Raw genomic sequence first — 57,509 nt, 5'->3', positions numbered from 1 at the left:
CTGCGATCCCGCCACCCCCACTGAACGCCCGCACAGCAGCACCCCAAAGGGGCGCGAGGAACTGCGCGACCAGCCACGACGACGCCGCAGCCGACCGACGACACACCGCGGCCCGACCAGCGGAGCGCTACCGCAGTCGGTGGAGCGTCACGTCCGTGAGGGGGGCGTCGGTCAGGGTCGCGCCCCGAGCACCCTGAGGGCGCGCGGGGAACTGCGCGCCCGCCACCACGCCGCCGCCCCCGGCCGATCCGCGCCCAGGGCACCCGGCACGGCCGCCTGGTGCAGCGGCGGCGCGACGGCGCGAGCATGGGTGGTGTGAAGGGAGGCTCCGATGTGGCAGCTGCTCGACTCCCCGCACCTGGCGCACGCCGTCGCTCTCGGTCTGCCGCCGATCTGGGCGCCGGCCACCCAGCATCCCGGGGTGGCCGCGACGGTCGTCGCCGTCGCCTCCGTCGCCCTCGCCCTCGTCACCCGGCTGCGGCAGGGCGGCGGGCCCCGGCCCGGGCGATCACCGCACCCGCCGTCCGCCGGCCCGGTCGACGCGACCTGGTTCACGCCGCACACCCTCGACGGCTTCCCCGACGAGGCGATGCGGGTCGCCCGGGCGGCGTCGCAGGAGGTCTCGGCGGACCGCCTGTACGCGGCGTGGATCCTGGCCCTGCACGGTGCCGACGCCGCCTGGCTGGCCAAGAACCTGGACCTCCCGGCGGACGCCGTGCGCTTGATCGTCGATGCCGCCCGTACGCAGGCCGCGAAGGCTCCGCATGATCCGGAGATCCATCGAAAGTTCCGGCATTGAGGGATCACTGAATCGATCTCCGTTGACCTCGCTCGACGGACGGTTTCGGCGCCACCGGCCGGAAACATCGCCCGGGCAGGGGCACGCCCTCGTCGCGACGCCGGGGAGGATCCCCGCGGAATGCGCCGCGGCGCGCGCCCGCCCCGGTCGTGGAGAGGTGCGTCGCTGGTCATGCTGGTGAGTGCGGCACCGTTCGCAGGCCGCCCGGTCGGGGAAGACACCCCTTTCCCTGGCAATCCCCGGCTTTCCCCGGCCACCTCCGTGTCCGACGTTCCTAAGGAGGCCCCCGCGATGACGGGATGGACGAGCGACGAACTGACCAGGATCGGCACGGCCGACGAACTCCAGATGGCCCCGGCCCGCGGCGACGGCACGCTGCGCGCGCCGGTGCCGGTGTGGGTGGTGCGCGACGGCGACGACCTCTACGTCCGCTCCTACCGCGGCGACGACGGCGTGTGGTGGCGCACCGCACGCGCGAGCCACGAGGGCCATATCCGCTCCGGCGGTGTCGACCGGGACGTCGCCTTCGCCGAGGAGGCCGACTCCGCCGTCAACGACCGCATCGACACGGCGTACCGCACGAAGTACGGCCGCTACGGCGGCGCCTATGTCGACCCGATGGTGGCCGCCCGGAGCACCACGCTGAAGCTCCTTCCCCGGTGACCGGTGCCCGTCCCGTGTGAACCTCCCCGAACCCGCGTGCTCCCGCACCCGATCGTTATGATGCGCGCATCGTTCAAACGAACATGCCTCGCACGGTGGGAGGGCTCATGCGGGAGCCGGTCGACGTCAGGCGGCAGCGGATCCTGGCCGCGGTCCAGGCCAGGGGCGCCGCACGGGTGAGTGACCTCGCCACGGAGCTCCAGGTGTCGGTGGTGACGGTGCGCCGTGACGTGGAGGAGCTGACCCGCGCGGGCCGGCTGCGCCGCGGGCACGGCGTCGTCCGGTCCGTGCTGCCCGAGCCGCTGCCGCCGGGCGAGGTCCCGGACGGGGACGCCGTCGCCGTGGTGGTGCCCGAGCGGCACACGTATCTGTACGAGACGCTGCACGGCGCGCGCACCGTGCTTCAGGAGGCCGGGGTGCGCATCGCGCTGCACATCGCGCCCCAGGCGGCCGGTGCCGAGCGCCCGCTCGTGGAGCGGGCGCTCGCGGACGGCGCGCGGGGCCTGCTGCTCGCGCCCCGCTGGCGGTCCCTCGCCGCGGAGGAGGCCGACTACGCGTGGCTGGCCGCGCTTGAGGTGCCCGCCGTGCTGATGGAGCGCCGGCCCCGGCCCGGCAGCGCGCTGTCCGCCGTGGACTCGGTGTGCTCGGACCACCGGCACGGCGCGCGGCTGGCGGTGGAGCACCTGGTGGCGCTCGGCCACCGGCGGATCGTGTTCGCGACCCGGGACGACAGTCCCACCGCGCGGACGCTGCGGGCGGCGCTCGCGGAGATCGCCGAGGCGCATCCGCTGGTGGAGGACTGGGCGTGGGCGCTGAGTTCGCCGTCGGCCGGCCAGGGCGGGCCGTACACGGACCGGCAGACCGCGGAGCTGTCCACGCTGCTGCGCGAGAAGCGGGCGACGGCGGCCGTGCTGCACGGTGACGTCGACGCGCTGATGATGATCCAGCAGTTGGCCGAGAACGCCGACAACGCGGTGCGGGTCCCCGAGGACTGCTCGGTGGTGGCGTACGACGATGTGGTGGCCGGTATCGGCACCATTCCGTTGACGGCGGTCGCCCCGCCGAAGGCCGAGGTCGGCCGGGTGGCGGCCGAGCTGCTGCTCCAGCGGCTGGACAAGGCGCGCGGGGCCGCGTGGTCGGTGCGGCGCGTCGCGTTGCTGCCGAAGCTGGTCGTGCGGGGCTCGACCGCCGCGCACACCGCGAACGACGACTGAGCGTTTGACCGGTTTATTTTCTTCTGATCGGTCTATTGACCGCTTGTGGCGGGCCGATCAGTATTCCCGTGTCCCGAACCGCGTGTCCCCGGACACGCACGAGCCGCGGGAGGCCGCATGCCCGGTCGACACAGCCGTCGATCCGTGCTCGCCGCGCTGGCCGCCGCGTCGCTGACAGGAGCCGTGAGCGCCTGCAGCACCGCAGCGGACAGCCGCGCGCGCAGCACCGGTGGAACGACCCGGATCACCTTCTGGTCCGCCCTGCGGGGCAGTCAGGAGGTGGTCGACGCGTTCAACAGCACACACGACCACATCCAGGTGGAGTTCCAGCAGATCCCCTCGGGGCAGCAGGGCGGTTACGCCAAGCTCTCCAACGCAGCCCGGGCGGGAAACGCCCCGGACGTCGCCACGATCGAGTACCCGCAGGTGCCGGGCTTCGCCATCGACGGGGTCGCCCGGGACATCACCGATCTGGTCACCGACTCCCTGCGGGGAAAGCTGCTGCCCCAGGCACTGGGTCTGACCACCTTCGAGGGCCGGGTGTTCAGCGTGCCGCTGGACGTGGAGCCGATGGTCATGCACTACCGGTACGACCTGTTCCGCCGCCACGGTCTCCACGTGCCGCGCACCTGGGAGGAGTTCGCCGACCTGGCACGTACCGTACGGCGCGATGTGCCCGGCCGGCGGCTGGTGCTGTTCCCCACGGACGGGTCGACCCAGTTCGCGGCGTACGCCTGGCAGGCGGGCGCGCGCTGGTTCGACACCTCGAAGGGCGCCTGGAACGTCTCCCTGGCCGACGCGCCGAGCCGGCGGGTCGCCGCGTACTGGCAGCGGCTCATCGACGACGACGTGGTCTTCGTGAACGCCGTGGAGAGCCGGCAGTCCGACGCGCAGATCGGCACCGGGCTGGTCCTCACCCGGCTCAGCGGCGCCTGGGACGCCGGCGCCCAGATGAAGGCGCGGCCCGCGCAGCGGGGGCAGTGGCGGATCGCCCCGCTGCCGCAGTGGGACACGGACCGTCCGGCGGTCGGCACACACGGCGGCTCGACGTTCGCCGTCACCAAGGACAGCCGGCACCCCGAGGCCGCGATGGAGTTCATCGAGTGGCAGGTCTCCCACCCCGACGCGCTGCGCGCCCGGCTGTCCAGCGGGACGAGCAGCCAGTACCCGGCGGCGAGCTCGCTGGTCGCGGTGGGCCGGGAGGCGTTCGACCGCTCCTACTACGGCGGCCAGGACATCTACCGGCTCTTCCAGCAGGAGGCGGAGCGGATCCGCGACGGCTGGGTGTGGGGTCCCCGGATGACCGCCACCGGGCGTCTCATGCAGGACTCCTTCGCCCGCGTCGGCGCCGGACAGGGCTCGCTCGCCGGGGCGCTGCGCGCGGCCCAGGAGGGCACCATGCCCGATCTGCGGGCCCTGGGCCTCGCCACCACCCAGCACAGCACCTGAGCCGCCCGAAAGGCAGGTGAGACGCATGTCCGTGACCGCCCCCGACCCGGCGCAGGCCCTCGCGCCGCCGTCCGCCGCGCCCGTCCGCGCGGGCCATGCCCGCACGGCGGCCCGGCGCCGCCGGCTCGCCGCGTGCGGCGCGCTGATGACCCCGTTCTTCGCCCTGCTCGTCACGGTGTTCCTGATCCCCGTCGGCACGGCCGTCTACCTCAGCTTCTTCAGCGCCGACGAGCCGGGCCTCGGCTTCGGCCCCGAACGCACCGTCTTCGTCGGGCTGCGCGGCTATCTCGCCGTGCTGACCGACCCGACGTTCCTCGGCGCACTGGCCACCGTGGCGCTGTACTGCCTGGTGTACATCCCGCTGATGGTCCTCGGCGCGCTGGCCCTGGCCCTGCTGCTGGACTCCGGAGTGGTACGCCTGCGCGCCTGGGCGCAGTTGGGGCTGTTCCTGCCGCACGCCGTCCCCGGCATCATCGCGGCCCTGATCTGGCTGTACCTGTACACCCCCGGCATCAGCCCGGTCATCGAACTGTTCGCCCGCGCCGACATCACCCTCGACTTCCTGGGCCTGCACACCGTGCTCCCGTCCATCGTGAACATCGCCCTGTGGAGCAATCTCGGCTACAACATGGTGGTCTTCTACGCCGCCCTGCAGGCCGTGCCCCGCGAGGTGCTGGAGGCGTCGGTGGTCGACGGGGCCGGGCCGGTGCGCACGGCCCTCAAGGTCAAGACCCCGCTGATCCGCGCCTCGATCGTGATGGTCGCGATGTTCACCCTGATCTGGGCGCTCCAACTATTCACCGAGCCGGTGCTGCTCAGCCAGTCGTCCCCGATGATCAACTCCCGGTTCTCGCCGAGCATGTACATCTACGACGCCGCGTTCACCCGCAGCAACTACGGTCTGGCGGCGGCCGCGTCGGTGATCCTGCTGCTGTGCACCATCGCGCTCTCCTACGCCGTCACCCGCTGGACCAGCCGCACCGACACCCCCGAGGAGGCACGATGAGCGCCGCCGGCAGCACGCTCCCACGGCCCCGGCTGCTGGGCCGGGCCACGGTCAACACCGTCGTGGCGGTCTCCGTCCTCTACACCTTGCTGCCGGTGCTGTGGCTGGTGCTGGCCGCGGGCAAGAACCGGGACGCGCTCTTCAGCAGTTCCCTGCTGTCCGCGCACGACTTCTCGTTCGCGCAGAACCTGCGGGACCTGTTCGCCATGGACGGCGGGCAGTACGGCCGCTGGTACCTCAACAGCCTGGTGTACGCGGTGGTCGGCGCCGCGGTCGGCGCGCTGGTGAGCGTCGCCTGCGGCTACGCGTTCGACAAGTACCGTTTCCGGCACAAGGAGAAGCTGTTCGGCCTGGTGCTCGCGGCGGTCATGGTGCCGCAGACCGTTCTCGCGCTGCCGCTGTACCTGATGGCGTCCGGCGCCGGGCTGGTCAACACGTTCTGGTCGGTGTTCATCCCCGTCCTGTTCAACCCGTTCGGCGTCTACCTGGGCCGCGTCTTCAGCCAGGGCTATGTGCCCGACGAGATCCTGGAGGCGGCGCGCATCGACGGCGCCGGCGAACTCGCCACGTACGCCAGAGTGGCGCTGCGGATGCTGGGCCCCGGCCTTGTCACCGTCTTCCTCTTCCAACTCACCACGATCTGGAACAACTTCTTCCTGCCCATGGTCATGCTCTCGAACCAGGACCTGTATCCCGTCAGCCTCGGCCTGTACACCTGGAACAGTTCGGCCAGCGTGTCACCCGAGTACTACCCCGTGGTGATCATGGGTTCGCTGCTCGCGGTGCTCCCGCTGATCCTCGCCTTCGTCCTGCTCCAGCGCTTCTGGCGCGGCGGCCTGACCGCGGGAGCCGTCAAGTGACCTTGCCCGTGCCGGGCCCGGGTCCGCGTCCCCGGGCCGCGCTCGCCATGTCCCGGGACGCCGCCGCGGCCGTCCTCGATCCGGCCGCGCTCTGCGCGCTCGGCGCGATCTGCGACCTCGCCGGGCCGCCCGCGCTGGACGATCTGAGCACACCGCGGGCCCGGTCCGTGCTCGCCGAGGTCGATCTGCTGGTCACCGGCTGGGGCTGTCCGCCGCTTGACGCGGCGGTGCTGGCCGCGGCGCCGCGGCTGCGCGCCGTGGTGCACACCGCGGGCAGCGTGCGCGGCCATGTCACCGAGGCATGCTGGGAGCGCGGCATCGAGGTGTCCTCCGCCGCCGCGGCCAACGCCCTGCCGGTGGCCGAGTACACCCTCGGCATGATCCTGCTCAGCGGCAAGCGGGTGCTGGAACGGGCCCGCGACTACCGGGCGTCGCGCGAGCGCGACGACTGGCTGCGGATGTCCCCCGCCGTCGGCAACCACCGCCGCAGGGTCGGCATCCTGTCGGCGTCGCTGATCGGCCGCCGGGTCATCGAACTGCTGCGCCCGCACGACATCGAGGTGCTGCTGCACGACCCGTACGTGGATGCCGCCCAGGCGGCCGAACTCGGCGTCGAGCAGGTCCCGTTGGCGGACCTCTTCGCCCGCTGCGACACCGTCAGCGTGCACACCCCGCTGCTGCCCGCGACCCGCGGCCTGGTCGGCCGGAAGCTGATCGATTCCATGCCGCACGGCGCCGTACTGATCAACACCGCCCGGGGCGCCGTCGTCGACCAGGAGGCGCTGACCGACGCCGTGCTGGCCGGGCGGATCCGGGCCGTCCTGGACGTCACCGATCCCGAAGTGCTGCCCGCGGACCACCCGTTGTGGGACTGCGAGCACGCGCTGCTCACCCCGCACCTCGCCGGTTCCCAGGGCAACGAACTGCGGCGGCTCGCCGACCTCGCGCTCGCCGAGACCGCCCGCTGGGCCTCCGGCGCCGGCTTCCGGCATCCGGTACGACGCGAAAGGCTGGCCTTCCTCGCATGAGCATCCCCTTCCGACTGCCCGCCCCCGACCGCGACACCAGCCCGTACACCGGCTACGCCCGGGCCCACTGGGAGGCGGTGGCGGACGGTCTGCTCGGCGCCGCCTGGCGCTGGGCCACGCCCGGCGGCGCGCTGCTCGACCTGCCCGGCCGGCCCTCCCGCTCCGGGGTGCGGTCCGACGGACTTGAGGGCTATGCCCGCACGTTCCTCGCCGCCGCGTTCCGGGTGGCGGGCGCGGGCGGCGACGATCCGCACGGCTGGCTCGACCGCTACGCGCGCGGCCTCGCCGCCGGCACCCGCACGCCCGGCCGCGACGACGGCGAGTCCTGGCCGCTGATCCTCGACCACGACGTACAGGGCCAGCCGATGGTCGAGTCGGCGTCGGTCGCGCTGGGGCTGCGGCTGACCGCGCCATGGCTGTGGCGGCACCTCGACGAGGACGTCCGGGACGCGGCGGAGCGGTGGCTGCGCGGGGCGCTGCGGCACGTGCCCGCGCCGAACAACTGGTACCTCTTCCCGTTCACCGTCGCCGGGTTCCTTGAGTCGGTGGGTCGCGGCGACGCACAGACGGCGGCCGTACGGCGGCGGGCGCTGGAACTGCTGGAGGGCTGGTACCGGGGCGACGGCTGGTACGCGGACGGCGACGGCCGGGCCTTCGACCACTACAACGGGTGGGCCCTGCACCTGTATCCGGTGCTCGACGCGCACCTCGGCGGCGACGCCGGCCCGCTGGAGCGCTACGGCGCACGGCTGCGCTCCCACCTTGAGGGTTTCTCCCTGATGTTCGGCGCGGACGGCGCGCCGCTGCACTTCGGACGGTCGCTGACCTACCGGTTCGCCGCCTCGGCGGCGGTGTCGCTGGGCGCCGTCACCGGGCACACCCCGCTGGCGCCCGGTGTCTCCCGGCGGCTGGCCAGCGGCAGCCTGCGGCACTTCCTGGAGCGCGGCGCGCTGGGCGCCGACGGTCTGCTCGGCCTTGGCTGGTACGGCCCGCACGAGCCGACGCTGCAGTCCTACTCGGGGCCCGCGTCGCCGTACTGGGCGTCGAAGGCGTTCGTGTCGCTGCTGGCACCCGGCGACCACCCGCTGTGGACGGCACCGGAGCAGGCCGCGCCGGTGGAGCGGGCCGACCGGGTCCTGGCCCTGCCTGCGCCCGGTCTGCTCGTGCAGGCCACCCGCGCGGACGGCGTCGTACGGCTGCACAACCACGGCAGTGACCACGTCCGGCCGCACGAGGGCGAGACGGCGGCCGGCGACGATCCGCACTACGGCCGGCTGGCCTACTCCACCCGGACCGGGCCCACGTCACCCGCGAACCCGGCGGACAACCATCTGTCGGTTCTGGTGGCGGGACGCGGCAGTGTGCGGCGCCGCGTCCGTCCGCTCGGCGCCGGTCACGGCGAGGGCTGGGGCTGGGCGGCATCCTGGCACCGGCCCGTGTTCGCGGCCGGAGCGCCGATGGTGCCGGGGCTGCGGGTGGAGAGCGTGACCGTGGCGTACGGGCACTACGAGGTGCGGGCGCACCGGGTGCTCGGGGCGCCGGCCGGGGCGCGGGTCACGCACACCGGGTGGGCGATCGGGCCGGACGAGGACCTGGTCTCCGCCCTGCACCCGCTGCACGGCTGGGACGGGCCGGCGACGACGCTGCGGGCGCCGCAGGGCACCGCGTACGCCCGGTGGGCGCTGGTGCCGCGGCTGGCCGGGGCGGCGGGCGGCACCTCCGTACACGTCTGCCTTGCCGTGCTCGGCGCCGCCGTGGACATGCCGCCCCTGGCGGAGGCGGTCACCGAGGTCACGGTCCACGACGACACCGTCGACATCACCTGGTCCACCCCCGGCCGGCACACCCGCATCGCCTTCGCACCCGTCCGCGTCACGCACACCACCCACTGAGCAGACTCCCCGCCGCGCAGGGGAGGTCAGCCGAAGCGGCCGGCCACGTAGTCCGCCGTTCGCTGGTCCTTCGGGGTGTGGAAGACGTCGTCGGTGGCGCCGTGCTCGACGACGGCGCCGGGTGTGCCCTGCTCGGCGAGGAAGAACGCGCACTGCTGGGACACCCGGGCGGCCTGCTGCATGTTGTGGGTGACGATCACGATCGTCACCTGGCCGGCCAGGTCGTGGATGGTCTCCTCCACCCGGCGGGTGGAGGTGGGATCCAGCGCCGAGCACGGTTCGTCCATCAGCAGCACCCGGGGCCGTACGGCCAGCGCGCGGGCGATGCACAGCCGCTGCTGCTGACCGCCGGACAGGGCCCCGCCGGGCTGGCGGAGCCGGTCGCGGACCTCCTTCCACAGCCCGGCGCGGGTCAGGGACTCCTCCACCAGTTCGTCCTTGGCGTGGCGGCTCACCTTGGTCCCGGTCAGCTTCAGGCCCGCCACCACGTTGTCGTAGATCGACATGGCGGGGAACGGGTTGGGCTTCTGGAAGACCATGCCGATGCGGCGGCGGGCGTCGGTCAGCCGCCACCCGGGGTCGTAGATGTCCTCGCCCTCGAACAGCACCTCGCCGCCGAGGGCCGCGCCGGGGATCAGCTCGTGCATGCGGTTGAGGGTCCGCAGAAAGGTCGACTTGCCGCATCCGGAGGGACCGATCAGGGCGGTCACCTGACCCGCGGGCATGGTCAGCGACACCCGGCTGAGCACCTGGTGGCTGCCGAACCACGCCGAGACGGCCCGCGCCTCAAGGGTGGCGGGAGCGGCGGACGGGGCGTCGGTCACGGGGAGTACGGCGGTGTCGGTCACGGTGGGCTACCTCGGTTCGGGCGGCGGTGCGCCGGGTCAGAGCAGGTTGGGAAGCAACTCGGTGGTGCGGGTGGCGACCTGGAGGCCCAGCACGGCGACGACGGGTGCGAAGACGATCCAGGTCTGGTGGCGGCCCCAGCGGTGCCACGCCCACACCGCGGCGACCGCCGTCAGCAGCAGCGCCTGCAGCCACATCACCAGGGGCCAGGGGATGCCGGACGGGCGGGCCAGCGGCTCCTCGGCGGCCGGCAGGGTGCCGGCGCGGATGACCGCGGCCGGGGTCTGGAACGGCGCGGACACCAGGTCGGCGTCGACGCGCAGCACGCCGCCCGGCGCGAACCGCGGGCCGGTGGCGGTCACCAGCACCAGCCGGCCCTTGCCCGCGGCCAGGGTGGGCGGCGCCGGGTCACCGGCCCGGCGTACGTCGCTGACCCGGAACGCGGCCTTGCCCTGGCCGGTGATCACGGTGAGGGTGTCGCCCGCGGCGAGGTCGGCCAGCCGGCCGAACGGACCGCCGTACGCGGCGGCCCGGCCCATCAGGACGCTGGTGCCCGCCTGGCCGGGCAGCGGGGTGTCCCGGCGGTGGCCTGGACCGTCGGTGAGCACGCCGGAGTCGGTGCCCTCCAGCACCACCTGGCTCAGGCCCAGTTTCGGTATGTCGATCAGGGCGAGCGGTGTGCCGGGCGCCAGCAGGTCGCCCCGCGGGTCGGTCTGGGACACCGGTGCGGTGCCCAGGGCGAGTTCGCCCCGCAGCTCGTCGAAGGCCGCGTGCTGCGCGCTGTGCTGCTGGATCCCGCTGACCAGCAGGAGCTGGGCGGTGATGCCGAGCAGCAGCGCGGCGAGGCTGAGCAGGCCGCCGCGGGCCAGATGGCGGGCGGCGGTGACACCGCGGACACGGGTGCGCGGCGCGGCCGGGGCGAGCGTGGTCGGTGCGGCGACGGTCACGGCGGCCCGCCTCCTTCGCTGGTCGTCGGGTGGAGCCGGCGGGGGGCCACGGGGGCGCGTGGTCCCCCCGCCGGCGCGGGTGGGTCAGGTGGACTTGATGGTGAAGTTGGCGCCGGCCTTGTGGTTGACCGTCGAGGAGCCCGCGTAGGAGGCGTGCAGCACGTGCTTGCCGCGGCTCAGCTTCGGCAGGGTGATGGTCACCTTGCCGCCGCTCAGCGTGCCGGTGGCGCGCAGCTTGGTGCCCTCGTAGATGCGGACGGTGCCGGTCGGGGTGGTGCCGGTCGCGGTGACCTTGACCGAGACCTTGGCCCTGGCCGTGTGGCTGACGGTGGCGGGCGCGGAGGAGGTGACGGTCGGCGTCGCCTTGGTGATCTTCAGGGTGGTGGTCGTCGAGGACGCGTTGAGCTTGGTGTTGCCCGCGTAGGAGACGGACAGCGTGTGCGTGGCGACCTTGAGGTGGTTGGACAGGGAGACGGTGACCTTGCCGCCGCTGAGCGTGCCGCTGCCGAGGACGGTGCTGCCCTCCTTGACGGTGACCTTCCCGGTGGGGGCGGCACCGTGCGAGCCGGTGACGGTGACGGCGACCTTCGGCGTCTTGCCGTAGGCGGTCGTCGCGGCGGTCGCCTTGGTGGTGCTCACGTACTTGACGGAGCCCTTCCAGGTGGCGGCCGGGCCCGTGCCGTTGAGGTTGGCGGCGGCGACGGTCGCGGTGTAGCCGCCGACGGCCAGCCCGGAGAAGGTGTACGAGGTGGTGCCGGCCGGGACGTCCTTGGTGGCCACGACGGCGCCGTCCGAGCCGGTCAGCGTGACCCGGTAGTCGGTGAGCGGCAGCGCGGTGGCGGCCGGGGCGGTCCAGGACAGCTTCAGGCTCGCGTCGCCGGGGGTGGCCTTGAGGGCGGGCGCGGCGGGCGTCGACACGTCGAGGCCGGACTGCTCCAGGCCGCCCAGCTTGGCGTGCCGGGTCAGGTTGACGGAGCCGTTGTACGACTCGTTCACGAAGCCGAAGTCGGCGATGACCTTCTCGGCGGCGTCGGAGGCCATGGCGGCGGTGTGGCTGCCGCTGGTGACGAAGACGTCGTAGAGGTCCTTGTCGAAGAAGATGCTGGTCGGGTCGATCGCCCGGCTCGGCACGACGTTGTAGACGTCACGGCCGAAGGTGGCGTTCTCGTAGTAGGCGCTGACCGGGGCGAGCTTGCCGTTGACGGTCGTCACCGGGGAGGTGGCGCCGTTGTCGCCGGGCAGTTTCACGGAGGCCAGCTGACCGCCGGCGGCGGCAGCGGACTTGCTGTAGTCCGGGGAGACGCCGTTGATCTGGGCGATCCAGCTGCCCACGGAGAACGGCACGAGCGCGCCGTCCTGGGTGAGCGCGGTGTCGGCCTGGTTCTCCTGGACGGTCGTGACGGTCGGGGACAGCGTGGCGTCGCTGAGGCCGATCGACGACAGGAAGAACTTGCGGGTCCCGGAACCGCTCTGCGGGATCTTCGGGTACACGGTCTGGCCGTTCACCTTGGTGAGCGAGCCGGAGTAGATGTCGTGCAGCTGCTCCACCGTCAGGGTGCCGAGCGCCGAGCCCCGCACCGCGACGCCGACCGCGTCCCGGGCGAACGGGATGTAGGTGAGCGCGGTGCCGGAGGCGCTGGGGCCGCTGGAGGAGCGGGCGAAGTCGACCTGCCCCTTGATGGCCACACCGGCGGAGTCCGGGTACTTGTCGCCGGTCAGGGACTCGGTCAGGGCCAGCCGGCCGGCGCCGGATCCGTTCGGGCGCAGGAAGGAGGGGCCGCCGGAGCGGGTGGTGATCTTCGAGGTGGTGGAGCCGGTGCCGGGCTCGATCGCGTCGTAGGAGGCGATCCGGGCGCCGCTTTCCGCCTTCACGGCGGTGCCGGTGTAGCTCTTGCCGTTCACGGTGTCGCCGGCCAGGGCGTTGAGCACGTCCTGGGTGGTGTCGGAGCCCACGCCGACGAGCTGGCGGAAGGTTCCCGCGGGGGTGGGGTCGGCGTACGCCGGGCTGGTCAGAGCCAGGCCGCCGGCCACCACGGCGGCGGCGACGAGCGCCGCCGTAGAGCGCGTTGTGCGCATCGAGTGTCTCCTGACGGTAGTGCGTAGCTGGAGAAGAGGAGTGAAGAGAGGTGAAGTGAGGTGAAGAGGGATCTGGCAGGGTGGTACCGGCCGTCCGCCCCGACTGCCTTTCGGGGCGGGCGGCCGTCTGTGGGGAGCGCCGCGCGGGCGCTCGGGTCTCAGGGCAGCAGGCGCCTGAGGCGTTCGGGCAGCGTGATGGCCGGTACGACGGTCAGGGTCCGGCCGCCGGGCAGCGGCACCCGCAGCGGGAGCCGTGGCCGGGCGCCGCCGGCGAAGGGCGCGCCCACCCCGGCGACGGCGCCGAGCGCGGCGCCGACCGGGACGGCGTAGCGCAGCGGGTTGCCGGGGTCGTCGGGCGTGCTGCCGGTGGCGGTGGTCTGCACGGCCTTGCCGCCGTCGAAGGATGCCGCGGCGCTGGGCCGGGCGCCGGCGCCGCCGGCCGCGGCGCCGTCCGCGTCCGCCGCGCCGCCGGTGCCTGTGCCGGCGCCGGTGCCGGAACTTCCGCCGCTGCCGTCGGGGATCGTCTCGGAGCCGCCGGTGGCCGAGCCGGTGCCGCCGTCCCCGGTGCCGTCGCCGGGCGTGGCCGAGGAGGTGGGCCCGGTGTAGTGGAGCAGCGCGTCGGCGGCGCGGGCGGTGCGCTCGCGCAGGTCGGCGGAGAGCGGTGCGTAGCCGTCGGGCAGCCGGCCCGGGTCGGCGCCGCTGATCTGGCCGCTGCCCGCCGCGTACGTCAGCAGGGCCGCGTAGTCCTTGCGGGCGGCCGCGTCCAGGGCGCCGGGCCGTACCGCCGCGTACACCAGTTGGGCCAGCGGGTAGGCGCCCGGTGCCTTGGCACCGGCCGGGGAGATCTCGGCGAGGCCCTTTCCGGAGGCGCTGTGTGCCGCCGCGGTCAGGGACGCGGCGCTCGGGGCGACGAAGCGGCCCGCGGCGTTGCGCAGTTTGGCGGTCTGAAGTCCGTAACGGGCTGCGGAGGCCGCGTCGGTGACGGTGATCACGAACCGGGAGCCGACCGTCTGCGGGCCGGTGTTCTTGAAGGCGGGCGGATTGGCCAGCGCGTCCCAGTTGGACTTCCAGAGCGTGTCGGCGCGCCGGGCGTGCAGGGCGCCGGAGTGCATGCTCTCGACGTAGGGGTGGAAGTCGGTCATGCACTGCTGGACGGTGGCGTCGGTGCCCGGCGGGATCGTGCACCACGGGTCGCTCTTCGGGTAGCTGTCCACATGGGACGGGTCGAAGCCGAAGCCGTTCGGGTTCAGGTCCGCGTTGGTGCTGTAGTACGGGTTGACCCGCATGCCCCAGTCGTCGGACACCCCGGCCAGGAACCGCCGGGCGTCCGGGTCGGACATGATCCACTGCCACAGCGCGCGTGCGGTGTCGGTGTGCCCGAGCGAGGTGATCAGATCGGTGTCGGTTGCCGGGGTCTCGGCGACCGAGAGGTGGGCGAACTCCGGGTTGAGGGCGACGAATTCGGGGTCGCTCGCGAGGCCCGCCGGGTTGCCCTTCGCCCAGCCGTAGCCCTTGGCCGCCTTGTCGCCGAGCACGGCGCCCCAGGGCGAGTTGCGGTAGGACTCGGTGAGCAGCTTGGCGACCAGGCGCGGGGTGAGGTCGATCGAGTCCACCTTCGTGCCGGCCAGTTTGCGGATGTCGTCGGGTGCGTCGGACTTGGGTCTGCGTTCGATGGTGAAGCCGATGACGGCGCCGGAGAGCGCGATGGGCGCGTAGGTCGTGGTGCCGGGCGGGGCCGTGGCGCCGTCGTCGGCGCCCAGCGCCCGGGTGGTGAAGGCCAGCCCCAGCGAGCCATCGGCGCCGAGGCGGGCGCGGGTGTCCGGCTCACCGAGCTGGGTGAAGCCGTAGACCCGTCCGGCCGGGCACAGGGCCGACTGCCAGCTGGTCATCGCGTCGGCGGCCAACTCGCTTCCCATGCTGGGGCGTTCATGGGCGCCGAGGGCGCAGTTGGTGCCGACCGGGTTGAAGCCGAGCGGGATCGCGACGCGGTTCTTCCAGTTGCTGGAGGACACCGGGGAGCCCGCGTTGACCTGGCTGTGGTCGGCGTAGGGGCGGCCGTCGAGGTCCAGGTGGCCCTGGGGGACGATCACCAGCCAGCAGGGGCGCGGCCGGGTGGTGCCGCCGCTGGTGACCGGCGCGCCGCAGCCCAGGTGCGGGGCCTCGTTGGCGGTCTGCACCTCGACGTACTCGCGGCCGGTGCCGTCGGCGCCGGTGCGGGCGAAGTCGACCTCGTTGGTGGTGTTGCGGTTGAAGAAGGCGTTGTTCTGGGTGCCGGTGGTGATGACCGTGCCGTCCACCGACTTGAACGGCACCTCGGCCGGGGCGTTGGGGTTGGCCGCCCCGAACCGGTCGTCCTGGCCGTAGTTGGTGGGGTCGGCGCTGTAGAAGACCTGGCGGGTGTCGTCCTGCCCGTTGCCGGGCCAGTTGCCGCGGTCGGTGGTCGGGGACGCGCCGTACTGGCACTGGGTGCGCGGCGGCCCCGGGTTGCCCGGGACGGTGCCGTCGTCGTCGCCCCAGCACTGCATGATCTGCACGAAGTCCGTGTTGAACAGCGTGCCCGCGAAGGTGGTCGGGGTGCCGCCGGTCCAGGAGACCGTGATGGCCTGGCTGGTGAGGTGGGTGGTCTGGTCGACGGTGAACCTCATGTCCTTGAACTCGCCGCGGCCCGATACGGTGACGGCGGAGTCGGCGGCGCCGGGCGCGGCCGAGGAGGGGGCGGCGGCCTGGGTCACGGCGAGCCCGGCGAGGGCGCCGACCGCGGCGCCTGCGACCAGGCGGACGAGGGCGCGGCGCAGCCGCGTCCGGATCGGCTTCACCGGGAGCCCTCCTTCGTGCCGTCGCCGCCCCGGTGCGCACCGGCGTCGGCCCGGGAGCGCGCCCCGACCAGCCGGGACACCGTCGACGGCAACAGCAGCAGGGCGAGGACGAGGAACGCGGCGAGCAGCATCAGGGTCTGGGTGCCGCTCCAGCCGTGCCGGCCGGCGATGGCGACGGGCTGGGCGAGGGCCACGGTGCCGTCCGCTGCGGTGCCGCTGCCTGCGGAGGCCGAGCCGCCGGGCGCCAGGGTCTGTCCGGTGTCGGGGTCGATGGAGGGCCGGGCGCCGCCGGAGCCGCCCGCGGCGCTTCCTCCGGTCGCGGCACCGCCGCCCGTCGAGCCGCCGGTGGCCGTGCCGCCGGTGGCACCGCCGTTCGCCGAGCCGCCGGCCGAGCCGCCCGAGGTGCCGCCCGACGTGCCGCCGGAACCGCCGGATCCGCCGGCGGACTTGGCGCCGCCGCTGCCCGAGGTGCAGGGCGCGGCGCCCTTCTTGTCGCAGTCCGCCGGGTAGGGCGCGGTCTGGGCGAGCTTGTTCTGCCCGGTGGTGGAGAAGGTCGGGTTGTTGCAGCCCTTGATGTTGATGTTCTGCGCCTGGACGCCGGGGATCCGGCGGATCTGGTCGAAGCCCGCCTTGACCAGGTTGATGGGCAGGGGCGAATAGCCGAGCTGGGGCGCCTGTTGCTGGCCCTGGCACATGAAGTAGTAGGAGAACGCGCCGAGCGTCTTGCCCTTGGCCTTGGTGAAGGTGCCCTGCACCGTCAGCGGCAGGATCATGTACGAGTAGCTGGAGAGCGGGTAGTTGCGCCGGTCGCTGTCGTTGTAGACGCCGTCGAGCTGCTGGGTGAGGTAGTCCGGGCTGCTCTTGTTGGTGTTGATCTTCGCCTTGAGCAGGGAGACCGCGACGTTCTGCGGGGTGGGTTCGGTGTAGTAGCCGGAGTGGTTGAGGACCTTGGCGACCGGGTAGTGCGCGTTGAGCGCGTAGGAGTAGTTGACGTAACCGATCGCGCCCTCGCCGTAGTTCTGCGCGACGTAACCGGCCACGCCGAGGTCGCCGGACTGGGCGATCATCCCGGAGACGGTCGGGAAGTAGGACGTCTGCCCGCAGGCGCCGGAGCGTCCGACGCGCCCGCAGTACGCCTGCCACAGCGCCTTGTGCTGGTTGGCCATCCACAGCGTGAACTGCGCGGTGGAGCCGGAGCCGTCGGAGCGGACGACGGGGACGACGGGGCGGCGCGGGAGCTGGAGTCCGGGGTTGTCGGCCTTGATGGCCGGGTCGTCCCAGGTCTTGATGACACCGGTGAAGATCTTCGTGACCACGTCGCCGGACAGGCGCAGGTTGGTGACCCGCTTGCCGTTGACGGTCAGGTGGTACATGAAGACGGTGCCGCCGGCCACGATCGGCATGTAGGCGTACGAGCCGGTGGCCGGCCGTTCCGCCGCCGATCCGTCAGTGGGGTGCGTCTGGAAGGGGATGTCCGAGACCGCGAAGTCGACGGTGCCGCTGAGGAACTGGCGGCGGCCGTCGGAGGAACCGGTTCCGGCGTAACTGATACGCATGCCGTACTGGTTGACGGCCCGGCGCCACTCGTCGACGGCGTTCTCCGCCCAGGTGGAACCGGCGCCCGCGATGGGCGTGTGGCTCTCGGCGGCGGCCGGTGCGGCCAGGGGTCCGGTCAGCAGTCCGGCGAGCATGCCGAACAGCGCGCCGAGTGTCCCGAGCGCCCGCAGGCGGCGCGGGCGGGTGAGGTGGCTGAGCATCAGTCGTCTTCTCCGGTGGTCTCGCCGGTGGTCTTGACGGGGGCGGGGTCGGTGTCGGGGGTCGGGGGCGAGGAGGGGCCGGGCGTGTGCGGGTGGGTGAAGCGCTCGGCGTCGCGGCGTGAGGCGCGGGCCGTGCGCCGGATCTGACGGCGGCTCAGCTGGCCGGGGCCGCGTCCGCCGATGACGCGGGCGATCGCGAACAGCACCAGTACCAGCGCCATCAGCACCGCCGCCGCGCCGAAGCCGCGGGCGATCATCGTCGGCTCGGGCGACTTGACGAAGTTGAACACGGCGAGCGGCAGGGAAACCATGGGCCCGTCGGTGGGGTCGGCGTTGACCGCCGCCGTGAAGCCCGCGGTCAGCAGGACGGGCGAGGTCTCGCCGATGCCGCGCGCGGTGCCGAGGATGACGGCCGTGGCGAGTCCGGAGCGCGCGGTCGGCAGGACCACGTGCCACACGGTGCGCCGACGCGACGCGCCGAGCGCCTCCGCGGCCTCGGTCAGCGTCCCGGGCACCAGCCGCAGCACCACGTCCGCCGCGCGGATCACGATCGGCAGCATCATCACGCTGATCGCGAAGCCCGCCGCGAGCCCGGACTTCTGCATGCCGAGACCGAGGATCCACACGGCGTACACCATGAGGCCGGCGACGATCGAGGGCAGCGCGGTCATCGCCTCGACGATGGTCCGCACGAACCGGGAGAACCGCCCGGGAACCTGGTTGAGGTAGACGGCGCAGGCGAGCCCCAGGGGCACGGTGATGGCGAGCGCGATGGCGATCATCATCAGCGTGCCGAGCATGGCGTGCGCGATGCCGCCGTGGGTGAGCGGGTCGAGCGGCCCCGAGGACTGCATGTCCTCGGTGAAGAAGTTGCCGTGCGGCAGCGCCTGGCGGCCGCGCCACGCGGTGAAGCCGACGACGAGGGCGAGCGCCGAGAACAGCAGCCCGGCCGCCGTCCACAGCACGACGGTCATCACCCGGTCCCGTACCGTCTGGCCGTCCTCCTCCAGGCCGGTGAGCACCGCGTAGAGGGCGAGGAAGACCAGGTACCCGGTGACGGCGAAGCCCAGCGTCCCGGAGAACGGGGCGAGTTGGCCGAACAGCAGCACGGTGACACACAGCGCGGAGAGCGCGGCGCCGGCCGGTGCGAGCACGCCGGAGCGGCTGAGGCCGCCGATCCGCCGGGGTTCGTCGGGCGGTTCGGCCGGCGCCGTGAGCGGTGCCGCGGCGGCGCTTCGTTCCAAGGTGTCGTTCAGGACGGTCATGTCATGCCTCGCTCTGCGCGCCGGACCGGGAGCGGGCCACGATGGACGAGGCGGTGAAGTTGACCGCCAGCGTGAGCACGAACAGCGCCAGGCCCGCCGCCATCAGCGCCGACATTCCGAAGGTGGACGCGTCGCCGTAGTGCAGGGCGATCAGCGAGGAGACGGAGTTCGAGCCGGTCTGCAGGACGTGCGGCTGGATGACGAACACCGGCGAGATGATGAGGTAGACGGCGATGGTCTCGCCGAGGGCCCGTCCCAGCCCGAGCATGGTGCCGCCGATGATGCCGCCCTTGCCGTACGGCAGGACGACCGCGCGGATCATCCCCCACCGGGTGGCGCCGAGGGCGTACGCCCCTTCCCGCTCGCCCGCCGGGGCCTGCGCGAACACCTCGCGCATCACCGAGCACTGGATGGGGGCCACCATCAGCGCCACGACGAGTCCGGCGACGAACGTGGACGCGGTGTACACGCTGTCGGAGGCCAGCGGCTCACCGGACTGGGTGCCGTCGACCGCCAGGAACGGAATCCAGCCGAACCAGTCCGACAGCCACCGGGACAGCCCGATGACGTGCTGCTGGAGGAAGAACAGCCCCCACAGTCCGTACACCACCGAGGGCACGGCGGCCATCAGGTCGACCAGGGTGACGAGGGTGCGGCGCAGCCGGCGCGGTGCGACGTCCGAGATGAACAGGGCGGTTCCGACGGCCAGCGGCACGGAGATGGTGACGGCGACGGCGGCGATCAGCAGGGTTCCGGTGAGCACGGCCGCGATGCCGAACCGGTGCACGTCCGGCTGCCATTCGGCCGTGGTGAGGAACGACAATCCGGTGGCGCGCAGCGCCTGTCCCGCCCTGAGCAGCAGGAACAGCCCCACGGCCGCCATGATGGCCAGCACCGCGACTCCGGTGGCCGTCAACTGGTACCGGAAGATGCGGTCACCGAGCCCCCCGGCCGCGTGCGGCCGACGAGGTACGGGTCTTTCGGGCTCCAGGCTGCCGGAGCCCTCGTACGCGGACACGACGTGCGTCCCCCCAATGCGGATGCAACTCTCCCCGCACGACACCGAGGAGATGCCGCGCGGGGAGAGTCAATGGCCGAATACTGTCGGTCCACCCCGTCCCATATGGAGGATCAGTGAACGACTCATGTCATTTCAGTGGGTGAATTGTGTGGCCTCACCACACGGTTGCCCGGAGCTACCGGACACCCCCACCACGCTCCACCACCCCGTGCAGGGCTCCCGGAAACAACCCCGCGCCCACCGGTCCGCGCGCTCCCGCGCAGACGGGCCCCGAGCGCGCAAGGTAAGAGAAAAGTAAGAGGACCCCGGTCCGCGCCGGCCGCTTCACCTGCGCGGACACACGGAGGGTCACCGCCCTTGACGGCCGTGGCGGCCGGATCGGGATGCCGCCCCCGGCGACCCGGTTCACCCTGATGGAGGCACGGCATGGCCCATGGCACATGCCCGGCCCAGGGGGGCATCCGTCGACCCAACGGGAGTCACCATGATCTTCACCTTCCGCAGCCGCACCGTCCGGACGGCCGCCGCCGGCGCCCTGACCGTGACACTGGTGTCCGCCGGCTCGCTGGCCGCCCAGGCCGCCACCGACCCGACCCCGAAGCCCACCACGACGCACAGGTCCCTGCCCGGGCGCGCCTCACTCACGGCCGAGGTCAGTCCCGCGAGCGTAAGGCCCGGCGAGGAGATCCGGATCACCGGCCGCAGCACCGGTCTGCGCGCCGGCGACCCGGTGTCGCTGCAGCAGGAGAAGAGCGGCGAGTGGACCACACTCCCCATGGACTCCGCGGTCCAGGAGGGTGAGTCGTACACGCTCACCACCCGGCCCACCGCTCCGGGCATCCAGCACTACCGCGTGGTGTCCGGCACCACCCACTCCCCGACCATCTCCGTGACGGTGAGGTAGGGCCCGGCCTAAACCGGACACGCCGGAACCGAACACACCCACCGGCCGCCGCCACTTCCCGTGGCGGCGGCCGGTCCACGCGGATCACCCCGCGTGGCCGCGGCCGGCCGACGGGGCCGCGCACCGGCAATGCCACGGTGAGCCCATGACCGGTTGTCACACGAGGAAAATCCGGTTCATCACTCCGCAAATCGCTCACTAGATCGGTGTAACCGGCACGGATGCCGGGCCGCGAAGGGATCTAACGTCCGGAATGTACGCGGGCCGTACCGCACTCGGACCAGAAAGGTCTTCAGGCACCCATGCCCATTCCGGATACCGGCGTCCTGCCGGAAGCAGACGCAGACACCCTCGTCGTCTCCCCCCACGTCTCCCCCCACGTCCTCCCTCAGCCCGCCGACACGCTGCTCGTGCCGGTCGAGGAACTGCCCGCGGCGGAATCGTCCCCGGACGCCGTCCACCGCCGTGTGCGCGACGAGCTGATGCTCGACGGCAACCCCCGGCTCAACCTCGCCACCTTCGTCACGACATGGATGGAACCGCAGGCCCGGCACCTCATGGCCGAGGCCGCGGAGAAGAACCTCGCGGACCGCGCCGAGTACCCGCAGATCACCGCCATGGAGGAGCGCTGCGTGCGGATGCTGGCCCGGCTGTGGCACGCGCCGCACCCGGAGCGGGTGCGCGGCTGCTCCACCACCGGCTCCAGTGAGGCCGCCATGCTCGGCGGCCTCGCGCTCAAGCGCCGCTGGCAGGCCCGTCGCCGCGCCCAGGGCAAGGATGTGGCCCGCCCGAACCTGGTGATGGGCGCGAACGTCCAGGTGTGCTGGAAGAAGTTCGCCAACTACTTCGAGGTGGAGCCGCGTTACGTCCCGATGGAGCCGGGCCGCCACCACCTCACCCCCGACACCCTGACCGCCTACTGCGACGACAACACCATCGGCGTGGTGACCGTCCTCGGCTCCACCTTCGACGGCTCCTACGAACCCGTCGCGGACATCTGCATGGCCCTCGACGGCTATCAGGCCGCCACCGGGACCGACATCCCCGTGCACGTCGACGGCGCCTCCGGCGCGCTGGTGGCGCCGTTCCTCGACCCCGGCCTCATGTGGGACTTCCAGCTGGAACGCGTCGCCTCCGTCAACGCCTCGGGGCACAAGTACGGCCATGTCTTCCCCGGGCTCGGCTGGGCCCTGTGGCGGGACGCCGACGCCCTCCCGGACGACCTCGTCTTCGAGGTGGACTACCTCGGCGGTACCTCCCCGACCTTCACCCTCGCCTTCTCCCGCCCCGGCGCCCATGTCGTCGCCCAGTACTACAACTTCCTGCGGTACGGCTTCGAAGGGCTGCGGAAGCTGGCCGCCCAGTGCCGCGCCACGGCCCGCGCGCTGGCCGCGCAGATCGCCGACATGCCGCCGTACGAACTGGTCACGGACGGCTCCGAACTCCCCGCCTTCGCCTTCCGACTGGCGCCCGGCACCGAGGACTTCACGGTCTTCGACGTGTCCCAGGCGATGCGCGCCCGCGGCTGGCACCTGCCCGCCTACACCTTCCCCGCCCCCTGCCAGGACGTCTCTGTGCTGCGCCTGGTGGTGCGCACCGGCTTCACCGACGAACTGGCCCGGCTGTTCGTCTCCGACCTGTCCCAGGTGACCGCGCAGCTGCGGGTTCCCGATCCGCGCCGGCGCACCGCGGTGCTGAGCCCCGCCGCCGCGACCTGATCCCCTCTTTCCGCTCCCGGTCCGGAACCTGACTCATGGACGCGGACGGTTCCGGTCTGCCGCGGCCCGCACCACCGGCCGCGGCGGCCGGCCGCGCGACGCGCGTACGAACCCACGGGCGGGTCAGGGCGCGTGTCGCGGCAGCGGAGACGGATCCCGCCGCCCCCGCACGGGTCACCCGTCGTGGTGGCTGCGCACACACATCAGCTCATACCTATAAATCCCCAGCACATATCCGCCGGACCTGCTTCTTCCTACGGTGTGCCGACACCCACCCGTCCCCACCGCACACGAGGAAGTGGCGCACATGGCCCCCGCAGCATCCGCTCCACCGACCCCAGCCAAGCTCCCCCGCATCGTCGCCGCCAGCCTCATCGGCACCACCATCGAGTGGTACGACTTCTTCCTGTACGGCTCGGCCGCCGCGCTCGTGTTCAACAAGCTGTTCTTCCCGGACTCCGACCCGCTCGTCGGCACCCTGTTGTCGTTCCTCACCTATGCGGTCGGGTTCGCGGCGCGACCGCTGGGCGCCCTGGTGTTCGGGCACTACGGGGACCGGCTCGGGCGCAAGCGGCTGCTGGTGCTCAGCCTGCTGATGATGGGCGCCGCCACCTTTGCCATCGGTCTGCTGCCGACGCACGCGAGCATCGGAACGGCGGCGCCCGTGCTGCTGACCGTGCTGCGACTCGTCCAGGGCTTCGCGCTGGGCGGCGAATGGGGCGGAGCCGTACTCCTGGTGTCCGAGCACGGGGACGCCCGGCGGCGCGGTTTCTGGGCCTCGTGGCCGCAGACCGGGGCGCCCGCCGGACAGTTGCTCGCGACCGGTGTGCTGTCCCTGCTCACCACGCTGCTGTCGGACTCCGCCTTCGGCAGCTGGGGCTGGCGCGTCCCGTTCCTGCTGTCGGGTGTGCTGGTCGCCGTCGGCCTGTGGATCCGTCTGTCCGTCGACGAATCACCCGTGTTCCAGGAGGCGTTGGCGCGGGCCGAGGCCCGCAGGGCCACCGCGGCGGCCGACCCGGAGAAGCTGCCGCTCGTCTCCGTGCTACGGCACCACTGGCGCGACGTCCTGGTGGCGATGGGCGCGCGCATGGCGGAGAACATCAGCTACTACGTGATCACCGCGTTCATCCTCGTCTACGCCACCACCTCGGCCGGAGTCTCCAAGCAGACGGCCCTGAACGCCGTGCTCATCGGGTCCGCGGTGCACTTCGCGGTCATCCCCGCCTGGGGCGCGCTGTCGGACCGGGTCGGACGCAGGCCCGTCTACCTGCTGGGCGCGGCCGGGATCGGCCTGTGGATGTTCCCGTTCTTCTCCCTCATCGACACGGGCTCGTTCGGCAGTCTGATCCTGGCCGTCACCGTGGGCCTGGTCCTGCACGGCGCGATGTACGCGCCGCAGGCCGCCTTCTTCTCCGAGATGTTCGCGACCCGGATGCGCTATTCCGGCGCGTCCATCGGCGCCCAGTTCGCCTCCGTCGCGGCCGGTGCGCCGGCCCCCCTCATCGCCACCGCGCTGCTGTCCGATTACGACAGCTCCACCCCGATCGCGCTGTACGTGATCGCGGCCGCCGTGCTGACGCTGGTGGCCGTCGGCGTGGCCAGGGAGACCCGGCACCGCGACCTCGCCGACGTCGACTTGGAGGCCGCGGCCGGCCGGGAGCAGTCCGCCGACCGGTCGGCGGACGCCCGCACCGCCTGACCCGCGCCCCGGCCCGCGCTCCGGTCCTCACCCCCGGCCCTCGCCCCGGCCCGCGCTCCGGCCCGCGCTCCGGTCCTCGCCCCCGGCCCCACCGGCCCCGTACGAAGGTCCGTGCGGGGTCAGTGCCGTGCCGGTCCGGCCAGCCGGTGCAGCCGCAGGGCGAGTTGGATCTCCAGGGCGCGGGCCGGTTCCTGCCAGTCGGCGCCGAGGAGCCGGGCGACCCGGTCGAGCCGCTGGGCGACCGTGTTCACATGGACGTGGAGTTCGTCCTTGGTGCGGGCCGGGCTCATGCCGCAGGCGAAGTACGCGTCGAGCGTGCGCAGCAGTTGGGTACCGCGCCGCTCGTCGTAGGCCACCACGGGGCCGATGGTGCGTTCGACGAAGCCGGTGACGTCCCGCTCGCCGGCGAGGAGCAGCCCGAGGAAGCCGAAGTCCTCCGCGGCGGCGCCGTCTTCGAAGCGGCCGAGCAGGCGCAGCGCGTCGAGGCAGCGACGTCCCTCGGCGTAGGCGGCGGCCACCGCCTCGGGGCGGGCGAGGAGGTCGGCGACCGGCGCGGACGCCCCCACCGTGACCGGCTCGTGGACGGCCGTGCCGAGGTGGCGGGCGGTGCGGCGGGCCACGTCGGTCGCGGTGTCGCCGGGGCCCAGCGGCAGCAGCAGGACGGTGCCGCCGTCGCGGGCTGCGGCCAGGCCGTGCCGGGTCGCGGCGAGGTGGGCTGCGGCGGCTCCCAGGCGGCGGCGGGCGGCGGCCTCGTGTTCGGCGTCGGGCGCGGCACCGCCGAGCCGGGCGGCCAGGACGACGTGCACGGCGTCGAGGTCGGCGTGCAGCCGAAAGGCGCGGTCGCGCAGCAGGCGCGGGTCGCGGTCACGGGCGTCGAGGAGGTCGTCGAGGAGTTCGCCGCGGACCCGTTGCTCGGCGTCGGCGGCCGAACGGCGGGCGAGCAGGAGCAGCGAGGTGACCGACGCGGCGCGTTCCAGGGTGCTCTGGTCGACGGGGTCGAGTCCGGGGTGGCCGCGCAGCACCAGCGCGCCGAGGAGTTCGCCGCCCGCGGCGACCGCGGCGATCCAGTCCGCGCCGTGCGGCACCGCGTGGCCCTCCGCCCTCGATGCCTCAAGCGCCGTGGCCGGTGCGTCGCCGGTCTCGGTGAACTCGACGGTGGCGGCGAGGACTTGGGAGACCGCGGCGGCCACGTCATGGACCCCGCCGCCGCGCAGGACGAGTTCGGCGAGCCGGTCGTGGACCTTGGAGGCCCGCTCGATCACCGCGCTGCGGTCCTGGATGATCTCGTTGGCCCGCTCCAGGTCGGCCAGCGCGGACCGGGTCTCGGTGAGCAGGTTCGCGGTGTCGATCGCGGCGGCGGCGAGCGCGGCGAAGGAGCCGAGGAGCGCGATCTGTTCCCGTCCGAAGACCCGGGCGCGGCGGTCCGCCGCGAACAGGACGCCGATGACATGCGGGCCGAGCATGAGCGGAACACCGAGGATGGCGACCAGGCCCTCGTCGCGCACGCCCGTGTCGATGGTGAGCGTGTGCCGGAAGCGGTCGTCCTTGAAGTAGTCCTCGGTGACGTACGGGCGGGCGGTCTGGGCGACGAGCCCGCCGAGCCCCTCCCCCATGCCCAGGCGCAGCTGCTGGAAGCGGGCGGCGACCGAGCCCTCGGTGACCCGCATATAGGTGTCGCCGCGGGCCGGGTCGTTGAGGCTGAGGTAGGCGACGTCCGTGCCGAGCAGCGAGCGGGCGCGCTGCACGATCGCCTGAAGGACCGCGTCCACGTCCCGCAGTCCCGCGAGGTCGTGGGCGGTCTCGAAGAGCGCGGACAGCTCCGCCTCGCGCCGCCGCCGGCCCTCCAGTTCCGCGCGGACCCTGAGCGCGAGCAGCTTGGCCCGCTCCAGCGCGGCGATCCGGTCGGCGGGCAGGCCCTCGGCGCGGGCGAGCAGCACCGGCTGCTCGTAGGCGTCGGCCGGGGCGCCGCGGGTCAGCAGGTCGAGGAACGCGGTCCCGGCGTCGCCGTCCGGTGTGCCGGCGGCACCGGCCGAAAGGCCCTCGGCGGTGGCGGGGCGCCCGGTGGAGTGCAGGTGATCGCGAGACATGCTCACAGGATTCCGCATCGCCCGCCGGTCGCGTCCGGCCTGTGGAAAACTCCCCGGTCCGCGGTCCCCGGGCCGGTCGGTGCGCCTGTCCCCGGGCCGGTCGGTGCGCCGGTCAGTGCGCCGTCCAGCCGCCGTCGAGGACCAGCGAGGTGCCGGTGACGAAGGCGGCGTGCGGGCCGCAGAGGTAGGCGACCGCCTCGGCCACCTCCTCCGGTTCGATGAGCCGCTTGACGGCGCTGTCCTGGAGCAGCACCTCGGACAGCACGCGCTCCTCGGGGATGCCGTGGGCCCGTGCCTGGTCGGCGATCTGCTGCTCCACCAGGGGGGTGCGCACATAGCCGGGATTCACACAGTTCGAGGTGACACCGTGGCCGGCGCCCTCCAGGGCGGCCGTCTTGGACAGTCCCTCCAGCCCATGTTTGGCGGCCACATAGGCCGACTTGTAGGCGGAGGCGCGCAGGCCGTGGACGGAGGAGATGTTGACGATACGGCCCCAGCCCTGGCCGTACATGTGCGGCAGCGCGCCCCGGATGAGCCGGAACGGGGCCTCCAGCATCACGGTCAGCACGGTGTGGAACACCTCGGGCGGGAACTCCTCGATGGGGCGGACCAGCTGCAGCCCCGCGTTGTTGACCAGGATGTCGGTGCCGGCGGCGGCGTGTTCGGCGGCGTCGAGGTCGGTCAGGTCAAGGACCTGCGGTTCGATCGTGCCCGCCGACGCACGGGCCCGCTCGGCCAGCGCGTCCAGACCGGTCGCGTCCCGGTCGACGGCGCGCACCTTGGCGCCGGCGGCGGCGAGTCGCACCGCGCAGGCGCCGCCGATGCCGCCCGCCGCCCCGGTGACGAGGGCGGTGCGGCCGGACAGGTCGAGCGAGGGGGTGTGCGGGCCGGGCAGGGCGCTGGGCGAGGTCATGTCTCGACCCTAAGCAGCACCCCGACCCGACCACATGTGGTCACACCCCATACTTCACTGGAAACTCGTAGGGACAAACCATGTGGGTTCATCGGACAGGGCCTGCTTGATCCGGAACAGCTGGCGTTCGTGCATCGTCGGCATGGCGTCCACCTCGAACCATCCGACCTCCAGGGACTCGTCGTCGTTGACGCGTGCCTCGCCGCCGACGGCCCGGCAGCGGAAGGTGATGTCCATGAACTGGCAGATGTCGCCGTTGCCGTAGGTGACCACGTCGCCCGAGTTCACCATCACGATCCGTTCCGGGACGCACCGTACGGCCGTCTCCTCGTACACCTCCCGGGCGGCGCAGTCGGCCGGCTGCTCGCCGGGGTCCGGGATGCCGGAGGGCACCGCCCACTTGTGGTTGTCCGCGCGCCGGCCGAGCAGCACCCGGCCGCGGTCGTCGAGGACGACGGCGCTGACGCCCGGAAGCCACAGCAGCTGGTGGCCCGCCGAGTTCCGGATGGTACGGATGAAGTCAGGAGTACCCATGGACCCGACCCTAACGGGCCCGTCGGCCTTCCTCCCGCGCGCGCGAGGTGCGCGCACCGGCCCCGATCGCCCAGCCGAAACCACCCGCGGCGACCAGCACCAGGGCCATCTCGGGCAGGATGCCCAGCCGGGTGGCGGGGGTCTGCGAGGAGCGCAGCGGGATCTTCTGGACCAGGTGGCCGGCCACGAACATGCCGGTCCTCTGGGTGATCTTCCCGTCCGGCATGATGATCGCGCTGACGCCGCTGGTCACGGGCACGGTCACGGTCCGGCTGTGTTCGACGGCGCGGACCCGGGACATGGCGAGCTGCTGGTAGGTCATCTCGCTGCGGTCGAAGGTCGCGTTGTTGCTCGGCACGGAGATCATCTGCGCGCCGTGGGTGACGGTGTCCCGCACGGCCCAGTCGAAGGCCGCCTCGTAGCAGGTCGCGAGGCCGACCCGGGTGCCGCCGATGTCGAAGACGCCGGGCCTTGTGCCCCGGCTGAAGTCCTGGCTGACCATGGTCGTCCAGCTGTCGTTGACGGCGCCGAGGAGCGAGCGCAGCGGCAGGTACTCGCCGAACGGCTGGATCTGCCGCTTGTCGTACGTCTGGGTGGGCCCCTTGACCGGGTCCCACAGGATCTGCTCGTTGAACACGCTGCCGTCGCGGGCGACGACCCCGCCGACCGAGATGGGCACGCCGACCGCCTTGACCGCGTCCTCGATGACGAGGGCCGCGTCGGGATTGCCGAAGGGGTCGATGTCGGAGGAGTTCTCCGGCCACAGCACGAAGTCGGGCCGGGCTACCTTGCCCGCCTTGACGTCGGCGGCCAGCTTCCTGGTCTCGCGCGCGTGGTAGTCGAGCACGGCGCGCCGCTGGGCGTTGAACTCCAGGCCGGAGCGCGGCACGTTGCCCTGGACGACCGCGACGGTCACCGTGCCGTCCTCGGCCTTGTCGCTGACCAGTGTCCGGGCGGCCAGCGCCCCCGCCACCGGTACGGCCACGCTCAGCAGGGCCGCGGCGGCGGTCCCGCTGCGCACGGCACGGGTGCGCCGGCCCTCGGCCGCCACGCGCGCGGCCTCGTACAGACCGAATCCGCACAGGACGACGGCGAAGCCGAGCACGGGGGTGCCGCCGACGGCGGCGAGCGGCAGGAAGACGCCGTCCGCCTGGCCGAACGCGATCTTGCCCCAGGGGAAGCCGTGGAACGGTACGCGCGCGCGTACCGCCTCGCCCGTCACCCAGACGGCCGCCGCCCACACCGGCCAGGCGGGCAGCTTCGAGACCGCCGCGACACCGAGCCCGACCAGTGCGATGAAGACCGCCTCCACGGCGGCCAGGGCGAGCCAGGGCCCGGGACCGACCTCGACACCGGTCCACACCAGCAGCGGCAGCAGGAAGCCGAGACCGAAGAGGTAGCCGAGGCAAAGGGCCGCCTTCCAGCGCCGGCCGCGCAGCACCCAGCCGAACCCGGCGAAGGCGGGCAGGGCGAGCCACCACAGTGTGCGCGGCGGGAAGCTGACGTAGAGCAGCACTCCGCAGAGCGCCGAGACGGCGGCCGGGGCCAGACGCAGCAGTCGGGCGCCGCGCGTGGACCAGGGGCGCGCCCGGACCTGGTCCGGCTGGTCCACGGATGGTGCGGTGACGGTCATCCCGGGAGTGTACGGCGGGTGACCTCGCGGCCGACAGCGCGGTCCATGGGGCGGCCCACGGCACCAGGGGTCATCTCGTGACGGGGGCGGCCCCGGGGGTCACGGCGGTTCGGTCGCGCCTGGCCGCGGCGGCGGTCTCAGTGGGCGGTACCGGGTGTGATGGCGCGCAGCCGGGCCTTGATCACCCTGACCGCCGACTCCGCGTTGTCCACGGTGATCGTGAACGTGTGGCCGTCCCACAGCCTCAGCACCACGCCCTCGCCGCGGCGCACCACGACCGCGGTCCCCTTCTCGGGCCGCCAGCGGTACCCCCAGCCGCCCCAGTGGCGCGGGGTGACGTGCGGGGCGAACTCGGCGCCCGCGACATGGCTGAGCGGGATGCGGCGGCGCGGCAGTCCGATGTGGCCGCAGCGCACTTCGAGGGATTCCTGGTCGAGCTTCAGGTCGACGTGCACGAACGCGAGGGTGCCGAAGAGGACCAGCAGCCCGGCGGCGATGCAGCCGACCACGGACATCACGAGCGCGGCGGTGCCCGAGGTCCAGGCGGAGTCCACGGCGAGTTCGATGCCGAGCGCCATGCAGGCCGCGCCGACGAGCGCGAGCAGCCACTGGACCCGGTTGGTGGCGCGGCCGGTCCACACCTCGGGGTGCGAGGCGTCGGCGGTGTCCTCGTCGTGGCGGTGGTCCTGCATGCCTACGAGGTTACTCAGGATTCGCTGCGCGGGTAGCGCGTTGCGCACAGTGAACCGCGCCGGGTTGCGGGGAGCGGCCCGCTGTGCGGCCCGGCCGCCGGGTGGTCAGCCGGCGGGGCTCGCGGCCAGGAGCAGGCGGCCCTCGGCGTAGTTCAGCGCGGGTGCCGGCAGCCCGCCCGCACGGCCGCTCAGCAGCACGGTCACGGTGCCGTCGGCCGGCGCGTCGGGTGCGGGCCGCTCGCCGATGCGGCGCAGCGTCTGGGCGGCGACCGCGCCGGCACTGCCGTGCAGGACCAGCGGCGGGGCGCCGGCGCGCCGCACGGCCGCGCGGATGCGTTCGGCGACCAGTTCGTAGTGGGTGCAGCCGAGGACGACGGTCGTCACGTCGTGCGGGGTCAGCGCGGCGGCCTCGGCGACGGCCGCGTCGATGGCGGCCTCGTCGGCGTGTTCGACCGCTTCGGCCAGTCCCCAGCACGGCACTTCGGCGACCGGTACGCCGTCGGCGAACTCCTCGATGAGCCCGCGCTGGTAGGGGCTGCCGGTGGTGGCGGGCGTGGCCCAGATCGCGACGGGGCCGCCGCCGGCCGCGGCCGGCTTGATCGCCGGTACGGTGCCGATCACCGGGATGCCGGGCTCCAGGCGGGCGCGCAGGGTGTCCAGCGCGTGCACGGTCGCCGTGTTGCAGCCGACGACCAGGGCGTCGGGGCGGTGCGCGGCGGCGGCCTCGGCCACGGCCAGGGCGCGCTCGGTGAGGTCCTGGGGGGTGCGCGGGCCCCACGGCATGCCGTCGGGGTCGAGGGAGAGGACGAGATCCGCGTCGGGCCGCAGACGCCGCACCGCGGCGGTGGCCGCCAGCAGGCCGATTCCGGAGTCCATGAGCGCGATCTTCACCCGGCCACGATAGACGATGGGTCCCGGCGGGCCCGCCCGGTGGGGCAGACTGCGCGGGTGAGTGCCCTCCTGTGGATCGCCGCCGTATCGCTCGCCGCCTGGCTGTGGCTGTTGCTGTGTCAGGGCGGCTTCTGGCGGACGGACGTCCGTCTGCCGCCGCGCCGGGACCCCGACGGCTGGCCGTCGGTCTGCGTCGTCGTGCCGGCCCGTGACGAGGCCGCGGTGCTGCCGTCGAGCCTGCCGTCCCTGCTGGCGCAGGACTACCCGGGGCGTGCCGAGGTCTTCCTGGTCGACGACGGCAGCACGGACGGCACCTCAGAGCTGGCCCGGGAACTGGCACGGCGGCACGGCGGGCTGCCGCTGACGGTGGACTCGCCCGGCGAGCCGCCCGCGGGCTGGACGGGCAAGCTGTGGGCGGTGCGCCACGGCATCTCGCTGGCACGCGCGCGTGAGCCCGAGTACCTGCTCCTGACCGATGCGGACATCGCGCACGCTCCGGACAGCCTGCGGCACCTGGTGGCGGCGGCGCGCACCGGCGGCTTCGACGTCGTCTCGCAGATGGCCCGGCTGCGCGTGGAGAGCCTGTGGGAGCGCTTGGTGGTGCCCGCCTTCGTGTACTTCTTCGCGCAGTTGTACCCGTTCCGCCGGATCGGGCGGCGCGGTGCGCGCACGGCGGCCGCGGCGGGCGGCTGTGTGCTGCTGCGTACGCAGACCGCACAGCGTGCGCGCATCCCCGATTCGATCCGGCACGCCGTCATCGACGACGTGGCGCTCGCGCGGGCCGTGAAGGGCGGCGGGGGGCACATCTGGCTGGGGCTCGCCGAGCGGGTGGACAGCGTGCGCCCCTATCCGCGGCTGCACGACCTGTGGCGGATGGTCTCGCGCAGCGCGTACGCGCAGCTGCGGCACAACCCGCTGCTGCTCCTCGGCACGGTCGCCGGGCTCGCGCTGGTGTATCTCGTGCCGCCCGTGGCGCTGGTCGTGGGCGCGGCGACGGGGAGTGCGGCCGCCGCGCTGACCGGTGCCCTGGCGTGGCTGGTGATGACGGGGACGTACGTCCCGATGCTCCGCTACTACCGGCTGCCGCCGTGGCTCGCCGTGTCGCTGCCCTTCACCGCGTTCCTGTACCTGCTGATGACGGTCGACTCGGCGGTGCAGCACCACCGGGGGCGCGGCGCGGCCTGGAAGGGCCGTACGTACGCGCGTCCCGGCGCCGTGCCCGACGAGGGCTGAGGGCGGGTCACTTGCGGCCGGGTGTCCAGTTCATGCCCCATCCGTAGGCGCGGTCGACGGTCCGCTGCGGGCTCACGCCGCGCTCAGGCACCAGGTACCGGGCCTCGCGCCGGACCACGAGGTCGGCGCCGGTGTTGGTGATCAGGGCGAGCGCACAGACCGTCGAGGGCACGGTGCACTCGTCGAGCGAGAACTCGACGGGTGCGCCGTGCTGGGGTCGCAGGGTGACGGTGGCGTGCAGGTCGGCGAAGGAGTCGGCGCCCTCGTAGATGGTCACGAAGACGAGGATGCGCCGGAAGTCCGGGGTGTGGTCGAGGTTGACGGTGAGGTTCTCGCCGCTCGCCGAGGCGCCGGTGCGGTCGTCGCCGTCGAGGTGGATGTAGGGGGGCCGGTGCAGCGATCCGAAGGCGTTGCCGAGGGCCTGGACGACTCCTTTGCGGCCGTCGGCGAGTTCGTACAGGGCGCACAGGTCGAGATCGAGGTCGGTGTGCGCGGCGCCGCGCCGGCGGCCCCATCCGGAGAACTGCTTGCGCACCTGCCAGTTGAGGTTGACCCGCAGGGCGCCGGACGTGCCGCCCTGTTTGGCCAGCGAGACGGAGGGTGCCGCCTTGGTGAGCGTGACCTTGCTGAGGCGTACGGGCGCGGCGGCCGGCGGCGGGGGCAGCGGGACCGGCGGGCCCAGGGGCGGCGGTGCGGCCGGCGGGGGCGGCGGTGCGGCCGGCGGGGGCGGCGGTGCGGTCGCCGCGGGCGGCGGGTTCTGCGGACGCGGCGGGGCCGCGGGCGGCGGTGTCGTCGAGGGGGCGGGCGGTGCGGTGCGCTGCGGCTCGTCCACGGTGATCCCGAAGTCCGTGGCCAGCCCCTCAAGTCCGCTGCTGTAGCCCTGGCCGACGGCGCGGAACTTCCAGCCGCCCTGGCGGCGGTAGAACTCGCCGAGCACGAAGGCGGTCTCGACGGTCGCGCCCGTGCTGTCGAAGCGGGCGACCGTGTCGCCCCGGGCGGCGTCCGTGACCGCGATGTACAGGTCGGGCACCCGGCCGAAGGGCCCGCCGTCCGCCGAGGCGGCGAGGACCACGCGCTCGACGGCCGGCTCCACGCGCGCGAGGTCCACGAAAACGGTGTCGGTCACTCTCCCCGAGGCATTGCGTTTGCCTTCGTGGCGGACCGCCCCGGAGGCGTGCGCGGGCTGGTTGTAGAAGACGAAGTCACCGTCCGAGCGGACCTTTCCCGCCACCAGCAGCAGGGCCGAGGCGTCCACGTCCGGGACCCCGGGTCCGGGCCGCCAGCCCAATTCGACCCGCAGCGCCGTCGTGGGCACCGGCGCATTCGATCCTTTCGGCATTGGCCTGTCCGCCATGTCCGCCCCCATCACCTGGTCGCCACCGGGTCGCGTCCCGGCCGTCGCTTGCCGTACTTTGCCCTCTTCGGTCATCCCTGCCCCGCCAACCTATTGCGCACGGCGGCGAACTCCCAGGAGCGGCGCGGAATCACCGCCGTCCAACCGCCGGTAACCTGCCGGGAACTCGGCCTTTACACGATTCAAACGCGGACCGCCGCCCCTTTTTGCCAACTTCGCTCGGATTGGGGATGCCGGGTCACCGCCGACACGGAAAACAACCCTCTTATCGGTCTCCCCAACCAGCACATCGTGGGCTTAACTTATGTGCCATGACCTCCCCCCGCTCCACTTATGGCGGCGGCTACTACTCCGCCTCCTTCCCGGACACTCCGATCTACGACTCGCTCGTGGCCGAGCGGGGCACCCCGCAGATCGCCCCGATCCGGGTTCCCGCGGCCTACGACACGCCGGGCAGCAACCTGCCCGCGCTGCCGTCGGCCCTGCCCGCGCTCCCCGCGGGACCCTCCCAGCCCGCACCCCACTACGGCTACCCGCAGGCGCCGCAGCCCGCTCCGTTGCAGCAGGCGCCCACGGCGTACATCCCGCAGCAGGCCACCGCCCCGCGCGGCTACCCCGGTCAGCAGCCCCCACAGCCGCGGCCGATGACGCAGGGCACCGGCTACGAGGCGATGCGCCCCGCGGCCCCGCGGCCCGCTCCGGCTCCCTACCAGGACCCGTACAACAACCAGCAGCAGTACCGCGGCTACTGACCGGTCCTCCCCGGCCGCCGGTGCCCGCTGGCACGATGACGGCATGGGGAACGCCACACTGCACTCGATCCACGTCCATCCGGTCAAGGCGTTCCGGGGCGTCGCGCCCCGGGAGGCCGCCGTGGAGCCCTGGGGGCTGGCCGGAGACCGGCGCTGGGCGCTGATCGACGACGGGGGAAAGGTCGTCACACAACGCGAGGAGCCGCGCCTCGCGCTGGCCGCCGCCGAGCCCGTGGCCGGCGGCGGCGTCCGGCTGTCCGCGGCCGGGAGGACGCCGCTGACGGTGCCGGTCCCGGCGCCCGGGGGCACGGTGACGGTGTCCGTCTTCGGCACCAAGGTGGAGGCCGTCCCCGCGGACTCCGCCGCGCACGCCTGGTGCGCCGGCTTCCTGGGGGCGGACGTCCGGCTGGTCCACCTGGACGACCCGGCCACGCGCCGCCCGATCGACCCGGACCACGCACTGCCCGGCGAGACGGTCAGCCTCGCCGACGGCTATCCGCTGCTCGTGACCACGCTCGCCTCCCTCGACGCCCTCAACTCGCTGGTGGCCCAGGGCGACCACGCACACGAGGGCCCGCTGCCCATGAACCGCTTCCGGCCGAGCGTGGTCGTGGCCGGCACCCGGCCCTGGGCCGAGGACGACTGGTCGGGCATCGCCATCGGCGAGGTGGTCTTCCGGGTCGCCAAGCCCTGCGGGCGGTGCGTCGTGACGACGACCGACCAGGGCACCGCCGCGCGCGGCGCGGAACCGCTGCGCACGCTGGCACGCCACCGCCGCATCGGCCGCGCGCTGGTCTTCGGCCAGAACCTGGTGCCCCGCTCGACCGGCACCATCCGGGTCGGCGACCCGGTGCGCATCCTCGCCTGAGCGCTCGGCGGGAAGGGCCGTGGCGTGCCGCCGGCCCACCGCGACGGGGCGGCCGGTCGGGCCGCGCGGCCGAGCCGCACGCTGATACATCCACGCGCCCCTTCAAGCCGTTCGGCCGGGCGCGGTTTCACGGTCTTCACGCCACTTGGGGAGCATGGTGCCGGGCGGGGACGTCGGGACGCCGCGCGCCGGGCCGGACGCCGAAACCCGGCGCCAGGACCCCCGCAGTCGCGCCGCCGGGCCGGACGCCGGATCCCGGCGCCGGGACCCCCGCAGTCGCGCCGCCGCCGGGCCGGGCCGCCTCCTGACGGGCGGTCCGCGGTGGCTCGATCCCGTCGTGCCGGGGAACTGGGCGCCGCCACCCGGTCGTTGCGATGGTGTGAGAAGTTCATGAGAGGTCTCGGTCGACGATGAGCAGGAGCGGAGGTGATTTCGCTCTCTCTTCGGCTGAGCCCGCGGATGAACGGCTCCGCAAGGGGTTATCACGGAGCGGGAAGGGGGTGCGGAAGGGTGCGGGCAATCAGCGGTCTGTGGCGCTGGCGGCACAACCCACTGCGCCGCACGACCGATCTGGCCGAGGCATGGCTGGCCCTCGGAGCGCTGCTGCTGATCGCGGTGGCCGCACCCGTGGCCGGCTCGCTCGCCGGCACCGCGGCGCAGGACGCCCTCCAGCGGTCGGTGCGGGCCCAGCAGCAGTCCCGGCATCTGATCACGGCGACCGTGGTGCGCAAGCTGGGCGACGCGATGCCGGAGCCCGACCCGGACACCCCCATGGGCCACGACCCGCGCAGCCGCGTCCTGGCCGAGTGGACCGCCCCGGACGGCACCAGGCTGCACGGCCCGGCCCACTCACGCCTGACCTCCCCGCACCCGGGCGACCACTTCACGCTGTGGACGGACGCGCACGGCCGCATGGTCGCCCGCCCGCTGGACTCCGCGACGGCGACGACCCACGCGGTGCTGGCCGGGTTCGGCGCGGCGCTGCTGACGGCGGGAGTGGTCGAGGGCGTCAGACGGACGGTCGTCTGGCGCATGGTCCGCCGCCGGTACGCGCGCTGGGACCAGGCATGGGATCGGGCGGGCCCGGACTGGGGCAAGGCAGGCACCGGCAGTTGACGGCCTGCCACCTCTGGTCATCCCACCGCCCGCGCGCACGCTACGGTGGACCGGCCGAGACACTCGGCGACGACCCGCGCGCGACGCGCCGCAGGGGCCGCGGCATCGGCCGTGCGTCCCGAGGCGAACGAGCCACGTACCACGAGGTGGGGGCACAGCAACGCCATGGCACAGGGCACGGTCCAGGTGACGCACACCGGCACATCGCGGTGGCGGCGCCGCACGGGTGAGTACGCTTCGCTCGCCGCCGCCCTGGAGGCCGCCGCCGACGGCGATGTCCTCACCGTCGCTCCCGGCACCTACCGGGAGAACCTGGTGATCCAGCGGGCGGTGACGCTGCGCGGCCCCGAGGGCTCGCCCGGCTCGGTGCGGATCGCCCCCGCCGACGGGGTGCCGCTGACGGTGCGCGCCTCGGCCGTGGTGCACGACCTGCTCGTGGAGGGTCAGGACGCCGCCGCGCCCGCGCTGCTCGTCGAGGAGGGCACACCCGAGCTGCGGGACGTGCGGGTCGTCACCCGGTCCGCCTCGGGCCTTGAGGTGCGCGGCACCGCCCGCCCGACCGTGCGGCGCTGCACCGTGGACAACCCCGCGGGCATCGGCATCGCCGTACTCGACGGCGGAGCCGGGGTGTTCGAGGACTGCGAGGTGGTGGCGGCCGGTCAGGCGGGCGTCGCGGTGCGCGGCGGCGCGCACCCCCGGCTGGAGCGCTGCCGGGTGCACCACGCCTCGGGCGTGGGCCTGACCGTGACGGGCGAGAACTCCGCGCTGGAAGCGGTGGGCTGCGAGGTCTACGAGGTGCGCGGGGCCGGTGCCCAGGTCACCGCGCGGGCCACGGCACACCTCACCGACTGCGATGTGCACCGCACGGCCGCGGACGGGGTCACACTCGACACGGACGCCGTGCTGACCCTCGCCGACTGCCGCATCCACGACATCCCGGAGAACGCGGTCGACCTGCGCTCCCGTTCGGTGCTCACGCTGACCCGGACGACGGTGCGGCAGTTCGGGCGCAACGGCCTGTCGGTGTGGGACCCGGGCACCCGCGTGGACGCCAACCAGTGCGAGATCTTCGACAGCACGGGCGACTACCCCGCGGTGTGGGTGAGCGACGGCGCGACCGCGGTGCTCGACTCCTGCCGGGTGCACGACGTGCCGGACGCCCTGTTCGTCCTGGACCGCGGCTCCCGCGCGGACGTGGTGGACAGCGACCTGACCCAGGTACGCAACACCGCCGTGTCGGTGAGCGACGGGGCGACCGCGCAGCTCGACGACTGCCGCATCCGGGAGGCCGCCACCGGCGCCTGGTTCCGCGACCACGGCAGCGGGGGCACCCTCAACAACTGCACCCTGGACGGCACCCAGACCGGTGTGATCGTCACCAAGGGCGCGGACCCCACGATCGAGCGGTGCACGGTGGACGGCCCCGCGGAGGCCGGCTTCTATGTGTCGGCCGGGGGCCGCGGCAGCTTCCTGGACTGCCGGGTGACGGGCAGCGGCGGCTACGGCTTCCATGTGATAGACGGCTGCCGTACGACGCTGAGGAAGTGCCGCACGGAGCGCTGTGCGCGCGGCGGCTACGAGTTCGCGGAGGCCGGCCCCGACGCGGCGGCCGGCACGGGCCCGGTCGTGGAGGACTGCACCAGCGACGAGAGCGGCGGCGGGCTCAGGCCGCCCGTGGCCCGGGAGACCGCCGTGCAGGCGACCGGTGCCTCCGCCGGGCTGCTGGGCTCGATCCCCGGGCAGCGCAGCGGCGAGCAGGAACCGCTGGTCGCCGCGGCGGAGCCGGAGCGGCCGGCCCGGACCTCCCAGGACGTGCTCGGTGAACTCGACGCCCTCGTCGGCCTGGACAGCGTCAAGCGCGAGGTCCGCGCGCTCACCGACATGATCGAGGTGGGCAGGCGCCGCCGTGCGGCGGGTCTGAAGGCGGCCTCGGTCAAGCGCCATCTGGTCTTCACCGGCTCCCCCGGCACCGGCAAGACCACGGTGGCCCGGCTCTACGGCGAAATCCTCGCCTCGCTCGGCGTGCTGGAGAAGGGGCACCTCGTCGAGGTGTCCCGGGTCGACCTGGTCGGCGAGCACATCGGGTCCACGGCGATCCGCACCCAGGAGGCATTCGAACGGGCGCGCGGCGGTGTGCTGTTCATCGACGAGGCGTACGCGCTCTCGCCGCAGGACGCCGGCCGGGACTTCGGCAAGGAGGCCATCGACACCCTGGTCAAGCTGATGGAGGACCACCGGGACGCGGTGGTGGTGATCGTCGCGGGCTACACGGCGGAGATGGAACGGTTCCTGACCGTCAACCCGGGTGTGGCCTCCCGCTTCTCCCGGACCATCACCTTCGGCGACTACGGGCCCGAGGAGTTGCTGCGGATCGTGGAGCAGCAGGCCGACGAGCACGAGTACCGGCTGGCGCAGGGCGCGTCGGAAGCGCTGCTGAAGTACTTCACGGTGCTTCCCAAAGGTGCCGCGTTCGGCAACGGCCGCACCGCCCGGCAGACGTTCGAGGCGATGGTGGAGCGGCACGCGAGCCGGGTCGCCCAGCTCACCGAGCCGAGCACGGACGACCTGACGCTGCTGTATCCGGAGGACCTGCCGGATCTGCCCTGAACGCCGGCGTACCCGGTCAGGCCGCCGGTTCGGGGCGCTGGCCGGGTACGTCAGGGCGCAGCCGGGCCAGCAGCCGCTCGCGTTCCTCGGCGAACGCCGGGTCGGCCTGGTAGTCGGAGTGGCCGAGGATGGGCGCGGGCAGCGGGTGGCGGGGGGTGCGGCCGTAGGCGAGGGGATCCTTCAGCGGGCCGCGGTCCACGTCCGGGCCGTGGTCTCCGGGCAGCCGCACCGGGCCGCCGATGGGGTCGGTGAGCCGGTAGAGGTTGCGCCAGCAGGCCACCTCACGGTGCAGGGAGCCGAGTTCGGCGGGGCCGAAGTAGGCGGGGAACCAGCGGCCGTACAGGCGCTCCAGCGGGGAGCCGTAGGTGAGCAGGGCGACCCGCGCCCGCACGGACGGCGTCAACTGCCAGGCCGCGGCCGCCGCGAGGACGCTGCCCTGGGAGTGCCCGGAGATCACCAGGCGTCCCCCGGTGTGCTGCGTCCAGGTCGCCATCCGCCAGGTCAGGTCGGGCACCGCGCGCTCGGCGTAGCAGGGCGGCGCGAAGGGGTGGGCGGCGCGTGGCCAGAAGGTGCCGACGTCCCACAGGATGCCGATGGTGCGCCGTGCGGAGGGGTCCTTGTAGGCGCGGCGTCCCCAGGTGACGAACAGGACGAAGCCCAGCCCGATCAGCCAGGAGCCCAGGGCCTGCGCGGTCTCGGCACCGCCCCGCACGACGGCGTAGGTGTGCGCGGCGGCGTCCCCGGGGGTCTTCCCGGTGTCCAGGCCGCCCACCAGGGCCGCGGCGCCGAGCAGCAGCGTGGTGGCGGAGACGACCGCGACGAGCAGGGGCGCCCGGTCGGTGAGCGCGGCCATCGCCCGGGTGCGCGCGATACGGCGGGTGGTGGCCGGGTCGGTGGGCTCCTTCGGGTAGTCGAGCCGCACGGTGGCGCGTTCCGCGGCGCTGAGCCGCCAGGTGCGCCAGGACAGCCAGCCGACCAGCGCCAGCAGTGCCACCAGGAGCGGCGGGATCACGGATGCCTGCCAGGTCAGCAGCACGGGCGGGCCGTCGATGGAGGAGCCGGTGCCGTCCAGCCAGTCGGCGACGCGCTGGGCGACGCCGCCCGTCATCACGCCGCCCAGCGCACAGGCCAGCAGGGCGACGGCGGGCCCGCCCAGTCCGCGCATGGCGGCCCGCCGGCCGTCGGGCCCTGGGCCGGCGGGCGGGGTGCGGTGCAGCAGATGGGCGACCACGGCGATGACGACCACCAGCAGGCCCTGCGCCAGCGCGATGACGCCGAAGGTGGTGTCCTGCGAGAGCCGTCCGGCCGACTGCCAGCCCGGCCGGGACCAGCCCGCGTAGGGCAGTGCGAGGCCGAGCAGGACCAGGGCGGCCAGCGGCAGCCGGCGTACCAGGTGTGCGTCGAGTTCCTGGTCCAGGCGGTTCTCGCTGCGGCCGCGGCGGCACACCACCCAGAGCACGGCCGCCGCCGTGCCGCACAGCGCGGCGATCAGCAGCAGGCCGAGGGTGTCGAGGACGTCGGAGCCGCCCGGCCCGCGGTCGAAGCGGGCTGCGGGGGCGACGACCGCCGCCGCCACCGTCAGCAGGCCCGCGGCGGTGTGGGCGGCGCGCAGCCGGGCCACCAGCCGGCGCCCGTACCAGAAGCCGGGGCTGCCGAGCGCGGTGGGTCCGATCTGCTCGTCCGGCTCGGGGCGGTGCGGCAGCGGCGGCTGGGACTCGTAGGCGCTCCAGGTGCGCCGTGACAGGTACCAGAGCAGATAGGTCAGGGCGGCCGGCACCAGGGCGGCCAGCGCGAGCCGGCGCCCGGGCAGGCTCCACCAGCCGTCGCCGGAGGCCGCGGGCGAGAGGAAACCCAGCCAGGAGTGGCGCGCGGCGCACGCCTCGACGCCGGCGCACTGCCAGGCCACGAGGTCCAGGGCGACCTCGCAGGCCGCCGCCACCAGCAGCACCGTGAGGGTGAGGCCGGCGAGCCGCACCAGCAGCCCGTACAGCCGTACCGTCCGCCGGTGGCCGCGGGTGGCGGGCCGCATCCAGTGGGCGAGGTTGACGACCATGAAGGGCAGCAGCAGGAGCCACAGGGCGCGGGCGCTGTTGCCCGAGGTGAGGTTGCACCAGACGTATGCCTCGGGGACCGGTGTGTCCCGGTACTCCTCGGGCCGGTCCTCCGCGTCCGCGTCCGCGGCGCGGCGGAAGACGGCGGCCGTGTCGTCACCGGTGATCCGCACCGTGCACGGATCGTCGAGCATCTCCTCGGGTGTGGTGCCACCCACTCCGTGGACGAGGAGTTCCAGGTCGACCGGGGCCGTCCCGGGCCGCTCCTCGGGGCCGTCCGTGCCGTCCGTGCCGTCCGTCGCGGTCTGCTGCTGCGCACGCTCCACTGTTCTGGCTCTTCCCCCATGACGCGCCGACGGCTTGTGTCCGTGCGGCGTCCAGGATCTCTCCGCTGCGGGTGCCGCGTACACCTCTCGTCACCGAATCTCCCCGATCCGGGTGCCCTCCGGTGGAACGGACGGTGTCCGAAGGGTGGGTACGCGTCGGTGCGGGTGGTGGCGCAACGGGGAGCGACCCGTGGCAGGATGGGACGTCCGCGCACCGAAGGCGCGAGGGAACATCCTGGTCGGAGCGGGTGCGACGGGCGTGTCGGGCGGCTGAGGCGAAAGGACCGGAGCGTACGTGAGCGAGAATCAGAACCTCCTCGCGGAGCAGCGCCGCGCCCTGATCCTGGACGAGGTCCGGCGCCGCGGCGGCGTCCGGGTCAACGAACTGACGCGCAGGCTCGGCGTGTCCGACATGACCGTGCGCCGCGACCTGGACGCGCTGGCCCGCCAGGGGGTCCTGGAGAAGGTGCACGGCGGTGCGGTGCCGGTCGTCGAGGCGAGCACGCACGAGCCGGGTTTCGAAGCCAAGTCGGGGCTGGAGCTGAGCGCCAAGGAGGACATCGCGCGGGCCGCCGCCGAGCTGGTCGGGCCGGGCTCCGCGATCGCCCTGTCGGGCGGGACGACGACCTATGCGCTGGCGCACCAGCTCCTCGAAGTGCCGGATCTGACGGTGGTGACCAACTCGGTGCGGGTCGCGGACGTCTTCCATGCCGCCCAGCGCACCTCGGGGCAGCGGGTGGGCGCGGCGACGGTCGTGCTGACCGGTGGGGTGCGCACCCCGTCCGACTCGCTGGTGGGGCCGGTGGCCGACCAGGCGATCGCCACGCTCCACTTCGATCTGCTGTTCCTCGGTGTGCACGGGATATCGGTCGAGGCCGGCCTGTCGACGCCGAACCTCGCGGAGGCCGAGACCAACCGGCGGCTGGTGCAGTCGGCGCGGCGGGTGGTGGTGGTCGCGGACCATACCAAGTGGGGGACGGTGGGCCTGAGTTCGTTCGCGGCCCTGGAGCAGGTCGACACGCTGGTCACCGACGCGGGGCTGCCGGCGGCGGCGCGTGCGGAGATCTCCGAGCACTTGCGCCGGCTGGTGGTGGCGGGGGCCCCGGCCGAGGACACCGCAGACAACTGACGCGCCGTCAGCTAGCCTGGTCGGGTCAGCAGCGCCACCTGCCCATTGTTCCAAGGGATTTCGCGAGGAGATTCGCGGCCATGGCTCACGGTCTGCGCCCGGTGGGGATCGACTTCGTCAAAACGGCCCCGGTACGCCTGGAGTTCACGCACGAGATGGCCGCGGCGCCGGGCGCCGTGTTCCGGGCGCTCGCCGAGGACGTGTCCGGCTGGCCGCAGTGGTTCTCGGCGGTGACGTCCGCCCGGGCGACCGAGGGCGGGCGGGAGATCCGGCTGCGGGGCGGCACGCGGTTCCAGGAGTCGGTGATCGCGGCGCGGGCTTTCGAGGTGTACGCGTACCGCGTCGACGTGACGAACACGCCGGGCGCCCGCGCCTGGGTCGAGCAGTGGCGGCTCGCCCCGGCGGGCACCGGCACCCTCGTGCGGATGACGTTCGCCCTCGACGGGACGGGAATCTTCCGCGCCGTCGCCCGGCTGGCCCGCCCCGGCGTCGGCCGCGCGCTCCGCACCGCGGTCACCGCGCTGGACCACCGCCTGACCCACCGAAGCCCTCCGGACCCCACCCCCGCGTAGGCACCGCTCCGTGACCGAACTCCGCTGGGCACCGCCCCGGTTGGCCGGGCCCCCGGCGCCGTGCCCCGCACCCGCCCACCGAACGAGCGGAGCCGCGCCACAGACCGAATCCGCCTGACCCGCGCCCTGGCGGGACCGCGTCCAGCGGCGGGTCCGCGTCCAGCGGCACCGTCCGCGTCGAGAACGACCCCACGGACGGCGGCGGCCGTCACGATCTGACGGACGGCGACCGTACGCGCCCGGTGGCCGACGCTCCTGCCGCCGCGCGCGCGGCCTTCCGCGGGCAGGAAACCGGCGGCGCACCGTCACGCTGCGGGTCCCGGGGCCAGGAGAACGCGGCCCAGGACCACCGGATCAGGGCCACGGCCGGGGCCGCGGCGGTGCTCCGCTGCCTGCGCCGGGGCTCAGCGCGGCCATGCTCCCGTCGTCAGCAGGGTGTCGATCGCGGATGTGTACGGTCCGATGTCCAGGCCCTGCTCGCGCAGCCAGGTGTCCGAGTAGTACTTGTCGAGGTAGCGGTCCCCCGGGTCGCACAGCAGGGTGACCACGCTTCCGGTGCTCCCCTCGGCGACCATCTCGGAGACGATCTTGAGCGCGCTCCACAGGCCGGTGCCCGTCGAGCCGCCCGCCTTGCGGCCGATGACCCGGTCAAGGGCCCGTACGGCGGCGACGCTGGCCGCGTCCGGGACCTTCATCATGCGGTCGATGGCGCCGGGCACGAAGCTCGGCTCCATGCGGGGCCGGCCGATGCCCTCGATGCGCGAGCCGCAGTCGCAGGTGACGTCCGGATCGCCGGTGGTCCAGCCCTCGAAGAAGCACGAGTTCTCCGGGTCGGCGACGCAGACGCGGGTGTCGTACTGCATGTAGTGCACATAGCGCGCGATCGTCGCCGAGGTGCCGCCCGTGCCCGCGGTGGCCACGATCCACGCCGGCTCCGGGAACCGCTCCAGCTCCAGCTGCCGGAAGATCGATTCGGCGATGTTGTTGTTGCCGCGCCAGTCCGTGGCCCGCTCGGCGTAGGTGAACTGGTCCATGTAGTGACCGCCGGTCTCCACCGCGAGCCGGGCCGACTCCTCGTACATCTTCCGTGAGTCGTCGACGAAGTGGCACTGCCCGCCGTGGAACTCGATGAGGCGGCACTTCTCGGCGCTGGTCGTGCGGGGCATGACCGCGATGAAGGGCACGCCGATCAGCTTGGCGAAGTACGCCTCGGACACGGCCGTCGAACCGCTGGACGCCTCGATCACCGGCCGGCCGGGCCGGATCCAGCCGTTGCACAGGCCGTACAGGAACAGCGAGCGCGCCAGCCGGTGCTTGAGACTGCCGGTGGGGTGGGTCGACTCGTCCTTCAGATAGAGGTCGATGCCCCAGCCCTCGGGCAGCGGGAAGCGCAGCAGATGGGTGTCGGCGGAGCGGTTGGCGTCGGCCTGGACCTTGCGGACGGCCTCCTTCAGCCAGGCGCGGTAGGCGGCGTCGCTGCGGTCGGCGTCCAGGGTCTCGCCGGTCCGGGTCTGCGGGGTGGTGCTCACGACGTGGCTCCTTACACTGCGTGCCGCCGACGCCCACGGCGTCCGGCCCCTCGCATCATAAGCAGCCCGCGCACCGCTTCCCACCTGCATAAACAGCCCTTTGGGCAGCTCAAAGGCGGCCGGGGGGTGGTGCGGCCGTCTCGCTGGGGGCGCATGGCGCGCCCGTGCTCCGTGCGCGCCCCCCGTGGGGACTTCGCGCACTGGTGCTCGGCGCCGGGTGCGGGCAGACTGCTCGGGGTGCGGGGGCCGCACCCCGCGCGAAGGCGCACAATGGATCACGGAACGAGCCGGACGACAGCGGTCCCGCCCGGGGCGGGGTCCCGGTCCGGCGGGCGAGAGACGCGAGGGGGCGGGGAAGGATGGCGGAGCCGGAGTTCACGGCCACGGGCGTGCGGATAGACAAGCGGCTGCGGTCGCTCACCCGGGCCGGGCAGGTGCGGATCAGCGACGGCCGGGTGGAACTGCTCACCAGCTACGGCAGCGAGATCGACAGCGCGCCGGTCCAGGCGGTGCGCGCCTCCAAGCCCTGGTTCGCCCCGGACGACCGGGCGCTTGCCGACATCAACGGCCACCGGTACGTGCTGACGCTGGGCGACGAGGACCCCGCGCCCGGCCGCTCCGGGCCGCCCGCGGCGCGCCGGTTCATCGAGGCGGTGCGCCGGGCCGCGGGCCGCGGGGACTGAGTCACGGCGAGTTGCGCACTTCTGTGTCCTGGGTCACTCTGGTCTCACGTCACTCTGGGTTTACCGGCGATAACGCTGTGAACCAGCCCGCCGGACATGACAGCAGGCGACCGTGGAGGCGGGCCGCTCGCTGGATCCGTACTCCGTGTTCTTCCGGACCTCATGTCGGGGAGTCGCAGCCGTGATCAGTCACCCAAGCAGGCACTGCACGGTGGAGCTGCAAGCCCTGCCGTCGCGGATCGGCCAGATCCGCAGAATCGTATCTGCGCAGTTGCGCTACTGGCATCTGGACCCGTTGATCGACCGGGCGGCGCTCGGTGTCACGGAGTTGTTGACCAACGTCCACCAGCACGCCCGGCCCGACAAGTCGTGCACCGTGGAGATCGAGCTGCTGCCCGACCGGCTCACGGTCTCCGTGCGCGACCACGATCCGCGGCTGCCCGTGGCGGCCGACCTCAAGGACGTCGCACCGCTGGACACCTCGGGGCGCGGCCTCGCCATGGTGGCCGCGCTGAGCGAGAGCTGGGGCGCGCGACCGGACGGCGACGAGGGGAAGGTCGTGTGGTTCACGCTCCCGGCGCGCGCGGAGGCGAAACCGCAGCGGGCGGGCGCTCCGCGCGGCACGGCCCGGGAACGGCCCGCCCCCCGACCCGCGGAGGTCGAACCCGTCGGCTGCGCGCCCGCCGCCGCGCCACGTGCTCCCGCCCGGTCGGCCGTTGCCGGCTGACCGGGCGGTGACCTCCCTCTGGCCCGTCACTCGGCGGCGATGGCCCGCAGCACGTCCAGGCGGGCCGCCCGCCGGGCCGGACGCAGTCCCGCGAGCCCTCCGGCGGCCAGGCCCACCAGCGCGACCACCGCGAGCCGCCCCGGCGCGAGCGCGAAGGCGAAGGAACTGCCGCTCGCGCCGTCCGCCGCCCGCACCAGCACCCAGCCGAGGAACGCGCCGAGGCCGAGCCCGCCGACCGTGCCGAAGGCGGCGACCAGGACCGACTCCCAGCGGACCATGGCCCGCAGCTGCGGCCGGGTCTGGCCCACGGCCCTGAGCAGGCCCAGCTCGCGGGTGCGTTCGTGGACGGCGAGCGTCAGGGTGTTGGCGATGCCGAGCAGGGCGATGAACACCGCGAGCGCGAGCAGCGCGTAGACGAGCGTCAGCATCATGTCGATGCCGCCGGCCGACGACCGCGCGTACTCCTCGCGGGTCTGCACCTGGGGATCACCGTACCGCGCGGCGGCCCTCACCACCGCGGCCCTCCCGGTGTCCGCGCTCACGCCGTCCTTGAAGGACACCGCGACCAGGCGGTCGGAGTCCTGGGTGCGGTGCGGCGCCCACGCCGCCCGGGTGATCACATAGTCGCCGGCGAGTTCCGAACGGCCGTAGAGCGCGCGCACGGTGAAGTCCGCCCGGGTGCCGTCGGCGAAGGCGAGCCGGGCGGTGCCGCCCAGGGCCAGACCCTGCCGGTCGGCCTCCTTCCGGGTGACCGCGATGCCGTCGGCGCCGAGGCCGCGCAGCGATCCGCTGACCGTGCCGAGGTCGAAGGTGCGGGCGAGCGCGGCCGGGTCGGTGACGGTCAGCGCCCGTCCGCTGCCGTTCACTTCGGCCACGCCGCGGCCGAGCCCGACGGCGGTGCCGACCTCGGGCAGCCGTTGCAGCGCCGGGGCGAGCCCCGGGCTCAGCCCGCTGCCGCCCGCCCCGAACGACGGGGTGCTCACGGCGACATCACCCGCGAAGGACCGGGCCACGGTCTCGTCCATGGTGGCCTTCAGCGAGGCACCGAACACGGTGAACAGCGAGACCACGGCCACGCCGATCATCAGCGCGCTCGCGGTGGCGGCCGTCCGCCGCGGACTGCGCAGCGCGTTGCGCCGGGCGAGCGAGCCGGTGACGCCGCGCAGCCGGTGAAGGGGTACGCCGAGGACGCGTACGGCGGTGGTGGCGGCGACCGGTCCGAGCACCACGAACGACACCAGCGCCGCCGTCGCGCCGAGTCCGGCCGGCCACACCGACGGGGTGACCAGGACGCCGACGAGCGTCGTCGCGAGCGCCGACGCCGCGAGGAGAGCGCCGACGACCGCGCGCGGCCGGGAGGCCCCCGACGTGTCGACGGCACTCTCGCGCAGCGCGGCCAGCGGAGCGGTGCGCCCGGCCCGTACGGCGGGCAGCAGCGCGGAGCCGAGACAGACCACCACCCCGACCGCGAGCGGCAGCGTCAGCGACGTGGCCCTGACGACCAAGTCTCCTTCGGGGAAGGGGAATCCGATGGCCGGGAAGAGGGCCTGCAGCCCGGCGGCGATCCCGAGGCCGCCGGCGAGTCCGGCGAGGGATGCCAACGCGGCGACGGCGCCCGCTTCCACCAGGGTGGCCGCCGTGACCTGGCCGCGTGCGGCGCCCAGCGCTCGCAACAGGGCGTTCTCACGGGTGCGTTGGGCGACGACGATGGCGAAGGTGTTGTGGATGGAGAAGGTCGCCACGAGCAGGGCGACTGAGGAGAACACCAGCAGGAAGGTGGTGAACACACCGAGGAACTGACCGGAGATCATGTCGGTGTTCTCCTGCGCCGACGCCTGACCGGTGATGGCCTCGACTCCCTTGGGCAGCACGGGAGTCAGCCGGTCGACGAGTTCACGCTGGCTCACCCCGGGCCCGGCCCGCACCTGGATGCTCGCCGCCTTGCCCGGCTGTGCGGTGAGGTACTTCTCGGCGTCCGCCTGTGTCATGCCGGTGAACGTCACCTGCGCCATGCCGTCCGCGCCGCCGAAGGTGGCGAGCCCGACGATCGTCACCCGGACCGGACCCGGGGTGCGCAGCGTCGTGGTGTCACCGATCTTCAGGCCGCCCTTGGCGGCGGCGCCCCGGTTGACGACCACCTCGCCGTGCCTCACCGGGAGCCGGCCCTCGGCGAGCCGGTAGGGGTTGAGCCGCGGGTCGGTGATCCAGTTGCCGGCGAGGGTGGGCGGGCCCTGGCCGCCGACGGGTCGGCCGTCGGCGCCGAGCAGTTGGCCCGCGCCCTGGATGCTGGGCGCGGCAGCCGCGACGCCGGGTACCCGTTCCAGGGTCGTGACCAGGGCCGTGTCGACGGGGCTGCGCACACCCTGGGCCTCGCCGGGCGTGGTGATGGCGTCGGCGCCCCGCACGACGGCGTCCGTGCCCGCGGTCGCGTCGCCGAACATCGAGCCGAAGCTCGCGCGCAGCGTGTCGCCCATGACCAGGGTGCCGGCGAGGAAGGCGACGCCGAGGAACACCGCGAGGAACGTGCCTGCGAAGCGGCGCGGGTGGGCGCGCAGCGAGGCGAGGCTCAGGCGTACGGAGCTGTTCACGACCGCACCTCGAAGGCCTTCATACGGTCCAGGACGGTGTCGGCGGTCGGCGAGGGCAGGCGGTCGACGAGGCGGCCGTCCGCGAGGAAGACGACCTCGTCGGCGTGGGCCGCGGCGACCGGGTCATGGGTGACCATGACGACCGTGCGGTCCATCTGCCGTACCGCGCGGCCGAGAAGGCCGAGGACTTCCGCGCCGGAGCGGGAGTCCAGGTTGCCGGTCGGCTCGTCGGCGAAGACGACGTCGGGGCGGCCGGCGAACGCCCGGGCGACGGCGACGCGTTGCTGCTGGCCGCCGGAGAGTTCGGCGGGGCGGTGGCGCAGCCGGTCGCGCAGCCCGACGACGTCGATGAGCGCGTCGATCCACTCCGGGTCGCCCCCGCCGCCCGCCAGGTCCAGCGGGAGGGTGATGTTCTCCGCGACGGTCAGTGTCGGCACCAGATTGAACGCCTGGAAGACGAACCCGACCCGGTCGCGGCGGAGCAGGGTGAGGCGGCGGTCGTCCAGGGCGCCGAGTTCGGTGCCGCCGATGAAGGCGGCGCCCGAAGTGAGCGTGTCGAGTCCGGCGGCGCAGTGCATCAGGGTGGATTTGCCGGAGCCCGAGGGTCCCATGATCGCGGTGAAGCGGCCGGCCGGGAAGTCGACGTCCACGCCGTCCAGGGCGCGTACGGCGGTGTCGCCGCGGCCGTAGACCTTGACGCCGCCCGCGACCCGCGCGGCGGTGCGAGCGGTGGTCGTGGCGGTCACGCGGCACCGTCCTTGCCCACGCGGCCGAACCGCTCGTCCAGGACGGAGAGCCGGCGCCAGTACTCGTCCTCGTCGATCTCGCCGGTGGCGAAGCGCCGGCCGAGGACCGTGATCGGCGAGTCGGCCGCCGGGCGTCCGGCGTCCGCGGGCCACCAGGGCGCGCCGCGCCCGCGCCGTACGGTGCGGCGCAGCACGGTCGCGGCGCCGATCACGACGGCCGCCCAGAACAGCGGGAAGAACAGGATCCACGGGCCGGGACCGCCGTCCCAGTTCGCCAGGGTGTGCATCTCGGGTCATCTCCTTCGCGCGAGCGAGTCGGGGGTGCTTCACAGACTCGCTCCGGGGAGGGACCCCGGTCGTCGTACGACCAGCGGCAGTACGGCTACCTCCCAGGGAGTACGCGGGATGGGAGCGGCTGCTTCCCGGGGTGCGCCCGACCGGGTGGTTGCCGCCCGCGGCACATGCGACAGCCGCCGCCCGGCGCCCCGCGCACCCACCGGAGGACGCCCTCTCCCGCCCCGCACCCCGCACCCCGCACCCCGCACCCCGCACCCCGCACCCCGCACCCCGCACCCCGCACCCCGCACCCCGCACCCACCGGCCTACGCCCGCCGCGGCCTGCACCCAGCACGCCACCGGCCGGCGGAGGCCGCACGGACGCTCCCCGGGGCCGGGCGCGAGGGCGGCCGACGGCGACGGTCCGCGCGAAGGGGTCGAGCGGTCCGTGGCGGACATCAGGGGCGGGCTCTCGCCGTCGACCGGCGGCCAGGGCCACAAGACGCCCGCCCGCGCCGGGAGGCCCGCGGGAGCGACGGACACCCGAAGGCGGGCCCTCGCCGCCCACCGGCGGGCAGAACCGGCAAGACGCGCGCCCCGCGCCGGGAGGACCCGCGGGACACAGATCCCCACCGGCGGCGCCGACCGCGCGGGAAACCGCCCGCGCCTGCGTCAGGTCGGCTCGGGCATCGTGGCGGACACCCGAAGGCGGGCCCTCGCCATCCAGCGGCGGGCCGGGCCCGAGGACGCACACCAGCACCGGGAGGCGGCTGCGGGGCGCGGCTGCCAACCGGTGGGGCCCGGTGCGCGGGAAGGGTGTCGCGCCTTGGTCAGGCTGGTTCGGGGAGGGCTGTCAGGGGGTCGTCCAGGACCGGTTGCCAGGCCAGTTCCGCCGCGCCGACCAGGCTGTTGTGGTCGAGGGTGCAGGGCAGGATCGGGACGCCGCCGCTCTGGCCCCACAGGCTGCGGTCGGCGACCACGGCGCGCAGCCGGTCCGGGTCGGCGTACAGGAGGGTGCGGTGCAGGCCGCCGAGGATGATCCGATCCGGGTTGAGGATGTTCACCAGACCCGCGAGGCCGAGCCCCAGACGGTCGATCAGCGCCTCGGCCGCGGCGCGGACGGCCGGGTCGGCGTAGTGGTTGCGGACGAGGTCGTCGGCCTGCTGGAGCAGGGACACCTCGGGGCCGGGGGTGCGGCCCGCCTCGACGAGCAGCGCCAGCGGATCCGCCTCCACATCGAGGCAGCCGCGGCTGCCGCAGTGGCAGGGGCGGCCCTCGGGGTTCACCGTGAGGTGGCCGACCTCCAGCGCCAGGCCCGAACTGCCCGTGTGCAGACGCCCGTCGAGGACCAGCGCACCGCCCACGCCGCGGTGGCCGGTGGCCACGCACAGCAGGTCGCGCGCGCCGCGGCCCGCGCCGTGCCGGTGCTCGGCGAGCGCGGCGAGGTTGACGTCGTTGGCCGCGAACGCCGGACCGGTGATCCCGGCGGCCCGCACGCACTGGGCGAAGATGCGGCGCACCGGTGCGCCCACCGGCCAGGCGAGGTGCAGCGGGTTGAGGGCAAGCCCGTCCGGTTCGGCCACCGCGGACGGCACGGCGAGCCCGGCGCCGACACAGCGGCGGCCCGTGGCCCGGAGCAGATCGGCGCCCGTCTCGACCACCGAGCGAAGCACCTTCGCCGGGTCGGCGGCGACGGTCCCGCAGCCCGGAGCGGTGGCCACGATCCGCCCGCCGAGGCCGACCAGCGCGGCCCGGAACCCGTCGGCGTGCACCTGCGCGGCGAGCGCCACGGGCCCGTCCTCGGCGACGGACAGCCGGTGCGAGGGACGGCCCTGGGAGCCGGCCGCCGCGGCCGGCCGGGGGTCGACCCGGATCAGGCCCAGCGCCTCCAGTTCGGCGGCCACCGCGCCGGCGGTCGCCCGGGTCACGCCCAGTTCGGCGGTGAGCACGGCCCGGGTCGGCGCCCGTCCGGTGTGCACGAGTTCCAACGCGGGTCCGAGCGCCCCGCGCCCGCGGTCCAGCCGCGTCCTTGAGGTGGTCCCTTCCCCCGCCGCCCGGGGGTCCGCCTTGCCACTCATGGGGCCGAGTCTCCCATGATCCCGATACGCCGCGGCCGGTAGCGCAACCTAGAAGCCGCTCACCCGCAGCGTGACGTTCAGCCGCCCGGTCAGACCCAGCGCGGGCGGTGCCGTGCCCGGGTGGACCCGGGGCACCCCGTGGTACGCGAGGCGGGACGCGCCGCCGAAGACGAACAGGTCGCCGCTGCGCAACTCGACGTCCGTGTACGGCTTCGTCCGGGTCGCGGTGTTGCCGAAGCGGAAGACGCAGCTGTCGCCGAGGCTCAGCGACACCACCGGCGCGTCGGAGTCCTCGTCGGCGTCGCGGTGCATGCCCATGCGGGCGTCGCCGTCGTAGAAGTTGATCAGCGCGATGTCGTACGGCGCCGGCCCGACGGCCGTCGGGCCGAGCGCGTCGGCCACCGCGCGGCGGCCCAGCTCGTCCAGCCAGGCGGGGAAGGGCTTCACCGGGGCACCGTCGCCGTCGACGGCGGTGCGCGCGTAGCCGTACGGATACCAGTGCCTGCCCAGGCACACCTGGCGCGCGGTCATGGTGCCGCCGCCGGGCGTGCGGACGGTGCGCAGTCCGGCCGGCGGGCGCGCCCACGCGCGGCACGCCGTCAGCAGCTCGCCCTGGCGGCCGGTGTCCAGCCAGTCCGGCACGTGCACGGCGCCCGGCGCGATCTCAAGCCGCGCTCTGGGAAACAGTTCCGCCTCCATGGGTTCCATCCTGCCCGACCGGCCCCGGTGCCCGAAGATGCGCGGGGAACGGCGCGACCGGCCACGATGCCGCCGCGGCGCGGCCGGCGGCGCGGCGCGGCCCGTCCCGCGGAGCGCTTAGATTGGACGCACGATGAACGACCGTATGACCACCCCGTGGGGCGCGTTCGCGCTGTCCCGTTTCCCCGAGGATCCGCGTGACCGGCTGCGTGCCTGGGACGCGTCCGACGCGTATCTGCTGCGGCATCTGGCCGGGCGGCAGGTCCCGCTGACCGGCACGGTCGTGGTCGTCGGCGACCGCTGGGGCGCGCTGGTGACGGCGTTGGCGGAGCACCGGCCGGTGCAGATCACCGACTCCTTCCTCGCCCAGGAGGCGACCCGGGCGAACCTCGCGCGGGCCGGGGTGCGGCCGGGCGCGGTGCGTCTGCTGACCACCCAGGATCCGCCGCCCGACCGCGTCGACGTGCTGCTCGTGCGGGTGCCGAAGAGCCTGGCCCTGCTGGAGGACCAGTTGTTGCGGCTCGCGCCCGCCGTGCACGCGGGCACGGTCGTCGTGGGCGCCGGCATGGTCAAGGAGATCCACACCTCGACGCTCCGGTTGTTCGAGCGGATCATCGGCCCGACCCGTACCACGCCGGCCGAGCAGAAGGCGCGGCTGATCCTGTGCGCTCCGGACCCGTCCCTGGCGCGCCCCGCCGGGCCGTGGCCGTACCGCTACACGCTGCCCGACGGCATCGGAGCGGCCTCCGGGCGCCCCGTCGTCAACCACGCGGGCGTGTTCTGCGCGGACCGGCTCGACATCGGCACCCGGTTCTTCCTGCGGCATCTGCCGGACGGCCGGGGCGCCCGCAGGGTCGTGGACCTGGGCTGCGGCAACGGCGTCGTCGGCACGGCGGTGGCGCTCGGCAATCCCGAGGCCGACGTGCTGTTCGTGGACGAGTCGTTCCAGGCGGTGGCGTCGGCGGAGGCGACCTACCGGGCCAACGGGCTGTCCGGGCAGGCCGAGTTCCGGGTCGGGGACGGGCTGTCCGGGGTGCCGGCGGACAGTGTGGACGTCGTGCTCACCAATCCGCCGTTCCACTCCCATCAGGCGCTCACGGACGCGACCGCGTGGCGGATGTTCACCGGGGCGCGGCGCGCGCTGCGGCCGGGCGGCGAGTTGTGGGTGGTCGGCAACCGGCACCTCGGCTACCACGTGAAGCTGCGGCGCCTGTTCGGCGACAGCCGACTCGTGGCCGCAGACCCGAAGTTCGTGGTACTGAAGGCCGTCAAACCCTAGCCACCCCGCACAACGCCGCAAGTACAGCGCCGAGTTCACGTCGACCCGGCTGACCGAAGGCACACGGCCAGAAGCCGGACGAGGCACGCGGCACCAACGCGAACGGACCGGGGCCGGGTCCGCAGCGGCCGGGGTCGAGACCCCAACGAGCGGTGGCCGCGGCCGAGTCCGGGGCGGTGGACGCGGCCGGCGAACAGGCGGGTCTCCAACCGCAGGGCGGTGCGGATCTGTCCGGCGGGCCTGATCGCGCTGCGGACCGGTTCTTGGACCCGGCCGCCGGGTCAGGTTGATGCGGGCGTGTGCGCGCCAGGGGTCCGTCAGGCGCCCGGAGGGGTGAGGACGCGCACGATTGGTGTCACCCCGCGGGTCATGGCGTCCCGGCCGGGGCGGACCGGGGCGAGGCCCCAACGGGCCGTGGCCGCGGCCGAGTCCGGGCGGCGGCTGGGGCCGAATCCGGGCGGTGGCGGAGTCGAGTCAGGGCCGTGGCCGCGGCCGAGGAAGGTGTTGCAGGGGTGACGCCGCGCACCCCGGCGGGCGCCACGAGGGGCGGCGCGCCGGGGTCCGGGCGCGTGCGCCCGATGCCCGCACCGTCGGAGCCGACGAACAGGCGGGGCAGGTCGGTGCGGGCGTGCGCCTGATGCCCGCCCCCTGGGGCACCGGCGAGCAGGCGGTGCAGATCGATGCCTGCGCGTGCGCCCGATCCCCGCGCCCTCGGGGGCAGGCAGGTGCGGGCGTGTGCGCGCCAGGGGCGCCGCCGTCAGGGGCGCGGGTGGGTCAGGACGCGTACGATCCGTGTCACCTCTCGGGCCATGGCGTCCCGGCCGGCGGCGAGGTACTTGCGTGGGTCGACGGCCTCGGGGTGGGCGGCGAGGAAGTCGCGGATCGCGCCGGTCATCGCCACGTTCAGGGCGGTGCCGACGTTGACCTTGGCGATGCCGCCCGCGACGGCCGCGACCAGTTCGTCGTCCGGCACCCCGGAGGAGCCGTGCAGGACGAGCGGGACGGGCACGGCGGCGGCGAGCCGCCCGAGCAGTTCGTGGTCGAGGGCCGCGGTGCGGCTGGTCATGGCGTGCACGCTGCCGACGGCGACGGCGAGGGCGTCGACGCCGGTGTCGGCGACGAAGGCGCGGGCCTCGTCGGGGTCGGTGCGGGCGCCGGGCGCATGGGCGTCCAGCGGCGCCCCGCCGCCCTGCCCCTCCTTGCCGCCCACCTCGCCCAACTCGGCCTCGATCCACAGTCCTTCCGCGTGCGCCCAGTCCGCGGCGGCCCGGGTGGCGGCCAGGTTCTCGGCGTACGGCAGACGGGCCGCGTCGTACATCACGGAGCCGAACCGGGCCCCGGACGTCTGGCGCAGCAGGTCGTCGCTCTGCACATGGTCGAGGTGCAGGGCGACCGGTGTGCCGGCCGCTTCCGCGGCGGCGACGGCCGCGCGGGCCAGCGGCAGCAGCCGGCCGTGCCGGAACCTGACCGCGTTCTCGCTGACTTGGAGGATCACGGGCGCGCCGGCCGCCTCGGCCCCCGCCACGACGGCTTCGATGTGCTCCAGGGTGATGACGTTGAACGCGGCGACGGCGGAACGTGTTCCGGCGGCGCGGGCGACCAGGTCGCCGGTGGCTGCGAAGGGCACGGCTACTCCTTACGGCGCGGGTCAGGGGGCGAGGATCACGGAGCGGGTGAGATGGCGCGGCCGGTCCGGGTCGAGGCCCCGGTGGGCGGCGACGGCCACCGCGAGCCGCTGGGCGCGGACGAGTTCGGCCAGCGGGTCGAGCGTGCCCTCGATCCACCGGCCGCCCGTGCCGCGCACCTGTTCGGCGAGGCCGTCGGGCGCCTCGCCGAACATCCAGGTCGCCGTGGTGCTGGTGGTGATGCTGATGGGGCCGTGCCGGTACTCCATCGCCGGGTACGCCTCGGTCCAGGCCAGTGCGGCCTCGCGCATCTTCAGCCCGGCCTCGTTCGCGAGGCCGACGGTCCAGCCGCGGCCGAGGAAGGTGAACTGCGTGCAGTCGACCAGCCCTTCGGGCAGCGGGGCGGACAGCGCGGCACGGGCGTCGGCGACGACGGCGTCGGTGTGCAGGCCCAGGTGGGCGCGGAGCAGGGTGAGCGCGGTGGTGGCGAACCGGGTCTGCACGACGGAGCGTTCGTCGGCGAAGTCCAGCACCACGACGTCGTCGGCGGCCGTCCGCACGGGGGTGTCCGGGTCGGCGGTGACGGCGGTGGTGCGGGTGCGGCCGTGCAGCCGTGCCAGCAGGTCCAGCACCTCGGTGGTGGTGCCGGAGCGGGTGAGCGCGACGACCCGGTCGTACGCGCGGCCGTAGGGGAACTCGGACGCGGCGAAGGCGTCCGTCTCGCCCTGGCCGGCGCCCTCGCGCAGGGCGGCGGCGGCCTGTGCCATGAAGTACGAGGTGCCGCAGCCGACGATCGCGACCCGCTCCCCCGCCGCGGGCAGCGCCCCGCCGTGCCCCGGCGCCGCCTGCGCCGCGCGCGTCCAGCACTCGGGCTGGCTGTTCAGCTCGTCCTCGACATGGGTCATGCCGTACCCCTCCATCGCTCTGCGTGTTCCTGCAAGATATAGCGAAATTTCGAGCACAATCAAGCATCCAATGTCGGGATCGGTGCGCTAGGGTCACCGCAGGACGGACAACGGGACGGGATGACGGAGGCTGCGGATGTCGCGCGACGCCCGCTGGAAGGCGCTGCTGGAACTGCTCGTCGAGCGTGGCCGGTTGGACGTCGAGGAGGCGGCGGCCGAGCTGGAGGTCTCGGCGGCGACGATCCGGCGCGACTTCGACCAGCTCGCCGAGCAGCAGATGCTGGTGCGCACCCGGGGCGGTGCGGTGGTGCACGGCGTCTCCTACGAGCTGCCGCTGCGCTACAAGACCGCCCGCCGGGCCTCGGAGAAGCAGCGTATCGCCCGGGCGGTGGCCGCTCTCGTCGCGCCCGGCGAGGCGGTGGGCCTGACCGGCGGCACCACCACGACGGAGGTGGCCCGCGCCCTGGCCGTGCGCGCCGACCTCGCCGCGGGTTCGCCGGCGCTGACGGTCGTCACCAACGCGCTCAACATCGCCAACGAGCTGGCCGTGCGGCCCCAGTTCAAGATCGTGGTGACCGGCGGGGTCGCACGACCGCAGTCGTACGAGCTGATCGGCCCGCTCGCGGACGGGGTGCTCGGCCAGATCACGCTGGACGTGGCGGTGCTCGGGGTGGTCGCCTTCGACGTCGCGCACGGCGCCGCGGCGCACGACGAGGCGGAGGCGGCCACCAACCGGCTGCTGTGCGAGCGCGCCGAGCGGGTGGTGGTCGCCGCCGACTCCAGCAAGCTGGGGCAGCGGGCGTTCGCCCGGATCTGCGCGGCCGAGGACGTGGACACGCTCGTCACGGACGCGGCGGTGGCACCGCAGACGGTGCAGCTGTTCGAGGAGGCGGGGATCCAGGTCCTCGCCGTGTGAACGGCACACCGGGGCACACCGTACGGCGGTGCGAGAGGCGGCGCCGGAAGCGGTGCCCGCACGGCGCGGCTGGTGGCGTCGACCGCCTCAGATGCCGCCGGGATCGGCCCGTACGAACCCGGCGCCCCGCTGGTCGTTGCAGCCGAGCAGGGGCCGGCCGACGGGGTCGGGCCAGACCAGCTGGGCCTGGAGGGCGACGCTGGCCAGGGTCAGCACCAGGTCGACGTCGCTCGCGGCGTCGAGACGTATCGTCACCCACTGCGAGCCGGGCACGATACGGATCGCTCCGGTGTCCCTGAGGTCCTTGGCGAACCGCCGGATGGCACGGTCCGTCAGCAGCAGGTCGACATCCCGGTCCGAGTGGAAGTGGGCGATCTCGCCCTGTGCGGAGCGGAGTGCCTGGCCCAGGCCGCAGCTCGGCGCCGCCCGTCTCAGATCGGGCCAGGTCGCCAGTTGCGCGAGAGCGCGCGAGGCCAACGTCATGGGCCCATCATGGACTGCTCACCGTTCCGCAACCAGCACGTGCGCAAGCATTAACCGACCTGTATCCCATATTCCGAACACACGGACCGGCGACGAGCGCGCATACGGCGGGCGGCGGGCCCGCCGTGCCCGACACTGGAGGCCGGAGACGGCCCACGACCGGCGCCCCGGCCGGTCCCCGAGCGGAAAGGGGAAGCCCCGTGACGGAAACGGATCAGACGCAACCGGCCGCGGAGTCGGGTGCTCGTCGTGGTCCC

46 protein-coding genes are annotated in these 57,509 nt (G+C 73.8%); 22 read left to right on the top strand and 24 right to left on the bottom strand.

From position 1 onward, the window contains the following. Positions 1 to 331: 331 nt before the first annotated feature. From AC27LF_RS09140 to AC27LF_RS09105, 8 genes are all read left to right on the top strand, one after another. A complete protein-coding gene (locus tag AC27LF_RS09140) occupies positions 332 to 799 on the top strand; it encodes a hypothetical protein (protein WP_479662282.1) in 468 nt (155 codons plus the stop codon). 291 nt (positions 800 to 1,090) lie between these two features. Further along, positions 1,091 to 1,462: a DUF2255 family protein gene (locus tag AC27LF_RS09135; RefSeq protein WP_479662281.1), complete on the top strand. Its 372-nt coding sequence runs from the start codon at positions 1,091 to 1,093 to the stop codon at positions 1,460 to 1,462. Between the two features lie 107 nt (positions 1,463 to 1,569). Further along, positions 1,570 to 2,676: a substrate-binding domain-containing protein gene (locus AC27LF_RS09130; protein WP_479662280.1), complete on the top strand. Its 1,107-nt coding sequence runs from the start codon at positions 1,570 to 1,572 to the stop codon at positions 2,674 to 2,676. 117 nt (positions 2,677 to 2,793) lie between these two features. Then, on the top strand, positions 2,794 to 4,125 hold the full coding sequence (locus AC27LF_RS09125) for an ABC transporter substrate-binding protein (protein WP_479662279.1): 1,332 nt from the start codon (positions 2,794 to 2,796) through the stop codon (positions 4,123 to 4,125). 25 nt (positions 4,126 to 4,150) lie between these two features. Next, entirely contained in the window at positions 4,151 to 5,131 is a 981-nt protein-coding gene (locus AC27LF_RS09120; RefSeq protein ID WP_479662278.1) for a carbohydrate ABC transporter permease, read from the top strand. Further along, entirely contained in the window at positions 5,128 to 5,991 is an 864-nt protein-coding gene (locus AC27LF_RS09115; RefSeq protein ID WP_479662277.1) for a carbohydrate ABC transporter permease, read from the top strand. Before AC27LF_RS09120 ends, AC27LF_RS09115 begins: the two co-directional genes overlap by 4 nt. Next, positions 5,988 to 7,019: a hydroxyacid dehydrogenase gene (locus tag AC27LF_RS09110; protein WP_479662276.1), complete on the top strand. Its 1,032-nt coding sequence runs from the start codon at positions 5,988 to 5,990 to the stop codon at positions 7,017 to 7,019. Before AC27LF_RS09115 ends, AC27LF_RS09110 begins: the two co-directional genes overlap by 4 nt. Next, positions 7,016 to 8,911, top strand: a complete 1,896-nt coding sequence (locus AC27LF_RS09105; RefSeq protein ID WP_479662275.1) for a DUF2264 domain-containing protein — start codon at positions 7,016 to 7,018, stop codon at positions 8,909 to 8,911. The genes AC27LF_RS09110 and AC27LF_RS09105 overlap by 4 nt, the downstream gene beginning before the upstream one ends. Before the next feature lie 26 nt (positions 8,912 to 8,937). Here AC27LF_RS09105 and pstB read toward each other — a convergent pair whose 3' ends face one another. From pstB to pstC, 7 genes are all read right to left on the bottom strand, one after another. Next, positions 8,938 to 9,759: a phosphate ABC transporter ATP-binding protein PstB gene (gene pstB / locus AC27LF_RS09100; RefSeq protein ID WP_479662274.1), complete on the bottom strand. Its 822-nt coding sequence runs from the start codon at positions 9,757 to 9,759 to the stop codon at positions 8,938 to 8,940. Between the two features lie 36 nt (positions 9,760 to 9,795). Then, positions 9,796 to 10,704 (bottom strand): sortase, encoded by a 909-nt coding sequence (locus AC27LF_RS09095; RefSeq protein WP_479662273.1) that lies wholly within the window; start codon positions 10,702 to 10,704, stop codon positions 9,796 to 9,798. Between the two features lie 84 nt (positions 10,705 to 10,788). Next, complete coding sequence (locus AC27LF_RS09090) at positions 10,789 to 12,780, bottom strand: Ig-like domain repeat protein (RefSeq protein ID WP_479662272.1); 1,992 nt, start codon at positions 12,778 to 12,780, stop codon at positions 10,789 to 10,791. Positions 12,781 to 12,938: 158 nt separating this feature from the next. Next, on the bottom strand, positions 12,939 to 15,596 hold the full coding sequence (locus tag AC27LF_RS09085; RefSeq protein WP_479664740.1) for a hypothetical protein: 2,658 nt from the start codon (positions 15,594 to 15,596) through the stop codon (positions 12,939 to 12,941). Next, positions 15,593 to 17,353 carry a substrate-binding domain-containing protein gene (locus AC27LF_RS09080; RefSeq protein WP_479661460.1) on the bottom strand — a complete coding sequence of 587 codons (1,761 nt, stop codon included), beginning with the start codon at positions 17,351 to 17,353 and terminating at the stop codon, positions 15,593 to 15,595. The genes AC27LF_RS09085 and AC27LF_RS09080 overlap by 4 nt, the downstream gene beginning before the upstream one ends. After that, a complete protein-coding gene (gene pstA / locus AC27LF_RS09075) occupies positions 17,353 to 18,618 on the bottom strand; it encodes a phosphate ABC transporter permease PstA (protein WP_479661461.1) in 1,266 nt (421 codons plus the stop codon). Before pstA ends, AC27LF_RS09080 begins: the two co-directional genes overlap by 1 nt. Before the next feature lies 1 nt (position 18,619). Continuing rightward, on the bottom strand, positions 18,620 to 19,636 hold the full coding sequence (gene pstC, locus AC27LF_RS09070; protein ID WP_479661462.1) for a phosphate ABC transporter permease subunit PstC: 1,017 nt from the start codon (positions 19,634 to 19,636) through the stop codon (positions 18,620 to 18,622). A gap of 487 nt (positions 19,637 to 20,123) precedes the next feature. On the opposite strand from pstC, the gene AC27LF_RS09065 reads away from it, so the two are divergent. The 3 genes from AC27LF_RS09065 to AC27LF_RS09055 all read left to right on the top strand — a co-directional run bounded on the left by AC27LF_RS09065 (position 20,124) and on the right by AC27LF_RS09055 (position 23,960). Beyond that, the gene (locus tag AC27LF_RS09065) at positions 20,124 to 20,543 is read left to right on the top strand and encodes a hypothetical protein (protein ID WP_479661463.1); all 420 of its coding nucleotides are present in this window, start codon (positions 20,124 to 20,126) and stop codon (positions 20,541 to 20,543) included. A gap of 302 nt (positions 20,544 to 20,845) precedes the next feature. After that, positions 20,846 to 22,261, top strand: coding sequence for a glutamate decarboxylase (gene gad / locus AC27LF_RS09060; RefSeq protein WP_479661464.1), 1,416 nt, complete (start codon positions 20,846 to 20,848; stop codon positions 22,259 to 22,261). 307 nt (positions 22,262 to 22,568) lie between these two features. After that, positions 22,569 to 23,960, top strand: a complete 1,392-nt coding sequence (locus AC27LF_RS09055; protein WP_479661465.1) for an MFS transporter — start codon at positions 22,569 to 22,571, stop codon at positions 23,958 to 23,960. Between the two features lie 119 nt (positions 23,961 to 24,079). Here AC27LF_RS09055 and AC27LF_RS09050 read toward each other — a convergent pair whose 3' ends face one another. From AC27LF_RS09050 to AC27LF_RS09025, 6 genes are all read right to left on the bottom strand, one after another. Next, positions 24,080 to 26,047, bottom strand: coding sequence for a helix-turn-helix domain-containing protein (locus tag AC27LF_RS09050; protein WP_479661466.1), 1,968 nt, complete (start codon positions 26,045 to 26,047; stop codon positions 24,080 to 24,082). Positions 26,048 to 26,159: 112 nt separating this feature from the next. Next, positions 26,160 to 26,960: a 3-hydroxybutyrate dehydrogenase gene (locus tag AC27LF_RS09045; protein ID WP_479661467.1), complete on the bottom strand. Its 801-nt coding sequence runs from the start codon at positions 26,958 to 26,960 to the stop codon at positions 26,160 to 26,162. A 54-nt stretch (positions 26,961 to 27,014) separates the two neighbouring features. Further along, the gene (locus AC27LF_RS09040) at positions 27,015 to 27,494 is read right to left on the bottom strand and encodes an NUDIX hydrolase (RefSeq protein ID WP_479661468.1); all 480 of its coding nucleotides are present in this window, start codon (positions 27,492 to 27,494) and stop codon (positions 27,015 to 27,017) included. A gap of 10 nt (positions 27,495 to 27,504) precedes the next feature. Then, entirely contained in the window at positions 27,505 to 29,127 is a 1,623-nt protein-coding gene (gene lnt / locus AC27LF_RS09035; protein WP_479661469.1) for an apolipoprotein N-acyltransferase, read from the bottom strand. A 137-nt stretch (positions 29,128 to 29,264) separates the two neighbouring features. Further along, positions 29,265 to 29,819, bottom strand: a complete 555-nt coding sequence (locus AC27LF_RS09030) for a hypothetical protein (protein WP_479661470.1) — start codon at positions 29,817 to 29,819, stop codon at positions 29,265 to 29,267. A 105-nt stretch (positions 29,820 to 29,924) separates the two neighbouring features. After that, entirely contained in the window at positions 29,925 to 30,710 is a 786-nt protein-coding gene (locus AC27LF_RS09025) for a glutamate racemase (RefSeq protein WP_479661471.1), read from the bottom strand. 39 nt (positions 30,711 to 30,749) lie between these two features. Here AC27LF_RS09025 and AC27LF_RS09020 point away from each other — a divergent pair, with 39 nt between their 5' ends. Then, positions 30,750 to 31,943 (top strand): glycosyltransferase, encoded by a 1,194-nt coding sequence (locus AC27LF_RS09020; RefSeq protein WP_479661472.1) that lies wholly within the window; start codon positions 30,750 to 30,752, stop codon positions 31,941 to 31,943. 7 nt (positions 31,944 to 31,950) lie between these two features. Here AC27LF_RS09020 and AC27LF_RS09015 read toward each other — a convergent pair whose 3' ends face one another. Then, positions 31,951 to 33,282: a TerD family protein gene (locus tag AC27LF_RS09015; protein WP_479661473.1), complete on the bottom strand. Its 1,332-nt coding sequence runs from the start codon at positions 33,280 to 33,282 to the stop codon at positions 31,951 to 31,953. 326 nt (positions 33,283 to 33,608) lie between these two features. On the opposite strand from AC27LF_RS09015, the gene AC27LF_RS09010 reads away from it, so the two are divergent. The 4 genes from AC27LF_RS09010 to AC27LF_RS08995 all read left to right on the top strand — a co-directional run bounded on the left by AC27LF_RS09010 (position 33,609) and on the right by AC27LF_RS08995 (position 38,640). Further along, the gene (locus tag AC27LF_RS09010) at positions 33,609 to 34,049 is read left to right on the top strand and encodes a DUF6643 family protein (protein WP_479661474.1); all 441 of its coding nucleotides are present in this window, start codon (positions 33,609 to 33,611) and stop codon (positions 34,047 to 34,049) included. A gap of 43 nt (positions 34,050 to 34,092) precedes the next feature. After that, complete coding sequence (locus AC27LF_RS09005) at positions 34,093 to 34,917, top strand: MOSC domain-containing protein (RefSeq protein ID WP_479661475.1); 825 nt, start codon at positions 34,093 to 34,095, stop codon at positions 34,915 to 34,917. A gap of 510 nt (positions 34,918 to 35,427) precedes the next feature. After that, on the top strand, positions 35,428 to 36,033 hold the full coding sequence (locus AC27LF_RS09000) for an Rv1733c family protein (protein ID WP_479661476.1): 606 nt from the start codon (positions 35,428 to 35,430) through the stop codon (positions 36,031 to 36,033). Between the two features lie 165 nt (positions 36,034 to 36,198). Beyond that, entirely contained in the window at positions 36,199 to 38,640 is a 2,442-nt protein-coding gene (locus AC27LF_RS08995) for a right-handed parallel beta-helix repeat-containing protein (RefSeq protein ID WP_479661477.1), read from the top strand. 16 nt (positions 38,641 to 38,656) lie between these two features. Here AC27LF_RS08995 and AC27LF_RS08990 read toward each other — a convergent pair whose 3' ends face one another. Next, the gene (locus AC27LF_RS08990; protein WP_479661478.1) at positions 38,657 to 41,017 is read right to left on the bottom strand and encodes a hypothetical protein; all 2,361 of its coding nucleotides are present in this window, start codon (positions 41,015 to 41,017) and stop codon (positions 38,657 to 38,659) included. Between the two features lie 295 nt (positions 41,018 to 41,312). On the opposite strand from AC27LF_RS08990, the gene AC27LF_RS08985 reads away from it, so the two are divergent. After that, positions 41,313 to 42,146, top strand: a complete 834-nt coding sequence (locus tag AC27LF_RS08985; RefSeq protein ID WP_479661479.1) for a DeoR/GlpR family DNA-binding transcription regulator — start codon at positions 41,313 to 41,315, stop codon at positions 42,144 to 42,146. 80 nt (positions 42,147 to 42,226) lie between these two features. Continuing rightward, positions 42,227 to 42,718 carry an SRPBCC family protein gene (locus AC27LF_RS08980; protein ID WP_479661480.1) on the top strand — a complete coding sequence of 164 codons (492 nt, stop codon included), beginning with the start codon at positions 42,227 to 42,229 and terminating at the stop codon, positions 42,716 to 42,718. Positions 42,719 to 43,122: 404 nt separating this feature from the next. Here the strand turns inward: AC27LF_RS08980 and AC27LF_RS08975 are convergent, their stop codons facing one another. Then, positions 43,123 to 44,247 carry a PLP-dependent cysteine synthase family protein gene (locus AC27LF_RS08975; protein WP_404026670.1) on the bottom strand — a complete coding sequence of 375 codons (1,125 nt, stop codon included), beginning with the start codon at positions 44,245 to 44,247 and terminating at the stop codon, positions 43,123 to 43,125. A gap of 359 nt (positions 44,248 to 44,606) precedes the next feature. On the opposite strand from AC27LF_RS08975, the gene AC27LF_RS08970 reads away from it, so the two are divergent. Both AC27LF_RS08970 and AC27LF_RS08965 read left to right on the top strand, forming a co-directional pair. Next, complete coding sequence (locus AC27LF_RS08970) at positions 44,607 to 44,930, top strand: hypothetical protein (RefSeq protein ID WP_479661481.1); 324 nt, start codon at positions 44,607 to 44,609, stop codon at positions 44,928 to 44,930. A 181-nt stretch (positions 44,931 to 45,111) separates the two neighbouring features. Further along, positions 45,112 to 45,657 carry an ATP-binding protein gene (locus AC27LF_RS08965; RefSeq protein ID WP_479661482.1) on the top strand — a complete coding sequence of 182 codons (546 nt, stop codon included), beginning with the start codon at positions 45,112 to 45,114 and terminating at the stop codon, positions 45,655 to 45,657. Between the two features lie 26 nt (positions 45,658 to 45,683). Here AC27LF_RS08965 and AC27LF_RS08960 read toward each other — a convergent pair whose 3' ends face one another. From AC27LF_RS08960 to AC27LF_RS08940, 5 genes are all read right to left on the bottom strand, one after another. After that, positions 45,684 to 48,245, bottom strand: coding sequence for an ABC transporter permease (locus tag AC27LF_RS08960; RefSeq protein WP_479661483.1), 2,562 nt, complete (start codon positions 48,243 to 48,245; stop codon positions 45,684 to 45,686). After that, positions 48,242 to 48,991 (bottom strand): ABC transporter ATP-binding protein, encoded by a 750-nt coding sequence (locus tag AC27LF_RS08955; RefSeq protein WP_479661484.1) that lies wholly within the window; start codon positions 48,989 to 48,991, stop codon positions 48,242 to 48,244. Before AC27LF_RS08955 ends, AC27LF_RS08960 begins: the two co-directional genes overlap by 4 nt. Then, positions 48,988 to 49,278: an SHOCT domain-containing protein gene (locus AC27LF_RS08950; RefSeq protein WP_479661485.1), complete on the bottom strand. Its 291-nt coding sequence runs from the start codon at positions 49,276 to 49,278 to the stop codon at positions 48,988 to 48,990. The genes AC27LF_RS08955 and AC27LF_RS08950 overlap by 4 nt, the downstream gene beginning before the upstream one ends. A gap of 819 nt (positions 49,279 to 50,097) precedes the next feature. After that, entirely contained in the window at positions 50,098 to 51,345 is a 1,248-nt protein-coding gene (locus AC27LF_RS08945) for an ROK family protein (RefSeq protein ID WP_479661486.1), read from the bottom strand. A gap of 48 nt (positions 51,346 to 51,393) precedes the next feature. Then, the gene (locus AC27LF_RS08940) at positions 51,394 to 52,044 is read right to left on the bottom strand and encodes an alpha-ketoglutarate-dependent dioxygenase AlkB family protein (RefSeq protein ID WP_479661487.1); all 651 of its coding nucleotides are present in this window, start codon (positions 52,042 to 52,044) and stop codon (positions 51,394 to 51,396) included. Between the two features lie 145 nt (positions 52,045 to 52,189). Between AC27LF_RS08940 and AC27LF_RS08935 the strand changes: the two genes are divergently transcribed. Beyond that, a complete protein-coding gene (locus AC27LF_RS08935) occupies positions 52,190 to 53,323 on the top strand; it encodes a methyltransferase (protein ID WP_479661500.1) in 1,134 nt (377 codons plus the stop codon). Positions 53,324 to 54,080: 757 nt separating this feature from the next. On the opposite strand, the gene AC27LF_RS08930 is transcribed toward AC27LF_RS08935, so the two are convergent. Both AC27LF_RS08930 and AC27LF_RS08925 read right to left on the bottom strand, forming a co-directional pair. Then, entirely contained in the window at positions 54,081 to 54,950 is an 870-nt protein-coding gene (locus AC27LF_RS08930) for a class II fructose-bisphosphate aldolase (protein ID WP_479661488.1), read from the bottom strand. Between the two features lie 21 nt (positions 54,951 to 54,971). Continuing rightward, positions 54,972 to 55,853, bottom strand: a complete 882-nt coding sequence (locus tag AC27LF_RS08925) for an SIS domain-containing protein (RefSeq protein ID WP_479661489.1) — start codon at positions 55,851 to 55,853, stop codon at positions 54,972 to 54,974. Between the two features lie 136 nt (positions 55,854 to 55,989). Between AC27LF_RS08925 and AC27LF_RS08920 the strand changes: the two genes are divergently transcribed. Next, positions 55,990 to 56,769: a DeoR/GlpR family DNA-binding transcription regulator gene (locus tag AC27LF_RS08920; RefSeq protein ID WP_479661490.1), complete on the top strand. Its 780-nt coding sequence runs from the start codon at positions 55,990 to 55,992 to the stop codon at positions 56,767 to 56,769. An 87-nt stretch (positions 56,770 to 56,856) separates the two neighbouring features. Here AC27LF_RS08920 and AC27LF_RS08915 read toward each other — a convergent pair whose 3' ends face one another. Continuing rightward, the gene (locus tag AC27LF_RS08915; RefSeq protein ID WP_479661491.1) at positions 56,857 to 57,252 is read right to left on the bottom strand and encodes a luciferase domain-containing protein; all 396 of its coding nucleotides are present in this window, start codon (positions 57,250 to 57,252) and stop codon (positions 56,857 to 56,859) included. Between the last annotated feature and the right edge of the window lie 257 nt (positions 57,253 to 57,509).

The organism is Streptomyces diversicolor (assembly GCF_057537855.1).
The sequence above is the reverse complement of the archived record's forward strand: the minus strand, read 5'-3'. Positions and strand labels throughout refer to the sequence as shown.

What these genes read in the sequence shown, in the direction of transcription:
- AC27LF_RS09105 (WP_479662275.1), top strand. Translation starts at nt 7,016, where the DNA reads ATGAGCATCCCCTTCCGACTGCCCGCCCCCGACCGCGACACCAGCCCG.
- AC27LF_RS09090 (WP_479662272.1), bottom strand. Translation starts at nt 12,780, where the DNA reads ATGCGCACAACGCGCTCTACGGCGGCGCTCGTCGCCGCCGCCGTGGTG.
- pstA (WP_479661461.1), bottom strand. Translation starts at nt 18,618, where the DNA reads ATGACCGTCCTGAACGACACCTTGGAACGAAGCGCCGCCGCGGCACCG.
- lnt (WP_479661469.1), bottom strand. Translation starts at nt 29,127, where the DNA reads ATGACCGTCACCGCACCATCCGTGGACCAGCCGGACCAGGTCCGGGCG.
- AC27LF_RS09045 (WP_479661467.1), bottom strand. Translation starts at nt 26,960, where the DNA reads ATGACCTCGCCCAGCGCCCTGCCCGGCCCGCACACCCCCTCGCTCGAC.
- AC27LF_RS08995 (WP_479661477.1), top strand. Translation starts at nt 36,199, where the DNA reads ATGGCACAGGGCACGGTCCAGGTGACGCACACCGGCACATCGCGGTGG.
- AC27LF_RS09115 (WP_479662277.1), top strand. Translation starts at nt 5,128, where the DNA reads ATGAGCGCCGCCGGCAGCACGCTCCCACGGCCCCGGCTGCTGGGCCGG.
- AC27LF_RS09030 (WP_479661470.1), bottom strand. Translation starts at nt 29,819, where the DNA reads ATGCAGGACCACCGCCACGACGAGGACACCGCCGACGCCTCGCACCCC.
- AC27LF_RS09125 (WP_479662279.1), top strand. Translation starts at nt 2,794, where the DNA reads ATGCCCGGTCGACACAGCCGTCGATCCGTGCTCGCCGCGCTGGCCGCC.
- AC27LF_RS09065 (WP_479661463.1), top strand. Translation starts at nt 20,124, where the DNA reads ATGATCTTCACCTTCCGCAGCCGCACCGTCCGGACGGCCGCCGCCGGC.
- AC27LF_RS08945 (WP_479661486.1), bottom strand. Translation starts at nt 51,345, where the DNA reads ATGAGTGGCAAGGCGGACCCCCGGGCGGCGGGGGAAGGGACCACCTCA.
- AC27LF_RS08935 (WP_479661500.1), top strand. Translation starts at nt 52,190, where the DNA reads ATGACCACCCCGTGGGGCGCGTTCGCGCTGTCCCGTTTCCCCGAGGAT.
- AC27LF_RS08980 (WP_479661480.1), top strand. Translation starts at nt 42,227, where the DNA reads ATGGCTCACGGTCTGCGCCCGGTGGGGATCGACTTCGTCAAAACGGCC.
- AC27LF_RS09005 (WP_479661475.1), top strand. Translation starts at nt 34,093, where the DNA reads ATGGGGAACGCCACACTGCACTCGATCCACGTCCATCCGGTCAAGGCG.
- AC27LF_RS09080 (WP_479661460.1), bottom strand. Translation starts at nt 17,353, where the DNA reads ATGCTCAGCCACCTCACCCGCCCGCGCCGCCTGCGGGCGCTCGGGACA.
- AC27LF_RS09135 (WP_479662281.1), top strand. Translation starts at nt 1,091, where the DNA reads ATGACGGGATGGACGAGCGACGAACTGACCAGGATCGGCACGGCCGAC.
- AC27LF_RS08970 (WP_479661481.1), top strand. Translation starts at nt 44,607, where the DNA reads ATGGCGGAGCCGGAGTTCACGGCCACGGGCGTGCGGATAGACAAGCGG.
- gad (WP_479661464.1), top strand. Translation starts at nt 20,846, where the DNA reads ATGCCCATTCCGGATACCGGCGTCCTGCCGGAAGCAGACGCAGACACC.
- AC27LF_RS09130 (WP_479662280.1), top strand. Translation starts at nt 1,570, where the DNA reads ATGCGGGAGCCGGTCGACGTCAGGCGGCAGCGGATCCTGGCCGCGGTC.
- AC27LF_RS09010 (WP_479661474.1), top strand. Translation starts at nt 33,609, where the DNA reads ATGACCTCCCCCCGCTCCACTTATGGCGGCGGCTACTACTCCGCCTCC.
- AC27LF_RS09055 (WP_479661465.1), top strand. Translation starts at nt 22,569, where the DNA reads ATGGCCCCCGCAGCATCCGCTCCACCGACCCCAGCCAAGCTCCCCCGC.
- AC27LF_RS09050 (WP_479661466.1), bottom strand. Translation starts at nt 26,047, where the DNA reads ATGTCTCGCGATCACCTGCACTCCACCGGGCGCCCCGCCACCGCCGAG.
- AC27LF_RS08925 (WP_479661489.1), bottom strand. Translation starts at nt 55,853, where the DNA reads ATGACCCATGTCGAGGACGAGCTGAACAGCCAGCCCGAGTGCTGGACG.
- AC27LF_RS09015 (WP_479661473.1), bottom strand. Translation starts at nt 33,282, where the DNA reads ATGCCGAAAGGATCGAATGCGCCGGTGCCCACGACGGCGCTGCGGGTC.
- AC27LF_RS08915 (WP_479661491.1), bottom strand. Translation starts at nt 57,252, where the DNA reads ATGACGTTGGCCTCGCGCGCTCTCGCGCAACTGGCGACCTGGCCCGAT.
- AC27LF_RS09140 (WP_479662282.1), top strand. Translation starts at nt 332, where the DNA reads ATGTGGCAGCTGCTCGACTCCCCGCACCTGGCGCACGCCGTCGCTCTC.
- AC27LF_RS08920 (WP_479661490.1), top strand. Translation starts at nt 55,990, where the DNA reads ATGTCGCGCGACGCCCGCTGGAAGGCGCTGCTGGAACTGCTCGTCGAG.
- AC27LF_RS08950 (WP_479661485.1), bottom strand. Translation starts at nt 49,278, where the DNA reads ATGCACACCCTGGCGAACTGGGACGGCGGTCCCGGCCCGTGGATCCTG.
- AC27LF_RS09040 (WP_479661468.1), bottom strand. Translation starts at nt 27,494, where the DNA reads ATGGGTACTCCTGACTTCATCCGTACCATCCGGAACTCGGCGGGCCAC.
- AC27LF_RS09120 (WP_479662278.1), top strand. Translation starts at nt 4,151, where the DNA reads ATGTCCGTGACCGCCCCCGACCCGGCGCAGGCCCTCGCGCCGCCGTCC.
- AC27LF_RS08940 (WP_479661487.1), bottom strand. Translation starts at nt 52,044, where the DNA reads ATGGAGGCGGAACTGTTTCCCAGAGCGCGGCTTGAGATCGCGCCGGGC.